Genomic DNA, 56,563 nt, shown 5'->3' with positions numbered 1-56,563 from the left:
CAGCGCCCTGGGTGGGCGCGTGCGCCTGCTGCAAGGCGGGGTGGAGCGCATCCAGGGCCACGCCCTGGGGCAATTGCTGCTGGCAGTGACCGGCTCCGCCATGGACGCCGACGCATTACGCACCCGCGCCACGCGCTGGGCACAACAGGTGGAGGTGCTGGGCTATGTGGTTTGATCGTTTATTGCAGGGCGCCATCGACACCTTGTTGATGGTCGGCGTGTCGTCGTTGATCGCGCTGCTGGTGGGTATCCCGCTGGCGGTGTTCCTGGTCACCAGCGACAAGGGCGGTATCTACCAGGCACCCGCGTTGAATAGGGTGCTGGGGGCGTTCGTCAATCTGTTCCGCTCCATCCCGTTCCTGATTCTGATGGTGGCGCTGATCCCCTTCACCCGGCTGATTGTGGGCACCACCTACGGTGTGTGGGCCGCCGTGGTACCACTGACCATCGCCGCCACGCCGTTCTTTGCGCGAATCGCCGAGGTCAGCCTGCGCGAAGTCGACCATGGCCTGATTGAGGCCGCCCAGGCCATGGGCTGCCGGCGCTGGCATATCGTCAGGCATGTGCTGTTGCCGGAAGCGCTGCCGGGGATTGTCGGCGGGTTCACCATTACTCTGGTGACCATGATCAACTCGTCGGCCATGGCCGGAGCGATTGGCGCCGGTGGCCTGGGGGATATTGCCTACCGCTACGGCTACCAGCGTTTCGACAGCCAGATCATGCTCACGGTGATTGTGTTGCTGGTCCTGCTGGTGGCCGCGATCCAACTGGGCGGCGATCGCCTGGCGCGCGGGCTGAACAAGCGCTGAGGTATAGTCGGCACCTCTCTTTGCCCTGGTGCCGATTGCCATGAAACTCGCCCCCGACGACCTCGACCAGATCACCTCTACCACCCTGGGTCACTACAACCAGGTGGCCGAGGATTTTCGCGAAGGTACCCGCGACCATGATGTGAGCCAGAACATCGACGCGTTGCTGCGGCATATCCAGGCGCAGGCGCCGTTTACCGTGCTGGACTTCGGCTGCGGGCCGGGGCGGGATTTGCAGACCTTCACCCGGCTTGGGCATATCGCCGTAGGCCTGGATGGCGCCGAGCGTTTCGCGCAGATGGCGCGCCAGGACAGCGGCTGTGAAGTACTGCACCAGGACTTCCTCAAACTGGATCTGCCGGCCGCGCGCTTCGACGGGATTTTTGCCAATGCGGTGCTGTTTCATATCCCCAAGCAGGAACTGCCGCGCATTCTCCAGCAACTGCAGGCTGCGCTGAAACCGGGTGGGGTGTTGTTCAGCTCCAACCCCAGGGGGGAAAACCAGGAGGGCTGGAACGGCCCGCGTTATGGCTCGTATCACGACCTTGCGGCCTGGCAGGCGCTGCTGACCACCGCAGGGTTTGTGGAGTTGGAACACTACTATCGCCCGGCAGGACTGCCGCGCGAGCAGCAGCCTTGGTTGGCCAGTGTGTGGCGTAAGGTAGGGGCTGTCTGAGCGGACGCTATCGCAGCGATGCGGCGACCCGACAAGCCAGCTCCCACATTGTTTTGTGGTGTGTCCAGAATTCCCTGCCGGGTCGAGCCCCCCCCCTGTGGGAGCGGGCTTGCCCGCGATGGCGGTAGTACAGGCACTATCTTTGGTGGCTGACATACCGTCATCGCAGGCAAGCCAGCTCCCACATTGGTTTGCGGTGTGTCCAGAAGTCCCTGCCTGGTCAAGCCCCCCTGTGGCGTGTCCAGAATTCCCTGCCTGGTCGAGCGCCCCCTGTGGGAGCGGGCTTGCCCGCGATGGCGGTAGTACAGGCACTATCTTTGGTGGCTGACATACCGTCATCGCAGGCAAGCCAGCTCCCACATTGGTTTGTGGTGTGTCCAGAATTCCCTGCCGGGTCGAGCCCCCCCCCTGTGGGAGCGGGCTTGCCCGCGATGGCAGTAGTACAGGCACTATTTTTGGTGGCTGACATACCGTCATCGCAGGCAAGCCAGCTCCCACATTGGTTTGTGGTGTGTCCAGAATTCCCTGCCTGGTCGAGCCCCCCCTGTGGGAGCGGGCTTGCCCGCGATGGCGGTAGTACAGGCACTATCTTTGGTGGCTGACATACCGTCATCGCAGGCAAGCCAGCTCCCACATTGGTTTGTGGCGTGTCCAGAATTCCCTGCCGGGTCGAGCTCCCCTGTGGGAGCGGGCTTGCCCGCGATGGCGGTAGTACAGGCACTATCTTTGGTGGCTGACATACCGTCATCGCAGGCAAGCCAGCTCCCACATTGGTTTGTGGTGTGTCCAGAATTCCCTGCCTGGTCGAGACCCCCCTGTGGGAGTGGGCTTGCCCGCGATGGCAGTAGTACAGGCACTATTTTTGGTGGCTGACATACCGTCATCGCAGGCAAGCCAGCTCCCACATTGGTTTGTGGCGTGTCCAGAATTCCCTGCCGGGTCGAGCTCCCCTGTGGGAGCGGGCTTGCCCGCGATGGCCTCAAGGGCGCTGCTGAGCCACCTGATACACCACCGGACTTTCACCCACCACCCACGCCGTCACACTCTGCCCCGCATACCCGTCCCTCTCCTCCTGCGCAAAGTTGGCCACCAACCGTGTGCCATCGGCAAACGTGGTCTGCTGCACCAGCCGGTCGTTGCTCAGCCAGCGAAAATCCGTCATTGCCTGGGTCGCCAGACGCTCATGCAACGGCCGGAAGAACCCATCCTGACGCTGGATCATCGGCAAGCGCTGCTTCAAGGTAGCGGCGCTCAGATGATAGAGCGGCGGCACGTTGTACAGCAGTTGGGCCAGCTCGTTTTCCGCCTGCACATTGCTCAGCTTCAGGCTGTCGAACAACCAGTGATGGCTGGTAATGACCGAACCATGGAACACCGCCTGATACAGCGGCAGGCGCATCGCCGGGGCAAAGTACACGCTGCGCAGCGGCTCTTTGAGCGGCACGCGTTTGAAGAACACCGCCGGTTCCTCCGGTGGATACCAGGCCCCCACGTAGTACGGTGATTGCTTGTCCTGGGTCATCTCACGATCACCCCAGCCCATGACCGGGGTTTGCATGCCATGGGCGAACAACACGCCGCGAGCGGTGGTGGCGTTGCCATCTTCGGAACCCACCGGTAACTGGAGGTGGCTGGCGATCCAGCGGGCGGCGTCGATGTTGCCTTGGGCGTTCTGCGCCTGGGTCATGCCCAGCACCGAGCGATAGCTGTCAAACAGCATGCCGGTGGCATAGGCGTCGAGGAACCAGGCATTGAACCCGGCCTTGGCCTGCACCGCCGTCACCCGCGCCTCCAGCAATGGGCGGACGCAGCGCGGGTCGGTGTAGTGCCCGGACTTCTGGAAGCCGGTCTTGAGCTGGCCGTTCTTCAACATGATCGCGCAGTCGCGATAGGCGCGGCTGCCCAGGTGCGCGGTGGTCCAGTCGGGGTTTTCGCTGGCTGCCAGGGCAGTTTCATAGGAGTCGTAAGGCGCCATCAAGTACCCGGCCGCGACCCCGTCACGCACCGCCTCCGGGTGCCAGAGCCCGCCCTCCCAGCCTTCGCCCAGGGTCAGCAGCAGGCGTGGCAGGCCACTCTCCTGCAGGGTCTTGATCGTCGTCGCGGATAACGTGCTGCCCCAGGTTTCGGGGTTGGCACGCAAGGCACCGGCAAACGCCAGTGCCAGTTGCTGGCGCAGTGCGCCGTAGCCTTGGGCAAGCGCGGGCATGTCGGGCTCGGTCGTGGCTTGCCAGCCCTGGCGCGCCTTTTTGTTGAGCGCCGCGTTGAGCCCTCTGAGCAACACAGCTTGCTGGTAGCGATCCAGAAACGGCTGGGGGGCTTGCACCACCTGTGCCGCCTCCGAGTCCAGTAGGCCATTGAGTTGTGCGCCCAAGCCATCGGGTGCACGCAGTACGGTGCGTAACTGCTCCCAATCGCGCACATCGCCCAGGCCCAGCAGGTCATTGCCCCACAGGTAGACGTGGCTGGCACCCAATAGCTTTTCGCCGGCCGGCAGGCGTTGCAGTTTGTCGGCCAACGGCTCGTAGAGCCCCTGTTCCACCAGCCATTGGCGGTAGCGCTTGGCACCGGCCAGCAAATCGGCCTCGCCCAGATTCAGGCGCAGGGTCATGGGCGCGGTGGGGTCCAGGGCGGTGAATTCATGATGCAACGACAAGCCCAGGCGCGGGCCCTCGGCCTGCCACTGCAAACGGTTGTTGTAGGGGTTGGTCAGCAGCCAGTTGAGGGTGAAGCTTGCGTGATCGACGCCCCATAACGGCAGGCTCAGGTCCTGGGTGCTGTTGACATCCCCCTGCTCCAGCAAAAAGCGCTGCCAGAGGCTGTTGCCGGCTGGCACGTAATGCCCCTCGGCGAGCGGCCAGATCAGGCCCTTGCCCATGGCGCTGGCCGGCTGGCGGACGATCTCCAGCTCGCCGGCCTCGCGGGCGGTGATGGTCAGGATCAGGTCACGCTGGTCCAGGGTGGCGTTCAGCCGATAGGCACCGTTGTCCCATTGCCAGTTGGCGTGTTGAGTGGACTGTTGCAACTGGCTGACCTTATGGGTAGCCACGCCGCTGGAGGCCTGCACCGGCTCGCCGCCGGAAGGGGTCACGCGCACGGCCAGGTTCGCCGGGTCGAGCTCGATGCGCCATTGGGGGTTTTCCAGAACGGTGCCGGCAACGGCCAGTGGCGACAGCAGCAGCACGCAGATGCACAAGGCTCGGCGCAGGTTAAGGGTCATGACGTGGGCCTTCACAGGAGCGAAAGCCCGAGGGTAAAACAGTTCGTTGACCGGAACTAATCCAATACACATTTAGAGAGTTTTCCCACTGCCTGCCCTTGTGGCGAGGGGGCTTGCCCCCGTTGGGCTGCGCAGCGGCCCCTGTAAGATCCACCGGGTTGTATCAGACACACTGAGGTGGCCGGTTTTGGGGCTGCTTCGCAGCCCAACGGGGGCAAGCCCCCTCGCCACAATAGTGATGCCCAACAGCGTGTTTGCCTTATGGCGCGGCCTCAGGCTCGCGGATTTTGTACCAGGCCACATACAACGCCGGCAAAAACAGCAGCGTCAGCAGGGTGGCGATGATGATCCCGCCGATCATCGCGTAGGCCATCGGCCCCCAGAACACTTCCCGGGCGATGGGGATCATGCCCAGGCTGGCCGCCGCCGCCGTCAGCAGGATCGGCCGGCGCCGGTGCTCGGTGGCCTGCACCACCGCGTCCCATGGCGTGTAGCCTTCCTGTTCATAGGCGTCGATCTGGGTCACCAGGATCACCGAGTTGCGGATGATGATGCCGATCAGCGCGAGGATCCCCAGGATCGCCACAAAGCCCATGGGCGTACCCGTGGGAATCAGCGCCAGGACCACGCCAATCAGGCCCAGCGGGGCCACGCTGGCCACCAGGAACATCTTCTGCACGCTGTGCAACTGGATCATCAGGAAGGTCGCCATCAAGAACAGCATCAACGGCACCACGCTGGCAATCGGGCCCTGGGCCTTGCCGCTTTCCTCCACGGTACCGCCGGTAGCGACCGTGTAGCCCACCGGCAAACCGGCGCTGAATTTCTCGATTTCCGGCTTGAGCTGCTTGACCAGATCGGTCGGCTGCATCTCGTCGCGCACGGCGGCCTTGATGGTGATGGTCGGCTTGCGATCGCGACGCCACACCAGCGGCTGCTCCAACTCGTAACGCACGGTGGCAAAGGCCAGCAGCGGGATCGAAGTGCCGCTGGGCGTGACGATCTGCAGGTTCTGCAAGGTTTCCGGAGTGCCGCGCTCGGCGTCTTCGGCACGGCCGACCACGTTGATCAGGTAGATATCGTCGTGCACCTGGGTCACCGCCGAGCCGCTGACCACGCTGTTCATCAACTGCGCCACGTCTTCGGACGACAGCCCGAGCTGGCGCGCCTTGTCCTGGGCAATATCGATCCGCAGCACTTTGCCCGGCTCGTTCCAGTCATAGATGATCTCGCCCAGGTGGCTGTTTTTATCCAGCAACGTCGCCAGCTCGATGGCGTGTTTACGCACCTGGTCGATGTCCTTGCCCGACACCCGATACTGGATCGGCCGCCCGACCGGCGGGCCCATTTCCAGGGGTTGGACAAAGCTGCCGACGCCCACGAAATCATCGCGCAAGCGCTGTTGCAGGCGCTCGATCAACGCGCCGCGCTCCTCCAGGCCCTTGCTGACGATCACCAACTGCGCGTAGTACGGGTTCTCCAGTTGCTGGTCCAGGGGCAGGTAGAAGCGGATCGCGCCCTGGCCGATGTAGGTGCTCCAGCGCGCGATATCCGGGTCGTCCTTGATGATCGCTTCCAGCCGGTCCACGGCCTTGCGCGTTTCATTGATCGAGGCGTTTTGCGGCAGGTTGAGGTCGACGAGGATCTCCGGGCGATCCGACGACGGGAAAAACTGGTTCTGCACAAACTGCATGGAAAACACCGACGCCGCAAACAGCAGCACCGTCAGGCCAATCGCCCACCAGCGATTGCGCATGGCCCACAGCATGCCGGCGTTGAACACCCGCCCGACCCGCCCCGGCTCGTCACTGTGGGGTTTGACCTTGGTGCTGAGGATATGCACGCCGATCACCGGCGCAAACAACACGGCCACCACCCACGACACCAGCATCGCCACGGCAATCACCGCAAACAGGGTAAAGGTGTACTCACCCGCCGAGCTGGCGTTAAGGCCAATCGGTACAAAGCCGGCCACGGTCACCAGGGTGCCGGTGAGCATCGGGAACGCGGTGGAGGTGTAGGCGAAGGTCGCCGCCTGCTCCAGGGTCTCGCCCTTTTCCAGGCGCGTGATCATCATTTCCACGGTGATCATCGCGTCATCCACCAGCAAACCGAGGGCGATGATCAACGCGCCCAGCGACACCCGCTGCATGGTGATGCCGCTGTACTCCATAAAGACAAATACCAGCGCCAGCACCAGCGGGATCGAGCACGCCACCACCAGCCCGGCACGCAGGCCGAGACTGATAAAGCTCACCACCAGCACGATGATCACCGCTTCGAACAGCGCACTGGTGAAGCCACCGACGGCCTCTTCCACCACCTCGGCCTGGTCCGACACCTTATGCACGCCGATGCCCACCGGCAGGTCGGCAGTCAGCTCATCCATACGCTGGTGGAGCGCCTTGCCGAATTCCTGGATATTGCCGCCCTTCTGCATGGCGATGGCCAGGCCGATGGCTTGCTGGCCATTGAAACGAAACATCGGCCGCGCCGGATCCACATAACCACGGCTGATATCCGCGATATCCGCCAGGCGATAAAAGCGGTCATTGAGCCGCAGGTTGACGTCGGCCAGATCCTTCTCCGAGGCAAATTGCCCGGAGGTACGCACCGAAATCCGCTCCGGCCCGGCCTCGATCACCCCGGCCGGGGTCACCGCGTTCTGCGATTGCAGGCTCTGCACCACTTGCCGTTGGTCAATCCCCAGGGCGGCGAGTTTGCGCGTGGAAAAATTCAGGTAAATCACTTCGTCCTGCTGGCCGATCATCTCGACCTTGCCCAACCCCGGCACCGCCCGGATCTCGGCGCGCACCTGTTCGACGTAGTTGCGCAGTTGGCGCATCGACATGCCATCGGCGGTAAAGGCATACACCGAGCCAAATACATCGCCGAACTCGTCGTTGAACGACGGACCCTGCAAGCCTTGGGGGAAGGTGCCGCGAATGTCGTCGACCTTCTTGCGCACCTGGTACCAGATCTCGGGGATCGCCTTGGCGCTGGTGGTGTCTTTGAGGAACACGAAAACCGTGGACTCACCGGGCCGGGTGTAGCTTTTCACGTAATCCAGCGAGTCCAGCTCTTCGAGCTTTTTCTCGATGCGGTCGGTGACCTGCTTGAGGGTTTCTTCCTGGGTCGCGCCCGGCCAGCGGGTCTGGATCACCATGGTCTTGATGGTGAAGGACGGATCTTCTTCACGCCCCAGGTTCATGTAGGAAAACACGCCCATCAGCAGCGCAACGAACATCAGGTACCAGACGAAGGACTGATGCTTGAGCGCCCAGTCGGATAAGTTGAAGCTCCCTTTCATCGTGGGCTGTCCTCGTCGGTTTTGACTTTTTGTCCGGGCTTGAGGCTGTTGACGCCGGCGCTGACCACACGCTCGCCAGGCTGCACCCCACCGCTGAGCACAACACTGCTGGCATCACGGCTGACCAGGGTCACGTCACGGGGCTGCACGGTCTGCTGCTGCAGATCCATGACCCAGATGCGGGTCTTGCCCTCGACGTCCTGCACCGCGCTGGCGGGCAGTTCGATACGTGGGGCGATGGCCGAGCTCAAGGTCACACTGATCGCCGTGCCCAACCGGAACGCCGGGGGCGTCTGGGCCAGGGTCAGGCGCGCGCGACGGGTGCGGGTGGCGCTTTGTGCCTGGGGCTCGATCTCGCGCACGGTGGCGGTGGTGTTGATGCCGGGCTCCAACTGGCTGGCTACCAGAAACACCACATCGGGCGGCAAGCGCTCGGCCAGGCCAGCCGGCAGGTCGATCACCGCTTCCTTGATATCCGGGCGGGCCAGGGTCACTACTTGCTGGCCGGCGCTGACCACCTGGCCGGCTTCGGCATTCCAGGCGGTCACGATGCCGCCGTGGTCGGTGCGCAGTTCGGCGTAGTTGAGCTGATCCCTGGCCTGGGCCACCGACGCCTTGGCCTGGTCGAGAGAGGCCTGGGTGGTTTTCAGGTCGGTCTGGGCAATGTCCAGTTGCGCCTGGGCGCCGACGCCACGGTTGAACAGTTCCTGCTGGCGGCGTGCATTGGCCTGGGCATTGATAAATTGCGCCTGGACCCGCGCCAGTTCGCCCTGGGCGGCGCGCAACTGGTTCTGCTGGTCGGTGGGGTCAAGCACCGCCAGCAAGGCGCCCTTGCTCACTTCGGCGCCCACATCCACCGCGCGCCGGGCAATGCGACCGGGCACTCGGAAGCCCAGGTTGCTTTCGTAGCGTGCCTGGATCGTACCGGCGAAGCGCCCGAGGTTTTCCTGGTCTTCAGCTTTCACCTCGACCCAGAGCACTGGCCTTATAGGCTCCGGCGCCGGCTCTTCCTTGGAACAGGCGATCAGCAACAGGCTGCTGGCGAGGATCAGCGTCAGGCGCTTCATGGCTGCACTCCGCTGGCCTGGGCCTGGTCCGGCGCCTGGGCGATCTCCACCAACATGCCTGGGTGCAGCAATTGCCCGCCGGCCACCACGACTTTTTCGCCGCCTTTGAGGCCATCGCTGATGATCACTTTGCCGGTCAGGTAGCGCGCGACAGTGACCTTGTGCAATTGCGCCTTGCCGTCACCGTCCACCAGCCACACGGCAGGCTCGCTGAGGTCTTTGGTCAGTGCCGCCCAGGGCAGCTCGACGCTGGGTTTGGCTTGCCCATTGGCAGTGGCACTGACGACCGACCCCAGTTGCATGCCCTTGGGCAAGGCATCCAGGGCGATCTTTACTTGCACCGTGCCGCTGTTGGCGGCGACGGCCGGGGTCACTTCACGCACTCGGCCCACGGCCTTGATGCCCGGGTTGTCCAGCAGGCTGACGGTGATTGGTACATCCGGCACAGGCTCCGCCAGCAGCGATTCGTAGACGTTGAACACCGCATCGCGCTCGCCATCACGGGCCAGGCTGAAAATCGGCACGGTGGCCTGCACCACCTGGCCGACTTCGGCCTGCCGCGCGGTAATCACCCCCGGCGCTTCGGCGATCAACGCCGTATAGCCCAGTTGCTCACGGGCGTTGGCCAACTGCGCCTGCGCGGCCGCCAGGGCACTTTGGCTGCTGCGCAATGCAGCCTGGGCGGCGTCGTATTCGCTGCGGCTGGTGTAGCCCTTGGGCAGGAGTTTTTCCTGGCGCACAAAGGCCGCGGCCGTCTGTTTGACCCGTGCCTGTTCCGCCACCACCTGGGCCTGGGCGGAATCGACATTGGTCTGCAAATCCTTGGGATCGAGCTTGGCCAGCACTTGCCGGGCTGTCACGCGGTCGCCGACATCGACCATGCGCTGGATAATTTTGCCGCCGACGCGGAACGACAAATCGGTCTGCACCCGCGCCTGGATATCCCCGGTAAGGGTCACTGCGGCGGCGAAATCGGTCGGCTGCACCGTTTGCACAAACACCCTTGAATGGGCCTTGGGTTCAGGTTTTTCCTGGCCACAGCCGCTCAGCAATGCCAGCAGGGCAAGGCCACAAATAACTGTTGAGGTGGGACCGCCCATGCAGACTCCTTTCGCGTAATACTGACGTGCCAGTGTGTATGCGACTGTGAGCTTAGTTCAGGGTTCCACCTTCATCTTTTACAGGCCTGCGATGATGCGGTTCTACGCGATAAGATGTTGGTCCATGCCGGCGCGGAACGCCCTCAATGCTCAAGACCTTAGCGGTAGCCAATTACCGCTCGATCAATAAATTGGTGGTACCGCTGGATCGGCTGAACCTGATCACCGGCCCCAATGGCAGCGGCAAGTCCAACCTGTACCGCGCCTTGCGCCTGCTGGCAGAAACCGCCCAGGGCGGCGTGATCAATGCGCTGGCCCGTGAAGGGGGCCTGGATTCGACGTTCTGGGCCGGCCCCGAAAACGTCAGCCGGCGCATGCTCAATGGCGAAATCCCGGTACAAGGCAGCGTGGCCCAAGGCGCCAAGCGCTTGCGCCTGGGCTTTGCCGGGGAGGATTTCAGCTACGCGATTTCCCTGGGCTTGCCAGTACCCAGCTCGTCGTATTTTTCCCTCGACCCCGAGATCAAGAAGGAATGCATCTGGGCCGGTCACGTCTATCGCCCGGCCAGCCTGCTGGTGCAGCGCTCCGGGGCGATGGTGCGCGCCCGAGACGGGCAGGCCTGGGATGTGCTGGCCCAGCACACGCCGAACTACCACAGCCTGTTCGACCAGGTCGGCAGCCTGCACGGCTCGCCGGAAGTGCTGATGCTGCGCGAAAGCATTCGTGGCTGGCGCTTCTACGATCACTTTCGCAGCGACGCCGATGCACCTGTGCGCCAGCCGCAACTGGGTACGCGCACGCCGGTGCTGCATCACGATGGCCGCGACCTCGCGGCCGCGTTGCAGACCATCCGCGAAATCGGCAATCCCGAGGCATTGCAGCAGGCGGTGAGTGATGCGTTCCCCGGCGCACGCCTGCATATCGAGCCGTTGCAGGGCGGACGTTTTACCATTGAGTTTTATCAGGAAGGCTTGCTGCGGCCACTATCGGCGGCAGAGTTATCGGACGGCACCTTGCGTTACCTGCTGCTGATCGCCGCCCTGCTGACGCCACGCCCGCCGACGATGATGGTGCTCAACGAACCGGAAACCAGCCTGCACCCGGACCTGTTGCCGGCCTTGGCGCGCCTGATTATCCAGGCATCAAGGCACTGCCAGGTGTGGGTGGTGTCCCATGCCAGCCGCTTGATTGCGGCGTTGCAGCAGGATGAGGGATGCAATTCGATTGTGCTGGAGAAGGTGCTGGGGCAGACGCAGATTGTGGGGCAGCGGGTGTTGGATGAGCCGGCCTGGCATTGGCCGAGTTAGGCGGTGCCTGCACCGGCCTCAGATCAATACCGACTCATAGGTGCGCTCGATGATTTGCTGGCCGACCTTGATCACATCCACCACGCCGATCAGCACCGCCAGGGAACTGGTCTTGATGATCCGCGTGTAGACGTTGATGGTTGGCGGCGTCATGCGCTTGAGCGCCTGGGGCAGCAGCACGTAGCCATAGAGTTGCGGCGCCGACAAGCCAATCGGCAGGCCAAAAAACAGCAGATACAGCCACACCAGCACCGGAATCGCGCGGAACAATTCCAGGTAAATGCGCAGCAGCAGGTTGATCGCGCGCGCATTCAAAGTGCGCAGCACCCCATACACCACCCCGCCAATCGTGCTGAAGGCGATGCTCAAAAACGAAATCGACAGGGTTTGCGCAGCGCCCTTGCCCAGTTGCGGCAACGACACCCACAACAACTCAAGACCCGAACTGGCCATGCTGGAGCCTCCTTTCCAGACGGCTGAGCAGCAGCGACAGCGGCAAGAACAGCAGCACGCAAATCAGCGTGAGCACGGCGAGCATTTCGTAAGTCTTGTAGTAGAGGGCGATGTAGCTTTTGGTGGTCTAGAGAATCACTGGCGCCGCCACTGCCGAAACCACTGTGGTTTCCTTGAGCAAAAAAATGAAATTGGCGAACAGCGCCGGCAGGCTGAGGATCCCGGCCTGGGGCAGGATCACATGGCGCAGCAACTGCCAGTCGGACAGGCCGATGGACTTGCCCGACTCGATCAGCGCCACCAGCAGCGAGGTGCCAATGGCGATCAAGCCCACTTGCAGGGTTACCCCCACGGCCTTGAGAAACGCCGGCAGGGTGCTGAGGATAAACGCGTAGTCTAAGGTCATTTCAAGTCCTGGGCGCCGCAGGGGTAATGCGGCGTAAACGCAGTCCGGTTCGACGCGGTAACGTCGGCAGAAGCTGACTTTAAAGGTATAAAAACCAAAATTTAAATACCGAAATAGCATATTGATATCACCCAAAAAGCTAACCTGCGGATTCGCCGGGATGGCAGGTGACAGCTATTGTTCTGGGGGATGTAGGAAGGGTCTTTTTTCAGCGCTGAACCACAAGGAAGGACAGCGCATGGCCAGACTGAGGGCCATTTAACCAGCGAGGGAATGACAGATGAACGAGGCGAAACCGATTGATCCGCAGGACTTGGTGAAGTGGCTGGTGGCGCTGCGGCGGGCGATCAACCGCCGGGATTAACAGGCATAACACCAACCCAATGTGGGAGCAGGCTTGTGTGGGAGCTGGCTTGCCTGCGATGCAGACACCTCGGTTTATCAGTATTACCGAGGTGATGCTATCGCAGGCAAGCCAGCTCCCACACAAGCTCAGCTCCCACATTTCTTGAAGGGGGTTTGGCAAATCAGAACGCTGGCAAGACCGCGCCGCTGTATTTCTTCTCGATGAAGGCTTTGACTTCAGGGCTGGTCAGGGCCTTGGACAGTTTCTGGATCGCGGCGCTGTCCTTGTTGTCTGGACGAGCCACCAGATAGTTCACGTACGGCGAGTCGGCGCCTTCAATGATCAGTGCATCCTTGGCTGGGTTCAGGCCGGCTTCCAGGGCGTAGTTGGTGTTGATCATGTCCAGGTCAACCTGGTCCAGGACGCGCGGCAGCAGGGCCGATTCCAGCTCCTTGAACTTCAGGTTCTTCGGGTTGCTGGCGATATCCTTTGGCGTGGACAGGGCGTTTTTCGGGTCCTTGAGGGTAATCAGGCCGGCCTTTTGCAGCAGCAACAGGGCGCGACCGCTGTTGGAGCCTTCGTTGGGAATGGCCACGGTGGCGCCGTCTTTCAGGTCTTCAAGCTTGGTGACTTTCTTCGAGTAGCCGCCAAACGGTTCTACGTGCACGCCAATCACGGTGACCAGGTTGGTGCCTTTACCCTTGTTGAAGTTTTCCAGGTACGGCAGGGTCTGGAAGTAGTTGGCGTCCAGGCGCTTCTCGGCCACTTGCACGTTCGGTTGCACGTAATCGGTGAAGACTTTGATTTCCAGGTCCACGCCTTCTTTGGCCAGGGTCGGCTTGATCAGCTCAAGGATCTCGGCGTGCGGCACCGGGGTGGCCGCGATCACCAGTTTTTCGTTGGCTTGAGCGATACCGGCAGTCAGGGCAGCCGCCAGGGCGGTGAACAACAGAACCTTTTTCATGCAGTGTCCTTAATCGAAAATCCGGGACGTCGGTGACGGCCACTTCTTATGGGGGTGCCAGCGATGTGCTATCGCGGCGTGGAATGGACAATACCGATATTTTTTATTCCCGAACAATACCTTTTATTCACGTTGATATTCCATTTTGTTCATACAGAGCCCAAGCCCCGAAACAGACGCGTCAACGCTGCGCGCTCGACTTCGCTGCCGCTGCTCAGGATCTGTCGCACCTGATGCTCAATCTGCGCCACCGACGCCACCGGCAGGTTCAGATGCTCCGGCAGGATCTCATCGCCACTGCTGACCAGCAGCGCAAAGTGGATCACGTTCTCCAGCTCCCGCGTATTGCCCGGCCAGCTGTGTTGCTCCAGCAGCCGCTGCGCGTCCTCACTGATTAGCGGCACCGGCAAGTCCAGGCGCTGGCTGTAGATGCCCAGGAAGTACTCGGCCAGGGACAGGATGTCGCCTACGCGCTCGCGCAGCGCCGGCAGCTCCAGTTGGCCTTCGCTGAGGTAATGGAATAGGCGCTCGTGGAACTTGCCGACGGCCACGGCCTGGGCCAGGTCGATGCTGGTGGCGGCGACCAGGCGCACATCCACCGGGCTCGGTTGATGCGCCCCTACGCGGGTGACTTCGTGGTTTTCCAGGGCGGCGAGCAGCTTGATCTGGATCGGCAGCGGCAAGTCGCCGATCTCATCGAGGTACAAGGTGCCGCCGTTGGCCGAGCCGAACCAACCGGCCCGGCTGCTGGCCGCGCCGCTGTGGCTGCCGGCGGCATAGCCGAACAGTTCGGCATCGGCATAAGTCGGGCTGATCGCACCGCAGTTGACCGACACAAACAAGCCGCTGCGGTCACTGCCGCGATGGACATGGCGCGCCAGCAGCTCTTTACCGCTGCCGGTTTCGCCGCGAATCAGTACGGGCAAGGCACGCGGGGCCAGGCTTTCGAGGTCTTCGCGCAGTTGCCGGGAACGGGGGTCGACAAATACCAGCGCCTTGGCGCGGATGCTCAAGGGGCTTTTTTCGGCGTCGGGGAAGGTCAGCAACGGCTGGCCGAAGGTTTCATGCAGGCTCATGGCAGGCTCCCGCCCCGTTTCCATTCAAGGGACGGGGCGTTGAAAAGGTATTAGGCGCGGCGTCGGGAGTGATGCTCCAGACGGTTTTGCAGGCGATAGAGGTAGGCGAAACCCTGCTCCCAGCGCTGGTGGCCGGACTTCACGTTGATATGCCCGGCACCTGCGAGAATCCCGGCTTCAGCCCCCCAGTTACGCGCCAGCTCCAGGGCCCGAGGGGCGCTGACCGCACTGTCGTTGTCGGAGCTGACGACCTGGCTGGGAAACGGCAACAGGTCACGGGGAATCGGTGCAAAGTTGCGCAACGCCGGCGCACACGCCGGGCGCTCGACATCTGCCGGGGCCACCAGCAAGGCCCCACGCACCTGGCGCAGGAACTGCAACGGCGCGCTGGCCGCCCAGTGCGCCACCGTGATGCAACCCAGGCTGTGGGCGATAAGAATCACCGGGGTACTGTCGGCCGCAATGGCTTCGGCCAGGGCCGCCACCCAGTCTTCACGGCGCGGGGTCAACCAGTCGGCCTGCTCCACGCGGGCGCTGTTGGGCAGGCTGTTCTGCCAATGGGTTTGCCAATGATCTTCTGGCGATCCTTGCCAGCCCGGCACGATCAGGTAACGGATCAACTCGCTGTGCATGGGTGTGCCCTCCTGCAGCGTTTAACGTTGCTGACCAGTATAGGGACGGGGCATATATTCGTTAAGGAATAAGAAGCTATTTATTAATAACCAAAAACACAGTCACTTCAATAAAGCCGGGGTCTTCAGGTACGCGGCGTTGGCTGAAGACCCCGGCGCCGGCAGGGAAAAACCGAGGCTCATCGGTGGAACTTCCGGCGGCACAATCGGCAGTACCGGCACCGGTTTCTGGCTGACCCAGTAGATCACCGCGCCATGCAGCGCCAGCGTCAACAGGCCCACTAAAATGCGTTCACGGCGACTTCAGGATGCTTTACGCGCCTGCAAAATATTCCTCAAAGGCATGCCTCAGCGCGGGTTGGCCTCGCATAAATCCCACAATTGCCGCTGCAGGCTCTGCCCCGCCGCCCCCATCCCATTGCGCCCATACAGCGCCAGCCGCACGCCCTGCACCGCGGGCAAACCACTGTCGGCGCCGAGCACCACATGCCCGGCCTGCACCACTCGCTCAGGCAGCAGGCTGATGCCCAACCCCGCCGCCACCGCCGAACACACACTGGCCAGGCTCGCGCTGGAATAGCCAATGCGCCAGCGCCAGCCACCGACCTCCAGATGCTGGAGCATTTCATTGCGGTACAGGCCGCCCACCGGGAACGCCACCAAGGGCAATGGATCGCGGCCCAGGGCCGGCATGTGGCGGCTGTCGACCCAGCACAACGGCTCCGGCCAGGAGGCCAGGCAGTCGTCGCTGTCGCCCATCTGCTTGACCAGCAACACATCGAACTCACCGCCGCGATACTGGCGCAACAGCGCCGGCCCCAGGCCGCTGGTGACCTCCAGGCGCACCCGTGGGTAGGCCACGACAAACGCCGACAGCAACGGCATCAAGCGCTCGGCGGCAAAATCTTCGGGCACGCCCAGGCGCAGCACGCCGTCGCTCTGCTGGTTGATCAGCACATCGGCGGCTTCTTCGTTGAGTGCCAGGATGCGCCGCGCATAGGCCAGCAGGCGCTCGCCCTCGACCGTCGCCACCACCCGGCGCTGATCCCGGTCGAGCAAGCGGCAGCCGACACTGTCTTCCAGGCGGCGCAATTGCTGGCTGACCGTAGATTGGGTCAAGTGCAGGCGCTCGGCGGCGCGGGTGAAATTCGCGCAATCCACGACGGCGACAAAACTGCGCAACAGCACGGGATCGAACATGGGCACCACCATCTCGTTTGCCACTGGTTGGCATGGTTATATTTAATTTCAGAATACCCCAGGCGGTGGCCATACTTCGCGTTCATTGCACTGAAGCGAGGTTCCCATGGCATGGCCCATTCCTTTCAAAACCGCCGTGCTGGCGCTGGGGTTGATGGTGGCGAGTAGCGCCATGGCGGCCGATAAAGATCTGCTCGACGCCGTGCGCGGCGGGCAGTTGGCACAGGTCGAACAGTTGCTGGCCAAGGGCGTTGACCTTGATGTCCGCGCCATTGATGGCAGCACCCCGCTGTTGCTGGCCACCCAGGCCAATCGCATCGACATCGCCCGCGCCCTGATCGAAGCCGGGGCTGATGTGAACCGCAAGAACCTGATGCAAGACAGCCCCTACCTGCTGGCCGGCGCCAGCGGCCACGATCAGATCCTGGCCATGACCCTGGCCCATGGCGCCGATCTCAAGAGCACCAATCGCTACGGTGGCACCGCCCTCATTCCTGCCTGTGAGCGCGGGCACGTGCAAACCGTGCGCCTGCTGATCGACGCTGGAGTCGACGTCAACCACGTCAACCGCCTGGGCTGGACCGGCCTGATGGAAGCCATCGTGCTCTCGGACGGCGGGCCGCCGCATCAGCAAATCGTCGCCATGCTGATCGCTGCCGGCGCCGACGTGAACCTGCCCGACCGCGACGGCGTCAGCCCACTGCAACAGGCGCAAAAACGTGGTCAGGTCGCCACCGCCCAGCGCCTGCAAGCAGCCGGTGCGCAATGAGTTCACAGAACGATCAAGCCTGGCTGCAGCGCGCCGTGGCCCTGGCGCAGGACAACGTGGCCCAGGGTGGACGGCCGTTTGGCGCCGTCCTGGTCAAGGACGGTGCAGTGCTGGTGGAAGCGGTCAACCAGATCCACCTCGACCAGGACCCCACCGCCCATGCCGAGATGCTCGCCATGCGCCGCGCCAGCCAACAGCTCGGTACGCGCCTTGAAGGCTGTGTGATCTACGCCAGCGGCCAGCCGTGCCCGATGTGCCTGGGCGCGATGTACCTGTGCGGCGTGTCCCGCGTGGTGTTTGCCGCGAGCAATGAAATGGCGGCACCTTTTGGCCTGTCGACCGCAGCGATTTACCAACAGATGAGCCTGCCATTGACCGCCCAGCAACTGCCCGTCGAGCACCTGCCTGTGCCGGCCATGCAAGCCCTTTACCGCCAATGGAAGACCCTGCATGCCCCTGAATAAATCCCTCGCCGGCTGGGGCCTGCTGGTCGTGCTGGGCCTCAACCTGCGGCCGATCCTCAGCTCTATCAGCCCGTTGCTCGGGGAAATCCGCCTGGCCACCGGCTTGAGTTTCCAGAGCAGTGCCCTGCTCACCAGCCTGCCGGTGGTGTGCATGGGTTTGGTGGCGCTGGTGGGCATCCGCGTCGAAGCGCAGTTGGGCGAGCGGCGCGGGATTGCCCTGGGCTTGATGATGATCCTGCTGGCGTGCCTGGCGCGCTGGCTGCTGGGCCAGGCACCGGCGCTGCTGGCCACGGCCTTGCTGGGCGGGGCCGGGGTGGCGCTGATCCAGGCGCTGGTGCCGGCGATGATCAAGCGCCAGTTCCACCACCGGGTGCCGCTGGCGATGGGGGTGTATTCGGCCTCGTTGATGGGGGGCGGTGGCTTGGCGGCGCTGCTCAGCCCGCTGGTGGCCAGCCATTTCCAGCACTGGCAGGCCGGCCTCGGCATCTGGCTGCTGCCGGCGCTCGGCGCGTTGCTGCTGTGGGCATGGCTGCCGTTGGGCGCGGCGAAAAACCTGCAGGCGACGGCGCCGCTCAAGGGCCTGCGCAATCGCCGTGCCTGGTTGCTGGCGCTGTATTTCGGCCTGGTGAATTGCGGGTACATGAGCATGGTGGCGTGGCTGCCGGCGTACTACCAGCAACTGGGTTGGGGCGTGCTGCCCAGCGGCTCGCTGCTGGCGTTCATGACGATTTTCCAGGTGATCGCCGCGCTGTTGATGCCGGCGCTGGCGCAACGCGGTATCGACCGCCGGCCCTTGCTGACCATCAGCCTGCTGGCCCAGACCGTGGGCTACCTCGGCCTGCTGCTGGCGCCGCTGCAATACCCGCACCTGTGGGTGGCGCTGATCGGCTTCGGCCTGGGGGCGTGCTTTGCCCTGAGCCTGCTGTTGACCCTGGACCATCGCCGCGACCCACGGGAAGCCGGGCAACTGGCGGCATTCGTGCAGGGCGTGGGCTTTTTGATCAATGCTGTGTCGCCATGGATGACCGGCTGGCTGCGCGAACTCACTGGCAGTTTTGTCAGCGCCTGGGTGGTGCTGGCCGTGACGGTGATCGCGATGCTGGTGGTGACCCGGGTCTTCAGCCCGGCCACCTACCGCAGCGCCACCGTCCCTGGCTAGAAGTCGTAGCGCGCCAGGTGCACGATGAACACACCGTCACCGGTTGGGAGCTGTTCGGGCGCAGGGCGATTCGCCAGGGGCAGTGGAAGGCGGTGTACATCCCCGGGCCCTTGGGGCCGGCGACCTGGCAGCTGTATGACTGGGGCAGGGATCCTGGGGAGATCCATGATCTGGCGTCGAGCCAGCCGGGCTTAGGTTATTTAGTGCCTGGGAGGGCCCTTTCGCGAGCAAGCCCGCTCCCACATTTGACCGAGTACATTCTTTGGAATGTGGTCGGATGTGGGAGCGGGCTTGCTCGCGAAAGGGCCGCTACAGGCACCGCCTACCCCTGCGCCATCTCCCGCAACCGCAGCACATCGAGTATCTCAATCTCCCCATACCCCAACCGCACAACGCCCTGCTCTTGCAACGCCTTGAGCAGCGCATTGGTGGTCTGGCGCGACACACCCAGCATCGCCGCCAAATCCTCTTGCGCCAATTGCACCACACGCCGCGAGCCGTCGATCTCGCCATAACCCTCGGCAATCATCCACAACCGATGGGCCACCCGCACCGACGCGGGCGCAAGGCTCAACTGCTCGATATTGATAAAGGTCAGCCGCAACTTCTGGCTCATCAGCAAGGCCATGTCCCGCCAATAGGCCGGGCTTTGCGCAAGCAAGTGCAGGATCGCCGACTGCGGGACCTGCAACAGCGTGCAAGGCCCGACCGCACAAGCGTCGTGGGTGCGTGGCAGACCGTCGAACACGGCGATTTCGCCAAACCAGAAAGGCGCTTGCGCCAGGCTCAACAACGCTTCCTTGCCCTGCTCGTTCACCGCGCTGATGCGCAGGCTGCCATCGAGCACCGCATACAAGCCGCACGGTGGGTCGCCGCGCTTGAACAGCACCTGCCCCGCCGCCAGCTGCCGCACGCGGGCGTTGGCCAGCAAGCTATGCTGCAAGGGAGCAGGCAGATGGCGGTACCAGTGGCCGCTGGACAGGCGCCCATGCCAAGACTCTGCGTCCATGAGAACTCCAAAGATTGTCGCCCAGTTGACAGTTTGTCGCAGTCCTACAGGGCATGATCAAGCATCCTACAGGAGGAATAACAATGAAAAGCCTCGTCGACCATCTGAGCCAATACGCCGCCTACCACCGCGACCCGCGCAACATCGCCAGCCACTTTATCGGCATCCCCATGATCGTGGTGGCCGTCGCCGTGCTGCTGTCACGCCCCGAATGGCAAGTGGCCGGCCTGTGGCTGTCACCGGCGGTGCTGCTGGCACTGTTTTCTGCGGGGTTCTACCTGCGCCTGGAACTGGCGCTGGGGGTGTTGATGAGCGTGCTGATGGGCCTGTCGGTGTGGGCCGGGCATGTGCTGGCGGCGCAAAGCACGCTGGTGTGGCTCAGCAGTGGTATCGGCCTGTTTGTGCTGGGCTGGGTGATCCAGTTTGTCGGCCACTACTACGAGGGGCGCAAGCCTGCGTTCGTCGATGACGTGTCCGGGCTGATCGTGGGGCCGTTGTTTGTGGTGGCGGAGCTGGCGTTTCTGCTGGGGTTGCGCCATGAGCTCAAGCGGCAGATTGAAGAGCGGGCGGGGCCGGTGCGCGCGCGTCACAAGAACGCCACGGTCTGAGAAGCACCGGTAATCCAAATGTGGGAGCGGGCTTGCTCGCGAAAGCGGTGGTTCAGTCGGTACATCCAGTGACTGACACTGCGCGTTCGCGAGCAAGCCCGCTCCCACAGATTTTTTGCAATTTTTTAAGCCTTTTGCCAGACCTTGGGCTTGAAGAACAACGTCTCGCCCCGCGCCAGCCCGGTCAGGCTGTCGTGATCCTTCACCACTTCCGCTTCGATCAGTTCGCTCTGGCCTTCGACCTTCAGCGTGACCCGCGTGGTGGCGCCCAGCGGGCGGATATCGCGCACTTGCGCGGCATGGTGGCCTTCCAGTTCATGGCGTGACAACGACACTTCGTGGGGGCGGAACAGCAGGTGCTGGTCTTCACCCAGGTGCAGGCGGTTGGAGTCGCCGAGGAAGTGATAGACGAAATCGCTGGCCGGGTTTTCGTAGACGTCGCCCGGGGAGCCGATCTGCTCGATCACGCCTTTGTTCATCACCACGATGCGGTCGGCGACTTCCATGGCTTCTTCCTGGTCGTGGGTCACGAACACCGAGGTCAGGTTGATGTCCTCGTGCAGGCGTGCCAGCCAGCGGCGCAGTTCCTTGCGGACCTTGGCGTCCAGGGCGCCGAAAGGCTCGTCGAGCAGCAGTACCTTGGGCTCCACCGCCAGGGCACGGGCCAGGGCGATCCGCTGGCGCTGGCCGCCGGAGAGTTGTTCCGGGTAGCGATCCGACAGCCAGTCCAGTTGCACCATGTTCAGCAGTTCGTGGACCTTGGCGGCGATCTGGGTTTCGTTCGGGCGCTGGTTCTTCGGCTTCATGCGCAGGCCGAAGGCGACGTTGTCGAACACGGTCATATGGCGGAACAGCGCGTAGTGCTGGAACACAAAGCCGACGTTGCGATCACGCACATCGTGGCCGGACACGTCTTCACCGTGGAACACGATGCTGCCGGCATCCGGGGTTTCCAGGCCGGCAATGATGCGCAGCAAGGTGGTCTTGCCGCAGCCGGAGGGGCCAAGCAAAGCCACCAGCTCGCCACTCTGGATATCCAGGTTGATGCTGTCCAGGGCCTTGAAGGCGTTGAAGTTCTTGCTGACGTTACGGACTTCGATCGACATGACTTATTCCTCAGCCGCACCGGCGCGCAGGCGGTTAATACGGTTCTCGCTCCACTGCTTGAGCAGCAGGATGAAGAGCGCCAGGATCAGCAACAGACTCGCCACCGCAAACGCGGCGACGTGGTTGTATTCGTTGTAGAGAATCTCGACGTGCAGCGGCAGGGTGTTGGTCACGCCGCGAATGTGCCCGGACACCACCGACACCGCGCCAAACTCACCCATCGCCCGCGCGGTACACAGCACCACGCCGTAGATCAGGCCCCACTTGATGTTGGGCACGGTGACATGCCAGAACATCTGCCAGCCATTGGCGCCCAGCAGGCGTGCGGCTTCTTCTTCCTGGGTGCCCTGCTCCTGCATCAGCGGGATCAGTTCACGGGCCACGAACGGCACGGTGACGAAGATCGTCGCCAGCACGATGCCCGGCAAGGCGAAGACGATCTGGATATCGTGATCCTGCAGCCACGGGCCGAAGAACCCCTGGGCACCGAACATCAGCACATAGACCAGGCCGGCGATGACCGGCGAGACCGAGAACGGCAGGTCGATCAGGGTCACCAGCATGCTTTTGCCACGGAATGAGTACTTGCTCACGCACCAGGCCGCACTGACGCCGAATACCAGGTTGAGCGGCACCGAAATCAGCACCGCAATCACCGTCAGCTTCAAGGCCGACAGCGCGTCGGGCTCGAAGATCGCGGCAAAGAACGCGCCCAGGCCGAGCTTGAGGCCCTGGGACACCACGATAAACAGCGGCAACAGCAAAAACAGGGCGAAGATCAGCCAGCCAAGGCCGATCAGGATGCGTCGCGACACCGCACTGCCACGGCGGGCAGCGTTGGCCGAAGACGCGGCGGAAATAGACGATTGGGACATGTTCCGCGCCTCCTTATGGGTGTTCGATGCGCCGCTGCAACAGGTTGATCAGCAGCAGCAGGACAAAGGAAACCACCAGCATCAGCACGCCGATGGAGGTAGCGCCGGTGTAGTCGTATTGGTCGAGCTTGACCATGATCAGCAGCGGCAGGATCTCGGTTTTCATCGGCATGTTGCCGGCGATGAAAATCACCGAACCGTACTCACCCACACCTCGGGCGAACGCCAGGGCGAACCCGGTCAGCCAGGCCGGCAGCAGCGCCGGCACGAGGATGTAGCGAAACACCTGCCAGGGCTTGGCGCCCAGGCAGGCGGCGGCTTCTTCGATTTCCCGGGGGATATCGGCCAGCACCGGCTGCACCGTACGCACCACGAAAGGCAGCGTGACGAAGGTCAGGGCCAGGGTGATGCCCAGCGGGGTATAGGCGATCTTGAAGCCCATGTCGGTGGCGAACTGGCCGACCAGGCCGGACGGCGCGTACAGCGCAGTCAGCGCAATACCGGCCACGGCGGTGGGCAGGGCAAACGGCAGGTCGATCATCGCGTCGATGATCTTGCGCCCGGGGAAGGTGTAGCGCACCAGCACCCACGCCAGCAGCGTACCGATCACGCCGTTGATCAGCGCGGCATACAGGGCGGTACTGAAGCTCAACTTCAAGGCTGCCCAGACCCGCGGCGCCGAGATGATGGCCCAGAACTGATCCCAGGTGAGTTGGGCGGCGTGGACGAACATGGCCGCCAGCGGTATGAGCACAATCAGGCTGAGGTACACCAAGGTGTAGCCCAGCGTCAGCCCGAAGCCGGGTATGACGGGGGAGATACGACGCGACATAAAAGTCCTTGGTTAACAGTTCAATACCACTGCAGGAACGAACTCATGTGGGAGCGGGCTTACTCGCGAAAGCGGTGTGCCAGTCAACGCATTTAGTGACTGACATACCGCTTTCGCGAGCAAGCCCGCTCCCACACAAGCCGCATTCCACAGGGAGGCCGTGTTGGTTATTGGGCAGTGTAGATCTGGTCGAACACGCCACCGTCGTTGAAGAATTTCGGTTGGGCAGTTTTCCAGCCGCCGAAGTCTTTGTCGATAGTCACCAGCTCCAGTTTCGGGAACTGCTGGGCGTACTTGGCGGCCACATCCTTGTCACGCGGGCGGTAGAAGTTCTTCGCCGCGATTTCCTGGCCAGCCGGGCTGTACAGGTGGTTGAGGTACGCCGTAGCGATTTCGGTGTTGCCCTTTTTCTCGGCGTTCTTGTCGACCACTGCCACGGGCGGCTCGGCGAGGATCGACAGGGACGGCACGATGATGTCGAACTTGTCAGCGCCGCCATCTTCCTTGAGGGCCAGGAACGCTTCGTTTTCCCAGGCCAGCAACACGTCACCCTGACCGTTGTTGACGAAGGTGATGGTCGAACCGCGCGCACCGGTGTCGAGGATCGGCACGTGCTTGAACAGCGCTTTCACGTATTCCTGGGCCTTGGCTTCGCTGCCACCGGCCTTGAGGCCATAGGCCCAGGCGGCGAGGAAGTTCCAGCGGGCGCCGCCGGAGGTTTTCGGGTTCGGCGTGATCACCGAGACGTCGTTCTTGATCAAGTCGCCCCAGTCCTTGATGCCCTTGGGGTTGCCCTTGCGCACCAGGAACACGATGGTCGAGGTGTATGGCGTGCTGGCTTCGGGCAGGCGGGTCTGCCAGTTCTCTGGCAGGGTCTTGCCCAGCTTGGCGATTTCGTCGATGTCGCCGGCCAGGGCCAGGGTCACCACGTCGGCGCGCAGGCCGTCGATCACCGCCCGGCCCTGCTTGCCCGAACCACCGTGGGATTGCTGGATCTTGACGTTGTCGCCAGGGTGCGCCTTTTTCCAGAAACTGGTGAATTCGGCGTTGTACTCCTGGTACAGCTCACGGGTCGGATCGTAGGAAACGTTAAGCAGCTCGTAATCCTTGGCCACTGCGGAACCGGCAAACACGGCGCTGGCCAGGGCGGCCAGGGCGTAACGGCGAATCGACGACATAGACAAGCTCCTGAAATTCTTGGGTGTTGGCTTTTCTTATAAGTACGGGTCCTGCAATCGAAGCGCCGTCTTGGCTCAGCTCGTTTTGTTGCCCGGGCTCTGCAAGCGGAATTTCTCTTTACGTTCGATCTGCACCACTTGGGCGTTGTGTACGGTGATTTCCACTGCGCCGAAACGCAGGTCACGCAATGCGCTTTGGATCTCGCGCAAAATGGCTGCTTCGTCCTGGCCGTCGACGCTGCGTAGAGATGCGCTCATGGTCGTGCTCCTGAAATGAGAAGTGCCTGGCAGTGGCGGCACTGCTTGCGGCGTGAGAGCGATAGTAGATAAGCGCTGATATTCTTAAAAATACTATTTAAGAATGTTTATATAACCAGAAAGAATTTTCAGGCAGGACACGACGTTAAGGCGTGCGCAGATAAAAATGTGGGAGCGGGCTTGCCCGCGATGACGGAGTGTCAGCCAGTAAATCTGGCACTGATACACCGCTATCGCGGGCAAGCCCGCTCCCACATTTTTTATTGCATTCCAACCCCGGAGGGTGGGGTTAGTGGATGGCGGGGGCCAGGGCCCAATCAATCTCTGCCGCCAGCATCGGCCGGCCAAACCAGTAGCCCTGGCCCAGGTCGCATTGGTGATTCAACAGGAACCGTGCCTGTTCCATCTGCTCGATACCCTCGGCTTGCACCTGCATACCCATGCTCTGCGCCAGGGCGATGACCACCCGCACAATCGCCGCATCGTCTTCATCCCACGGCAGGCCGGCGACGAAGCCCTGGTCGATTTTCAGCTTCTGCACCGGCAACCGCTTGAGGCGCAGCAGTGACGAATAGCCAGTGCCGAAGTCGTCGATGGCCAGGCTCAGGCCCAGTTCGCGCAGGCGGTGCAGTTGTTCCAGGGCCACTTCCGGGTCGTCCATCACTGCGCTTTCGGTGACTTCCAGTTCCAGCTTCGCCGGGTCCAGGCCGGTGTCGTGCAGCACCTTGGCCACCTGCTCGTACAATTCGTGGCGGGCAAACAGGCGGCTGGAGATATTGACCGCCATAAAGGACAGGTTCTTGCCGTCTGCCAGCCACTGGCACATCTGGCGACAGGCCTGCTCCATGACCCAGCCGTCAATCTCGGCGATCAACCCGGTGCGTTCGGCAATCGGGATAAATTCTGCCGGTGACACCAGGCCGCGCAGCGGGTGCTGCCAGCGCACCAGGGCTTCCACACCAATCATCCGGCTGGTTTGCAGGTCGTGGACCGGCTGGTAGTAGACTCGCAACTCTTGCTGATCGAGGGCGCGACGCAGCTCATTGCCGATCTCGATCCGGTGCTGGGCGTGGGCTGTCAGTTCCTCGGTGTACAGGGCGTAGCCTTCGCGCCCGGAACTCTTGGCCTTGAACAACGCGGAGTCGGCGTTGCGCAGCAACTGTTCGGCACTCAGGGCATCGCTGGGGAACAGGCTGATGCCAATACTGACGCTGACAAACAGCTGGTGGCCGTTGAACACGAACGGCTGCTTCATGCCGTCAATGATGCGCTGGGCCAGGGCGGCCGCCTGGACCACCTGTGGACAACTTTCCGCCAGCACCGCGAACTCATCGCCACCCAGGCGCGCCAAAGTCACGCCGGGACCGAACAAGCCCTGCAGGCGCTCGCCCACGGCCTTGAGCAACTGGTCGCCGACGTTATGACCCAGGCTGTCGTTGATGATCTTGAAGTGGTCCAGATCCAGCATCAACAGCGCACAGCCACGCTTGTGAATCTGCGCCGAGGCCAGCGCCTGCTCGGCGCGGTCGGTGAACAGCAGGCGGTTGGGCAGGTCGGTCAACGGGTCGTGGTGGGCCAGGTGCGCCAGTTCGTGCTCGGAGTGCTTGATGGCACTGATGTCAGAAAACACCGCCACGTAATGGCTGACCTGGCCCTGGTCATCATGGATGACACGGATGGTTTGCCACTGTGGATAAATTTCCCCGCTTTTACGCCGGTTCCAGATCTCGCCGCTCCACTCGCCCTCTTGGTTGAGCGCGCGAAACATCTGCTCATAAAAGTCCGGCGAATGGCGCCCGGACTTGAACAGGCTCGGCTGGCGGCCCATCACGTCTTCCACCTGGTAACCGGTGATTTCAATAAACGCGCGGTTGACGTGGACTATCTGCCCGCGGGCGTCGGTGACCAGCACCCCTTCGCGGGTGCAATCGAACACCGCCGCCGCCTGGCGCAGGCGCTCGCGGTTTTCCGTCAAGGGTTGCTGGATGCGATGGTTGCGGGCGCTGCGGGCGCACAACAGGAAAATAAACAGGGCGCTGAGGGTCACCCACAGGTAGCCGCGCAGTATCTGCCAGTGAATCATTTCCTTGGGTTCATCAATAAAATTGATAAATACCTGCTGACTGAGCTGTATCCACAAGACCGAAAGCAACAAGTACACCAGCCCTGCACGCAGGGCACCTCGGTATGAAAGCAGCATATGACTAGTAATCCTTACTAAAAAACAGAATCGCCTTACAGAATCTGCGGATTATAGGACAAGTAACATCTCGTCACTCCTATCTGAAAGGGTGACTGGTTTTATCTGTAGGCTAAGTGATAATGCGTCAGCTGTTCTTATCTTTATCTGAGGGCCATACAGCCTATGTGGTACAACGGTTTTCTTGACTTGTCAGCCTGGCAACTGGTGGCAGTCACTCTGTTGATGACCCACGTGACCATTATCGGTGTCACGGTCTATCTACACCGCTATTCAGCCCACCGCTCCCTGGAGCTCAATGCTGGCCTGAAACACTTCTTCCGCTTCTGGCTGTGGTTGACCACGGCGCAGAATACCCGCGAATGGACCGCTATCCACCGCAAACACCACGCCAAGTGCGAAACCGTCGACGATCCCCACAGCCCGGTGATCAAGGGCCTGTCCACGGTCCTGCGCAAAGGAGCCGAGTTGTACCGCGCCGAGGCGGAAAACCCCGAGACCCTGCGCATCTACGGCAAGAACTGCCCGGACGACTGGATCGAACGCAAGCTCTATACCCGCTATCCGCTGCTGGGCGTGGCCCTCATGGGCGTTATCGACGTGCTGCTGTTCGGCACCATCGGCATCACCATCTGGGCGATCCAGATGATGTGGATCCCGTTCTGGGCCGCCGGTGTGATCAACGGCCTGGGGCATGCCATCGGTTATCGCAACTTCGAATGCCGCGACGCGGCGACCAACCTGGTGCCGTGGGGCATCATCGTCGGTGGCGAAGAGCTGCATAACAATCATCACACCTACCCCAACTCCGCCAAACTGTCGGTGAAGAAGTGGGAATTCGACCTGGGCTGGGCCTGGATCCAAGTGTTCAGCTTCCTGCGCCTGGCCAAGGTGCAGCGCGTGGCGCCGATTGCCCATCGGGTGGAAGGCAAGGGCCACCTGGACATGGACACCGCCATGGCGATCCTCAACAACCGCTTCCAGATCATGGCCCAGTACCGCAAGTTGGTGATTGCGCCGCTGGTCAAGCAAGAACTGGAGAAGGTCGATCATTCGGTACGCCACCAGTTCCACCGGGCCAAGCGCCTGCTGTCACGGGAAACCAGCCTGCTGGATGAGCGTCACCATGTGCGCATCCAGAGCATGCTGGAGCACAGCCAGGCCTTGAAGGTGATCTACGAAAAGCGCCTGGCGCTGCAACAGATCTGGCTCAAGACCAGCAGCAACGGGCATGACATGCTCGCGGCCATCAAGGAGTGGGTGCACGAGGCCGAGGCCAGCGGGATCCAATCCCTGCGCGACTTTGCCCACCAGTTGAAAACCTACTCGTTGCGCCCCGCAAACGCCTAGGTGTTGCAGGAGCCGGGAGGACACCCAGTCCTTACCGGCTCCACAGTTTTTTGGCGCCATTTCACAGTCACCGAACATTCCCTCTCAATCGCGACTGATAACGGAACTTAGCTGCAATTCCCCTCTCTCAAACAACACTTCGCCATCCTGGCGGGCCTTGTTTTGACTGCTGTTCAATGCTGCGGCATGTCCAGAGAGAATTGTGCCGATGGTCCACGAAACGGACTCCCCGATCCCCACCACGCCTGACTCAACGGATACGTCCCGGCCGGCTGCCGCTACCTTGCTGGCGTTGATGCATGCCCAGGGCGAAGTGGAGCGTCTGAGCCAGCGTGAACAGCTGTTGAGCTCGCTGCTGGTCAGTGTGAACGCCGTGCTCTGGGCCATCGAGTGGGAGACCCGCCGCGTGCTGTATGTAAGCCCGGCCTATGAGCGCATCTTCGGACGCTCGGCCAGCCTACTGTTGGCCGAGCACCGTGGCTGGCGCGACAGTATCCACCCCGAAGACCAGCATTACGCCGAGCACAGCCTGGCCCAGGTGCTGGAGCTGGGGGCGGTCGAGAATCGCCAGTACCGCATCATCACCGCAGACGGGCAGATCCGCTGGCTCAGCGACAAGTGCTTCACCAACCAACAGGCCACCCCAGGGAAACCGTTGATTGTGGTGGGCATCGCTGAGGACATCACCGAAAAAAAGCACCTGGAGCTCGAGCTGCAGCGCCTGGCCACCACCGACGTGCTAACCCGCAGCAGCAACCGTCGCCATTTCTTCGAGTGCGCCCATCACGAATTCGAACGTGCCTGCACCCAAGGCCTGCCCCTGGCCTTCCTGTTGCTGGATATAGATAACTTCAAGGCCATCAACGACACCTACGGCCACCTGGAGGGCGATCAGGTGTTATTGCGTATTGCCGAGAGCGGCCGCGGGGTATTGCGCCGTGGCGACCTGTTCGGGCGCATTGGCGGCGAAGAATTTGCTGCGGTGCTGCCAGGATGCGAACCGGAAAGGGCCATGCAGGTCGCCGAACGCCTGGGGCAGGAAGTGCGCCAACTGGAGTTCAGCCATGACGGCCGGTTTTATGGCGTGACCGTCAGCCAGGGCCTGGCCAGCCTCACCGCCGCAGATGCAACCCTGGACAGCCTGTTCGCCCGGGCTGATGCGGCCATGTATGAAGCCAAGCGCCAGGGCAAGAACCGGGTGATTGTCGGCTGAATGCCTGCCCTTTCACGGCCCTAAAAAATAGCGCCTGGACCACCGCCATCGCGGGCAAGCCCGCTCCCACAGGGGATCTCGACCAGGCTGGGAATTCTGAATACCCCACAAACCCCATGTGGGAGCTCGACCAGGCTGGGAGTTCTGGATACTCCACAAACCCCATGTGGGAGCTCGACCAGACTGGGAATTCTGGATACCCCACAAACCCCATGTGGGAGCTCGACCAGGCTGGGAATTCTGGATACCCCACAAACCCCATGTGGGATCTCGACCAGGCTGGGAATTCTGGATACCCCGCAAACCTCATGTGGGAGCTCGACCAGGCAGGGAGTTCTGGACACACCACAAATCAAATGTGGGAGTTGTCGAGCTTTAGCGAGGCTACGATGGCGGCGGCACATTCAGCATTGTTGCTGCCAGACACAGCGCCTACCCAGGCTTGCGGATGCGCGTCAGCTCTGCAAACCCGACCTTGAGCAACCTCGCCGTCTTGCCCTTGGCTAACGCCTCGACCCCTTCATGCTCGGTCAGCCCTGCCAGTTGCGCCGCGATGTTCATCACCAGCGCCTCACGGGAATACACCCCGCCTTCCAGGGAGTAGGTCGCCGCGATCAGTTGGCGCAGCTCCAGGGGCAAGCGCCAGCGCGTGCGCAGCGCCGAGCCATAGCTGGCGCCAAAGGTGGACAATGACTCGCCAATCAACGCCTCATCCAGTTCACCACCGCCCTGGCGCCACTCCTGCAAGCTGCGCAGCAGGGCCAGGTCGCCCAACCGATGGAGAATACCGGCGCTGTAACAGCGTTCGTGTTCAAGATCGAGCATGCGCGCCAGTGAACGACCGTATTGCGCAGTCCGCTGGGACAACTGCCAATAACGCTCAGCGTATTCCATCAGGCTGGCATCGCTGAGGATCACGTTGTGCTTGAGGGCCAGGCCGAGGATCAGGTTCATGCTCTGCCCGGCGGCCAGTTTGTGCAGCGCCATGGACAGGGTCTGCACCGGTGTGCCGTGCTGGCCGGCGCTGTTGGCGGCGGCGATCAGCACCGCGGTGATCTGTGGATCAACCTTGACCTGCTCTTCCAACTGCTCGAGATCCAGCCCCTGCGGCGTGAGGCTGCGTTGCACAGCCGCCTTGACGTCAACCCGCAGCGGCGCGCCGTCCGACAGCTCGCGACGCTGCTCCAGGAACACCGGCAAGGACATGCCCGCCGCCAGGACGGGGGGCTCGCAATACACCGTTTCGCCTTCGTTGAGCAACAAATCCTGCAGGCGTTGCGTAAGACCCTCCATGTTCAGTGGCTTGGTCAGGTAGGCGGTGGGCGCCAGCGGCAGTGCCTCGCGCACGCTGGCGCCGTCATTGCGTGTACTGAGCAGGATAAACGGCAACACGGGCACCCGCCGACGCTGACGCACACTGCGCAACAGGCTCAGGCCGTCAACGCCCGGCAGCTCCCAATCGGCAATGATCAAATCGTAGGGTTTGTCTCGCAGCAGCTCGGCGGCGTGCTGCCCGTCGGCGCACACATCCAGCCGCGCGTCGCAGCGCACATTCAACAACACCTGCTTGAGCAGATCCCGCGACCAGGGGTCGGGCTCGGCAATCAGCACACGGGGCACAGCAGGTAAATCAACAGCAGTCATGCAGCACGCTCCATCGGCAATCCCTGCACATTAGACAAAGGAAGCACCTGCGTACAAGGAACAAGGCCTGAATAGGTGCATAGCCCACAAAAAAACCCGCCGAAGCGGGTTTTTTCGATCCAGCCAACCTGCGCTTACAGCTCGGAGAAGCACTCTTCGATGATCGCCAAACCTTTGTCCAACTGCTCGTCCGGCGAGGTCAGCGGGACCAGCACGCGCAACACGTTGCCGTAGGTGCCGCACGACAGCAGGATCAGGCCCTTGTCACGCGCCTTGGCAACCACTGCGGCCACCGCAGCAGCGTTCGGCTTGTGGCTGTCGCCGTCCTCGAACAGCTCGACCGCGATCATCGCGCCCAGGGCACGCACTTCGCCGATCACCGGGTACTTGGCCTGGATGGCTTTCAGGCCAGTGACCAGACGCTCGCCAACAGCCTTGCAGCGGTCCAGCAGGTGCTCTTCTTCGAACACTTCCATCACGGCCAGGGCCGCGGCGCACGCGATCGGGCTACCGGCATAGGTGCCACCCAGGCCACCTGGGGCAATGGCGTCCATGTATTCGGCCTTGCCGCACACGCCAGCCAACGGGAAGCCGCCCGCGATGGATTTGGCAAAGGTGGTCAGGTCGGCAGCAACGCCCATCTGCTCCATGGCAAAGAAGGTCCCGGTACGGCCGGCACCGGTTTGCACTTCGTCGGCGATCAGCAGGATGCCGTGCTTGTCGCACAGTTCGCGCAGGCGCTTCATGAAGGCTTTAGGCGCGACATAGAAACCGCCCTCGCCCTGTACCGGCTCGATGATGATGGCAGCGATATCACGCGGCTCGGCATCGTTCTTGAAGATGCGTTCGATGCTGGCGATGGAGTCGTCGATGCTCACGCCGTGCAACTCATTCGGGTACAGCGCACGGAAGATACCGCCTGGCATCAGGCCCATGCCAGCGGAGTACGGCACGACCTTGCCGGTCAGGCCCAGGGTCATCATGGTGCGGCCGTGGTAAGCGCCGGTGAAGGCGATCACGCCGGCACGGCCAGTCGCGGCACGCGCAATTTTCACGGCGTTTTCCACGGCTTCGGAACCGGTGGTGACCAGCAGGGTTTTCTTGGCGAAATCACCTGGCACCTTGGCGTTAACTTTTTCGCACAGCTCCACGTACGGCTCGTAGGCCAGGACCTGGAAGCAGGTGTGGGTCAGCTTGCTCAACTGCTCGGTCACGGCCGCGATGATTTTCGGGTGCAGGTGACCGGTGTTCAGTACGGCGATGCCGCCGGCGAAGTCGATAAACTCGCGACCTTCAACGTCAGTCACGGTGGCGTTCTTCGCGGATTCGGCGAAGATAGGGTGAATCTGGCCAACACCGCGCGGTACAGCGGCTTCGCGGCGTTTCATCAAGGAAGCGTTGGTCTTGTTGCTCATAAAGTCCTCATTCGCCACTCATCGGGTGGCGTGGTCCAAGGAATACGTGACGGGGAGGCAACTACGGCAGCATGCGATGATCGACTGCCACAGCTTTCCCGGCCACTTCGAATAACGGTTTGAAGCACGCAAAGGGACAGCGCTCTCGTGCCCTTTGCGTTTGCAGCGATACCTTGCCGGTTAGATACCCAGGCAGAGGTATTTGATTTCCAGGTAATCCTCGATGCCGTACTTGGAGCCTTCACGGCCCAGGCCCGACGCCTTGATACCGCCGAACGGCGCCACTTCGTTGGAGATCAGCCCGGTGTTGACGCCGACCATGCCGTATTCCAGGGCCTCGGCCACACGGAACACACGGCCCAGGTCGCGGGCATAGAAGTAGGAGGCCAGGCCAAATTCGGTGTCGTTAGACATCGCGATCACTTCGGCTTCGTCTTTGAAGCGGAACAACGGCGCCAGCGGGCCGAAGGTTTCTTCCTTGGCCACGGCAGCGTTTTTCGGCACGTTGGTGAGGATGGTCGGCTCGAAGAAGTTGCCTTCCATAACCTTACCGCCCGCCAACAGGGTCGCACCTTTGCTCAAGGCATCGGCGATGTGTTCCTGGACCTTGGCCACGGCTTTTTCGTCGATCAGCGGGCCAGTCGTGGTGCCTTCTTCCAGACCGTTGCCGATCTTCAATTTGGCTACGGCCACTTTGAGTTTTTCAGCGAACGCGTCGTACACCGAATCCTGGATGTACAGACGGTTGGCGCACACGCAGGTCTGGCCGTTGTTGCGGTACTTGGAAATGATCGCGCCTTCGACGGCCTTATCCAGGTCGGCGTCGTCGAACACGATGAACGGCGCGTTGCCGCCCAGTTCCAGGGAAACTTTCTTGATGTCCTTGGCGCATTCGGCCATCAACTGGCGACCGATTTCGGTCGAGCCGGTGAAGGACAATTTACGCACGGTCGGGTTGCTGGTCAGCTCGCTGCCGATATCGCCAGCGCTGCCGGAGACCACACTGAACACGCCGTTTGGAATCCCGGCACGCTGGGCCAGCTCAGCCAGGGCAAACGCCGAGAACGGGGTTTGCGACGCAGGCTTGAGGACCATGGTGCAACCGGCAGCCAGGGCCGGGCCGGCTTTACGGGTGATCATCGCGGCCGGGAAGTTCCACGGCGTGATGGCGGCGGTGACGCCGATCGGCTGCTTCATCACGATCAGGCGCTTGTCTGGCTGATGGCCAGGGATCACGTCCCCGTAGATACGCTTGGCCTCTTCGGCGAACCACTCGATAAACGAAGCGGCGTAGACGATTTCGCCCTTGGCTTCGGCCAGCGGCTTGCCCTGCTCCAGGGTCATCAGACGCGCCAGGTCATCCTGGTTCTCGATGATCAGCTCGAACCAGCGACGCAGCTTGTTTGCACGGTCCTTGGCAGTCAGTGCGCGCCAGGCCGGCAAAGCCTTGTCGGCGGCTTCGATGGCACGACGGGTTTCGGCGGCGCCCATCTTCGGCACGGTGCCCAGGATCTCGCCAGTCGCGGGGTTGTTGACCTTGATCGTTTGACCGTTGTCCGCATCGACCCAAGCGCCATCTATAAAGGCTTGCTGGCGGAACAACTGGGTGTCTTTAAGCTGCATGTCGGCTTTCCTTAACAGCACCGCGCGCGCGCGGGGCAAATTAGAGTTGTTGAAAGGCGCCTCGAAGGCTGCCGTCAGGGAAATCAGTCACTGGGCGCAAGCTGAAACATCGCGCACGGGAGACAGAGCGTTTGAAATCTCAAACGAATCCTAGGATCAATGGGGGGGCAGGGCAATAGTCTGTTCGAAAAAAAGAACGAAAACGGCGCATTAGCCGAATTATTCTGACAGGCGCACAACAGCCGGATTCAGCGCCAAGGACGCACACCGCCCGGTACAGAGCCTCGCCGCTCCAGAATCCTACCGGCAGACGGCCAAAAACCAGCATGGACGCCCAAGGTCGACATGGGTATGATGGCGCCCGCACAAGCATCCGTAGCTCAGCTGGATAGAGTACTGCCCTCCGAAGGCAGGGGTCGTGGGTTCGAATCCCGCCGGGTGCACCAGATACAGAAAAAAAGCCCCAGGTCGCAAGACCTGGGGCTTTTTTGTGGGCGCTGTCACAAAGACTCTTCTGCCGGCCATATCCAACTAGGCAAAGCGCTTTTGCGTTGTAAGTGGGAGTGCGTAAACTGGCGACGCGGAGAATGCACTACATAAGTTTGTTCTCATTTTGCATCTGGCCGTTAGCTTACTGAGTTGTCACTTCACCGGCCTTGTGAAAGAGCTTGGCGAAGATCATCCACTGGCCATCGACTTTCATCAAGTTCAAGTAGTCGACCATGACGTTATTGAATAGGCGCAAACGCACTTTAACGATGGCCATTTCCGCAGACATCACATCAATCATCAACACTTCATCAAGTTGTGGAAAACCACCTTCCTGTGGCGACTGACGGCCTTGAACCATGGCCCTGTACTCATCAAAAGACCGGACGACCACGGTCGAGTCTTGTGCGCTATATAACACGCAACCCCGATGAAAGACCCGATCAAACAGATTCAAATCCTGGGTTTGCAGTACATCAAAGTAGTTTTTCAGAAACGACTGGATTTCATTGATCATGGCGAACAACTCCCGTTTTATTAGCATGACATTATTTAAATAATTAAATCGTCGCTATTATCGGTATCTCGCTCGCTTCACGTATAGCGGCTATTATTAGACTTTTCCGTGAAAGGAATTCACCTATTGAAGCTCCCTCCACTCGCCGCATTGCGCGCCTTCGAGGCTTTGGCCCGGCTGGGCAAGGTGAATTTGGCGGCCGTTGAGCTGCACGTGACCCACAGTGCCGTCAGCCATCAGATTGGCTCTCTTGAAGAGTATTTGGGTATTGCCTTGGTGATGCGCAGCGGACGTTCCCTGGTGTTGACGGAAGAGGGGCGCATTTATGCCTACCAGATCAGGCAGGCGCTGGGTGAAATCGCCGGGGTCACAGAAAAATTTCTGGCGAGAAGCAATTTCCCGCAACTGACCCTGTCGGTGCTGCCCTCCTATGCCATGCACTGGTTATTGCCGCGCTTGCACGGCTTCATGAGTGCCCATCCCGGGCTGCGCCTGAAATTGGAATCGACCATGGCGTTCGCCGGTTTAGAACAGGGCCTGGTCAATTGCGCAATCCGCTTCGGTCACGGCCAATGGCCCGATATGCATTGCGAAACACTGATGAGCGACTCATTGCTGGTGGTCGCTGCTCGCGACTTCAACCACGGTGTATTGCCAGACACGCCGCACGCCATCCTCGAGCAGCCACTGCTGCACGCCAGTGAAAGCTGGGCAACCTGGCTGTGCGCCGCAGGCGTGGAGGGGCAGCGCCCTCACGCCTCGCTGGAGTTTACCGACTCCACCTTGCTGCTCGAAGCGGTACGGCTCGGGCACGGCGTCGCATTGACGCGCCGCTCGATCGCCCATTCACTGATTCAACGTGGGGAGCTGGTCAAACTCACCGACATCGAACCGGCGCATTCTTCGAGCTACTACCTGGTCTGGCCACTGGGGATTAAACGTTCGGCGCAATTAACCTCCCTGCACAGCTGGCTCAAAGACCAAGTCGTGGCGTATCAAGACAGCCTATAAAACCGCTGCCTGTAGCTCTTAGTTCAAACCGCGCCGGGAGCCGCAGATACAGACGAAAAGCCCCAGGTCGCAAGACCTGGGGCTTTTTTATGGGCGCGGGTTCAACGCTTTTGCAACGCCTCCAACCGGGCGGGCAGGTCTTCGTCAGGAAAGCGCTTGTGCAGCGCCAGCAGTTTCTCATCCGCCGCCCTGCTCTCTCCCGCCTCGCGCAGATGCACAATCTCCTCAAGCCCCTGCTCCAGAGACTGCGGTTTGGCGGCTATCTGCTTGCTCATTTTCGCCACGGGCTCATCGGCCATGACCGCCGCCATCTCGGCCTGGACCGACGCGCTGTCAGCCTGTGGTGCCATCGCCATACGGGCCATGGGCGCGGGGGCGGCGGGGGCAGACAGTGCCTGCGGCGGTGGCGCAGCGGCATATTCGGCGGCTTCGGGCAGGTCGATATCAGGTACTGGCGAGCGCATTACCACGCCAATCATCAGTGCGACCCCGGCCACGGTGGCAAACGCCATCTGCCAGCGTGGTCGTTGGCAAGCTTGCAGCCAGCGTTGCCACAGGTTTGGCCCGGGAGCCGGTGCTTCGCGGCGGGCGGCGGCGAGGATGAAGGCGTCGAGGGACGCAGGCGGCTCGCTGGCGCTGTGTTGGCGAAAGTGCTGGATCAGCCCTTCGTCAGTCGGATCCTGGGGGTGTCGGGAGTCAGTCATACGGGTACCTCCTCGGCCAGCAGCCGACGCAATTTCTGCTGGGCGTAACGCAAGCGGCTTTTTACCGTTTCCAGTGGGCTGCCGGTCAGGGCGGCGATTTGCGGCAGTTCCAGGTCGCCGTGCAGGCGCAGCATAAACACTTCGCGCTGGTCTTCGGGCAGGTCTTGCAACGCTGCATCGAGACGACCCTGGTCGCGGCTCAGGCTCAGTTGCTGCTCGGGGCCGGAGCCGGCGTCGGGCTGGGCGTGCAGTTGTTCGTCGTAGCTGTCGTGCAGCGGGTTGTGGATGCCGTGCTTGCGCCAATGGTCGATCAGGCGGTTGCGGGCAATCTGGAACAGCCAGGTACGAAAACTCGCGCGGCCTTGTGGCTGGGTAGTGCTGCGGATCAGGCTGAGCCAGGTGTCCTGGTAGATTTCCTCAGCCAGTTCGGCCTTGTTGCAGAGGCCCACGAGAAACCGGTAAAGGCCCTGGCGGTGCCGGGCATAAAGGATTTCGAAGGCGCCTGCATCGCCGCTGCGGTAGCGGGCCAGCAGCGATTCGTCGCTGGGTGGATCATCTGGTACGGCCATGTTAAGTGGCGAACTCCTTTCGATGGATCACTGCAGATTACCTGTGGGAGCCGGGCAAGCCAGCTCCCACATTAGAGCTGTATCGTGTGCAAGATCAGTGTTTGAGGCTCTGGGCCAGTTCCACCAACTGTACAAATTCATTACGCAGGCCGTAGGGATCAACACCGCGGGCCGAGCGGGCCAGGGCGGCGGTGTCTTTTAGGCTCATGCTGCCAGTGTAGCGGCCATCGCCCTTGAGCTGTTGGGCGAAGGCGGCCACGGCGGCCGAGAAGCGCAGGTCGTCGCTGGGCGTGTGTTGAGCACTCTTGATCGGGTGTTCGATCAGGCGACTGCTGCCACCCGCCGCCGGCTTGTAGCGTACCCGCAACATGGCCAGTTCTGTGGCATTGCCATCGCCAGTCTTGGCCTGGGTATAGCGCAGCGGTTCCAGCCAGCCTTTTGAACCCTTGGGTACGATTTCATACAGCGCTGTCACGGTATGCCCGGCACCGATTTCGCCGGCGTCCACCTTGTCATTGCTGAAATCCTCACGTTTCAAGGCGCGGTTTTCATAGCCCAGCAGGCGATATTCGCTGACCTGGGCCGGGTTGAATTCCACCTGCAGCTTTACATCCCGCGCCACCACGGCCAGGGTCGAGCTGAGTTGCTCCACCAGTACCTTGCGCGCTTCGCGCAGGTTGTCGATATAGGCGTAGTTGCCATCGCCCGCGTCGGCCAGTTGTTCCATCAGGTGTTCGTTGTAGTTGTCCACACCAAACCCCAGGGTGGTCAGGGATACCCCGCTTTTGCGCTGGTCCACGGCCATCTGCTTGAGGCTGTCGAAGTCGCTGATGCCGACGTTGAAGTCACCGTCGGTGGCCAGCAGGATGCGGTTGATACCCTGGTCGATAAACCCTTCGCGGGCCATCTGATAGGCCAGTTCGATGCCCGATGCGCCCGCCGTGGAGCCGCCAGCGGTCAGTTGCTCGATGGCGTTGCGGATTTTTGCCTTGTCGCGCCCGGAGGTGGGCTTGAGCACCACCCGCGACTCGCCGGCATACACCACCAGCGACACGCGGTCCTGATCGCGCAGTTGGTCGACCAGCAGCTTGAGGGTGCTTTTCACCAGCGGCAGGCCTTCGCGGCGGTCCATGGAGCCGGAAACATCCACCAGGAACACCAGATTGGCCGGCGCCAATTCGGCCACCGCACGCTCGGAGGCCTTGATGCCGACGCGCAGCAGGCGCGTGTTGGGGTTCCAGGGGGTGGCGGCGACTTCGGTGGTCACGCCGAACGGTGAGCCATCGCTCGGCAGTGGGTAGTCGTAGGGGAAGTAATTGACCATTTCCTCAAGTCGCACGGCACCTTCGGGTGGCAACTGGCCTTGGTTGAGGAAACGCCTGACATTGGCATAGCTGCCCGTGTCGACATCGACGCTGAAGGTCGAGACCGGGGTTTCGGCAACGCTGTGCACCGGGTTGTCCGGCAGGTTTTGATACTGCTCACGCGGCTCGGCGCGGTACTCCATCGCCACGGCGTCATGCATGGCCATCGGTGCCGGCATCGCCATTCTTTTGAGCATGGCGCCCTGAGCCTGGACAGGCGCGCTTTGCAGTTCGGGGACGGCAGCCGCTTCGGGCGCCTTGGCCTCGTCACGGGATGACAGCCCACACCCGGCAAGTGCCACCAGCAAGGTCACGGCAAAGCCCTGGGCAGCGGGGCGCAGGAGGAGAAGAGGATGGGACATGGGCTGAACCTCGTGTGTGAATGATGCGTTCACAAGGTCAGACGTAGGAGCGTCGGGATTCGGGTTAGCGTCTGGTCACTCAACCTGTGTGGGAGCTGGCTTGACCTGCGATAGCGGTGGGCGAGTCAATACATACGGTGACTGACCTACCGCTATCGCGGGCAAGCCCGCTCCCACATTGGAGCGGCAGTGACTGGTCCAGATCAGTCCGAGCCGTACTTGGGCGAGCGCGGGCCGTACAGGATCCCGGTGCGCTGCCCGGCCGACAACAGGCGTGCGCTGGTGATACCAGCAATCGGGTGCGCTGCGTCGGTGGAGCTGTTGATCACTTGCTTGACCGCTGCGGTGATCAGCATGCCCACCAGGCCGCCGCCGTTGTTGTTGCCTTCCTCGCTGGACGCCCGTGCCGAGCCGGTCCACAGGGTGGTGCCGGTGCGCAGGTCGACCAGTTTGGCCGAGGCTGTCACGGAGGTGTCGCTGGTGATCAGCATGTACTTGGTGCCGTACTCGCTGACGGTGATGTACAGCGCCGCGTCTGCGCCGAAGATCTCATGCAGCTTGCCCGGCGGCACGCCCTGGATATCGTTGGCGGTGGTCAGGCCGTTCTGGCGGAAGGTTTCGTCCACCAGGGCAATCGGCATCACGTAGTAACCGGCTTCCGCTAACGGGTAGGTCACCTGCGATACCAGGCTGTAGGAGGCCTGCACTTCAGGGGACTCGTTGATCGGTGGCAGCACCAGGATCGACTTCGGCCGCGCCTGCTTGTAGGCCGAGTAATCGACGGTCTTGGGTGCTGCGCAACCGCCCAGCAAGGCCAGGGCGAGCAAGGCGCCGGTGAGTTTCAAAAAGCTCATTTCTTCACCTCTGGGGCCTTGGCGTTCTTGAGCAAAAAGTCCATGTAGGCAGCAGACTCGGGGAACAGCGCCTTCTCGGTGCGCAACTGCTGCACCATCTGGTCATCCTTGCCCATGCTCAGGTACAGCAAGCCCAGGTGGGCGTGGTAGCCCGGCGGGGCCTGGCGGCCACTGGCGTTGATCTTTTGCAGGTCGCGTTCCAGCGCTTCGACCTGGGCTTCCTTGGGCTCGCCCTTGAAGTACTCGTAAACCTGTGGCTGGTAGCTTTCCCATTGATACAGGGGCTTGGGTGCCGTCTGGCACCCTGCAACCAGCGCGGTTGCTGTCAGCATCAGCGCTAACTTAACTGCCTTGCTCATCCGTGTACTGCTCCTTGAAAACACTTAAATCAGTTACGCGGGTTCCAGGCGCCGGCGTTGATACCGTCGACCAGGCGGTTGATCGCTTCGCGCATGGCCAGGTCCAGGACCTTGCCATTGAGGGTGGAGTCATAGCTGGCGGTGCCGCCAAAGCCCACGACTTCACGGTTCGACAGCGCGTATTCACCGGCGCCCTGGGTGGAATACACCACTTCGGAGGTGCTGATGTTGACGATATTCAGGTTGATCTTGGCGTAGGCCACCTGGGTCTTGCCACGGCCGAGAATGCCGAACAACTGGCGGTCGCCGGTTTCTTTGCGGCCGAACTCGGTCACATCGCCGGTCACCACGTAGTCAGCACCCTTGAGGTTCTGGACGGTGCCCTTGATTTTCGCTTCCTGGGAGATTTCGCCCATGTTGTCGCGGTCCAGCACGCTGAAGCGGTTGGTCTGCTGCAAGTGGGTGATCAGGATGGTCTTGGCCTGGCCACCGAGGCGGTCCACGCCATCGGAGAAGATCCCGCGCATGTAGCTGGAGCGGTTATCGAACTTGCCCACGGCAATCGGCACGCGTACGCCGGAGTAGGCGACGCTGGCGCTGGCGACTTTTTCGATCGGCAGTGCGCGGGAGCTTTCCGTGGCGCAACCGGCCAGGGTCAGCAGTGCCGTGGCGGCAAGGCCGGACAGCAGGATTTTGCAGAGTGATTTCACAGGGTGCTCCTAGGTGAATAAATCCGGGGTATTAACGTGAGGGTATGGCGCGCAGGTCGTGCACGATGTAATTGCTCAAGCCACCGGTGAAATGGCGCTCGATATTGGCGTTGCCTTCATTGGTCAGGACCCCGCCAACGGTCTTCCATTGCTGCACCTGGCCGCCCCAGTTATTGGGCACCAGGCCACCCCGATCCTGGGCAAAATGCAGCACCTCGGCGTCGGCTTTCTTGACCTTGACCTTGTAGCCGAAGTCGATGCTTTGCAGGATGGTGTTGTCGTCGACCACCAGGCTGGTGATACCGCCCTTGGAGTCGAGGAGATGGCGCACGTAGACGATATCCACGTCCAGCAGGTAGTCAGCGGTCTGCTTGCTGCTGGCGTAGCGCTTGGCCTTGAGCAGACGGTCGACCAGGTCGACGCCCAGTTGCTCGCGGACTTTGGCGTCCGACATGAAAATTCGGCCCTGCCCCACCACGTTGACGTCGAAGGTATCGACCCAGAAGGTGGCGGTCTTGGGAATGGTCACGGGTGCTGGAGAGATGTAGTACGGGGGTTTGGAAGCGCAGCCGGCCAGAAAGGAAAGAGCCAGCAGTAGGGCAAAAATGCGCATCTTCGAATTCATCCCTGATTAAGTGCTGCGGCATTTTACGGGGTTGCGAGCGGTTCTCAAGGTGTTTCGCACTGGTGGGAGCAGGCTTGTGTGGGAGCAGGCTTACCAGTTCCCACACACGCTCGCTCCTACCAGGACGGTTTAGAACGCGTAACGGGCCTTGAGCATGACGCCATCGGCATCAAATCCACTGCGAGCCTGACGGGTGTAGCTGGCGCCGACGCTGAACGCCGAGACCTGGTAGTTCACGCCCACGCTGGCTTCATAGCTGTCACGCGCCACCGAAGCGCCGGTCACGCTGAACGTCGAACCGCCGTTCACAAAACTGGAAGTCTGCGCCACGCGATCACCCATCAGGTCGTGATAGGCCATCACGGTCGCTTCCGGTTGCAGAGTGCCGGCACCCAGCGCCAGGTTGCCTGCCACACGCAGGCCGGCGCCCAGCTCACCGACTTCGTAACGTTGGGAACCAGTGTTCAGCGCCGCCGAAGAGCCCTTCTCATGCAGGCTGTCCATGTGCACGCTGGAGTAACGCGCGGCGACACGCGGTTCGATCAGCACGCTGTCCGACGCCTTGAAGCTGTAACCGCCCACCACACTGGCCGACAGTGCCTGGCTGTCGTAGCTGCCCTTCGCTGTAGTGCCGGTGATATGACGCTTGCTGTCGTTGTCGTTGACGCCGTAGCTCAGGCTGCCATCGACAAACCAGTTCTGCAGCGACCAGTTGCCATACAGCGACAGCGCGTTGCCCTGCACTTCAGTCTTGTTGCCCAGGTCCGAGTGGATGTTGGAGTTGAGGTAGCTGTACGCCACGCCCACGCGGGTGCTGTCGTTCAAACGCCCGTCCACGCCGACGGCCACGCCGCTGCTGTTGGCTGAGTAACCGTTATCGCCACCGCGACCGTCCTGGTCCATGTTGCTGCTCAGGCCTTGCACCCACACACCGCCGCGTTCGCTGCCATCGCGCTGGCCGGCCAGGCGGTTGAGGATCGTGCCGTTGATCACGGTCTGCCCGGACAAGGCCACGTCCAGCGCGCCACGGTTTACGTCAGGTTTGAGCTGTTCGCCAATCTGCGCCAGTTGCTGGGCGCTGCCGGCGTTGGCCACGGCCTGGAACACTGCGTCGTCCTGGCTCAGTTGCCCCAGCACTTCGTTTTTCAGCAGGTTCACGGCGGTGACTACCGAGGTGCTGGCGCCCACGCCGCCGAGGTCGGTTTGCACCTGCTCGTCTGGCTTCAAGCCCACCACGGCCTTGACCGTCTGCGCATCGGCCGAGTAGCTGAGCACATCGAGCAACGATGAGCTGCTGGCGACCGTCAGGCCGTTGTTTTGCACGCTGCTAGCTTGCAGCAGGGTGTATTCGGTGCCGCTGGGCGCTGCGGTGAAATCACCGGGCTTGGCGCTCAAGGTCACGTTGGAGCCCTGGGCGAAGTGCGCGGCGCCGCTGACCGTGAGGTAAGGCGTGGTCGGTACGACGCTATTGGACAGGCGCATATCAACCCCGGCGCCGCTGGCTACATTCAGGTCGCCAGTGATGGTGGTGCCGGCGCCGGACAGGTTCAACGAACCCGCGTTGACCGATACCGGGCCGCCAATGCGCGCGCCGGTAAAATCGGCCTGGCCGTTGATGTTCACAGCCGTGACACCGAGCACATCACCGACGATTTTGCCGCCGCTCCAGTTCAGGCTCGCCAGGTTGGCCGCGTCGATGGCGGTGCCGGAGTTGCTGCGGATTTCCCCGGCTTGCTGGTTGATTTCGAAGGGGGAGGTTTGCTTGCCAGCATCGACCTTGATCGCAATGCCATCGGCGCTGACAGTGCCACGGTTGACGATGCCGCGAGAGCCGATGGGGCTGTTTTGCGCAAAGCTTGCACCACGGAAGTCGAAAGCGTTGGCGTTGGCGCCTTTGGCTTCTAGGACACCTGTATTGAGGATGTAGTCGACGGTACCGTCATAAAACACCACGCCGGACGCACCAGCGCCATTTGCCGAAAGCAGGCCGCTGTTTTCGATGCGTAAAGGAGTAGTTTCGGTTTCCACCTCAAAGGCCCAAGCGTCTTTACCCGTCACCGACAACGTCCCGGAGTTGAGGATCTTGCCCCCAATACTGGTGAGTTGCGTGCCCCGCCGGTCCAGTGCAATACCAAGGGAATCATCTCCGACCAATGAGATCACACCGGTATTGGAGACATCCCCTCCCACCGTGGCGCCATGCAGGTAAATACCATCTCCGCCTCTCTGGGAACTGGTTGTGGCTTGGATGGTGCCGGAGTTGATGACACTTCCGCCGATGGTCGCTCCACCGATTTCAAGGCCCTCATAACCACCGTTATTCAGGATGATCTTTCCAGCCTGGATCACATCCCCCCGTGATGGTGCTACTACGCGGATTAGTAGTCATTTCCAGAGATGCGTCCACGGCAAGCGCCCGAATGGGGCGGTCGTGATCACCCAGAACGATATCGGCCCGATTGATCAGCGACCCCTCGATCCTCGTATCGGCGATACTCACCCCCATCCAATTGCTCGTGACTAGGTTGGCGGTCACGTTCGTGGGCTGAGTCACCGTCCCGGTGAGGGTCAGTGATTCACTAAACTTCTCACCGCTCCAGGTGCTCTTGCCTTGACCAACGTCCACTTCAACGGCCAGCACTTGAGTGCTGATTGCCCCAACGATCAAAGCCAGCAGGCTTTTTTTAAACGGCTTTGGCTTCACGTAAAACTCCATGTATGACTGGGGCTCCGCTCACAATCTCGGCGGCAGCAGGTATAAAACCGAAACAGCCTGTTTGAGCCCTTGCACTGACCGACGACCTGCATCATTTGAGCTGATCAATGGCCTGCTAAATTTCCCGCAGATTGAGCAAGCGTTCGCGGTCATCGCCGAACAGGTTGTCAGCACACAGGCTCTCAAATTGAGCGAGGACCTCATTTTGATTCACAGCCAACCCATTGATTTATAACGAACAACTACTCATCAAACGTTTAAAGGCGCGCAACTCCGTGATTGTCAGTGGGCCGCCGAGGCGAGATAAATAGGACTACTCTTAAATTTATTGGCGAATCTTCCTGCAACAAAAGGTCACTTTTCCTACGCTCCTAGTTTTCCTGCCCCACCACCAGTTTTAACCCTGGCCGCCGCACCTCAAGGGAGTGATGCGCCGTCACCGCCTGCACCCCGCCCTCCTGATCGTTATGAATCACCAACACCCCCGGCCGGCGTAGTTGCTCAAGCTCGCCTGCCGCCAGGCGGAAGCTCTCGCTCAAGCCGTGGTCGCTCAACGCCTTGGTCGCCGCGCGCCGCTGGGCGAATTGCTTGCCGCGTCGTTGTTGGTAGCGCGCCCAGACGATCAGCAGCACCGCGTTGAACAAGGCGATCCACAGGTAGATCTGCAAGGTGTTCAGCGCGGCAAAAATCGGTGCATCGATGCGTGGGCCGCCATTGCTATCGAGCATCGGCACCAGGCCGCGCACCAGCAGGATCACCAGGCCGGCCCAGGCCATCAGGGTCAGGAAAATATCAATGGCCTGCATCACAGGCCGCTGTGGGGTACGGATCAGGTTCATGGCTTAACTTCCTTGGCAGGTGCCTTGATGCCGCGATCCGGGCTGACCCAGCGCGCGCGTTTTTGATGTTGGCGGAACAGGACTTTGGGAAAGCTGACTAGGGTGGTGAACAGGCTCACCAGCCAGAACACCAGCGGGTACCAGACGGTCCAGAACAGGGTTTTCCACAGGCCGCGCTCGTAGCGCCGGTCAATCATGATGCTCACGGCAAATTGCACCAGGCACACCACCGCCAGCAGCAACCCGGTGAAGGCCGGCGGCATCAGCGAACCGACGGCAATCGCCTCGGGCAACGGCACCACTTTCCCTACGCCCCAGAAGATCACCGACAGCAGGAAAGTGAAGGCCCAGCCGGTGGACAGGCAGTACTCGAACAGCAGCGGCCACAGGTAGCGATGGCGCCATTGCCAGATCCCGCGAATATTCTTGAACAGCACTTCGGCGCCGCCCTGGGCCCAGCGCAGACGCTGTTTCCACAGGCCGCCGAGGGTTTCTGGCATGAGGATCCAGCACAGCGCACGCGGCTCGTAGAAGATGCTCCAGTGGTCCAGTTGCAGCTTCCAGCTCACGTCGATGTCTTCGGTGATCATGTCGGTGCTCCAGTAGTCGACCCGGTCCAGGGCCGCCCGCCGAAACGCCACCACCACGCCGGACACAGTGAAGATCCGCCCGAAAACCCGCTGGGTACGCTTGATCAAACCAATGATCGAAGAGAACTCGCCCACCTGTACCCGACCAATCAAGGTCGAGCGCGTGCGGATGCGCGGGTTGCCGGTGACCGCGCCAAGCCGTGGGTTGTCGAGCATCGGCGCCACTAGGTAGGCCGCCGCGTTGCGGTCGAGCAAGGCGTCGCCGTCGATGCACACCAGGTATTCGCTGCGCGCCGCCACAGCGCCCATACGCAGGGCCACGGCCTTGCCCTGGTTTTGCGCCAGGTGCAGCACCCGCAAGCGTGGCTCCTGCAGCGCCAGGGCGTCGAGCACAGCGGCGGTGTTGTCGCTGGAGCCGTCGTTGATCGCAATCACTTCCAGGTTGCGATAGCGCTGGGCCAACGCCGCGCCGATGGTCTCGGCGGCGTTGTCGCCTTCGTTGTAGCAAGGGATCAGGATCGAGATCAGCGGCTCGCCTTTGAGCACCGGCGCCGGGGTGTCATCGGACCACGGCCAGTGGCGCTCCCAGTGCAGCCAGAAGTACAGGCCGCCGGCGATCCACAGCCCGGACATGAACAACGGATAGAAAAACACGAACTCCATCAGGAACTGCCCGGTGACCAGGAAGATCAGGCCCAGGGGCACACCCAACACCAATGCCAACACGAGAAGAGCAAGGATTCTGTCGAACATGAGTCAAGGATTCCATTTGTTGGAAAGGGCCGGACGCACGGTGTTCAGATCCGGCGAATTCTCCAGGAAGTTGTCGGGGTAGTAGCCAAAACTGCTGGCACCCTGGCGCTTGAGCACCCCCATCCACTCGGCCATTTGCACGCCGGAAATGTCCGGGGCGGCTGGAGTGCGCCAATCCTTGGCCTGTAGCTCGAAGACCGTGCGCTGCATCGCACCGGGCCGGGCCTTGACCGTGGCCACGAGCTTTTCCAGCCAGGCGTTGGAGTTCTTCAGTGACTGACCTTCCATCAATGGCATCGCCATCGGCGCAGTCCAGTCGTAGTGCTGGAGGAAGTCGTCGAGGTTCTGCGCAAACCAGGCTTCGCTGGCTGGGTTGAGCATCGGCTCGGCGAAGATATTGCGCGCGGTGAGCACTTCCGGGCCGCGCAGGGCGCGGACCTTGGCGGTCAGTTCATGGGTGAAGTCGATCAGGTACCGGCTCTTGAAACGGGTCCAGCGCTGCATCACTTCAGGGTCGGCGCGCAGCGCCTGGATGCTGCCCGGCAGGCCGTTGGCGGCGTAGGTTTTCAGGGCTTGGGGGCTGGCGTCTTCAAAGTCCGAGAGCACGGCGTCATCGTGGAACAACACACCGTGGATAGCGCTGGTACGGGCCAGGTCTTCGTAGATCTCACCGATGACTTTGCGCACCTGGGGATCGAACGGCGACAGGCGCTGGTACTGTTTCGGGTCGACGGCCACCTTGCCGGTGGCCGGGTCCCAGCGGCTGACGCGGGGTAGCTTGGCATCCAGGGCAAAGCTCAGCACGGGCATCCAGGCGTAGACCTTGACCAGGCCGGCACGGGTATGCAGCTGCCAACTGACACGGTTGAACAGGTCGGCACGCATCGGCAGATGGCGGTTGGGGAAGTACAGCGAACGCGCCAGGCCATCACCCTTGGGGTCGGCGAACGCCTGGAGGAATACAGTGTCGACGCCCATGTCCAGCACACGCTGGACCAGCGCGTCGAGGTTGCGCACCTCCTGCGCCTTGTCCGGGTCGTAGACATGATCGAGGTCCACATGCAGCACGCGCATCGGTGCTTTGACCTGCGCCGAGACCATGCTGTTGGCGAAGTCCTCACCGTACGGGTCGTTGTCCACCAGAAAGCGCGGGCTGCTCATCAAGTTGCCGAGGTTGTCGAGGCCGTCCTCCAGGGTCAGGGCCATCTGGTAACCCTGCTCACCCACCACCGTCAGAGCAGTGCCATCCGCCGCCCCATACGGCCATACCCACACACGCGGGGCCTTGCCGGTAACGGCGCGGATCTTATTGGAAATCGCCGCGACGTCGGCGCGCATCCGCGCCCGGAACTGCGCTTCGGACTCATAACTGCGGGTGACCGGGTCATAGCGCCGGGTGGCGGCGGCCGGTTCCTGGTTGCCCTGGGGGTTGGCCAGCACGCCCTTGTGGCTGGCGTCGGTGTGGGCGGCGATTTCCACCAGGCCCGATTGCGCCACTTCGCGCACTTGTTGCCAGGTCAGAAACTCCCCGCGGTTACGCGGCACGCCGGCAAAATCCACCGGCTGGTTCAACGGCGTGTCGACCCAACTGCCCACTGGCGCCAGCACGGCCGGCCACTGGTAGGCACGCAGGATCGGCATAACGCGGGTGTAAAAGCTCGAATAACCGTCGTCGAAGCTGAGCATGACGGCTTTGGGCGGCAGCTCTGGCCCGCCGGCACGGGCGGCGAGGACCTGGTCGACGCTGACCGCCTGGTAACCGTTCTCGCGCAGCCAGGACAACTGTTCGATCAGGCGTTCGGTACGCACCGCCACCACTCTCTGGTCGGGGTCACGGTCGTTGACATCGTGGTAGGCAATGCCCAGGAAATGGTTTTTCGGCCACGGCGCTTCGTTGACCGGTTTGAGTCGTTCAGCAGGTGGCGTAAAAGGCGCGGGGGACTGGGCACAGGCACTGCTCAGCAAAAAACCCAGGGCCAGCAGGCAACGGGAAACAAGGGTCATGATCGGACTCTTCTAGAAACGGTAAGTGAGGTCGACGATCAGGCGCACATCGCTTTCGCGCTCACCGTCATAAGGTCGGTTGATCCAGCTCAGGTTGGCGCCGGTTTCCAGTACGTCGTTCCAGCGATAACGCTGGCCGTAACTGAGCAAACCAATGGCACCGGTGGAGTAATCGCGCTGGCTGTAAGTGCCCGCACCGGCCTGGAACTGCTGACTCCACTGGGTTTCGTAGCGGTGATAAAGCACATGGTTGACGCTCACCGTGGGCAGCACGCTGAAGTCTGAGCGCGGGTTGAAATACGCGGCCTCTTCCTTACTGTTGCGGCTGGCGGCGACTTCCAGGCCAAGGTCTACTTGCACGCCCGGCGAGCGGTAGACACCCTCACGGCCGATGAGCGACGCTTCGACACGGTCGTTACCGTCACTGAAGTGGGACGGGCTCAGCGCCAGTTTCCACTCACGGCTCTCGTTGGCGCTCCAGCGGATAAACCCGCTGCCGCCGTTGGCGGTGACGTTGGCATTGAGCGCGCGCAACGGCGTGCTGGCGGCCAGGTAGTCAAGACTGCCCCCGTACTGCCAGTGGTCGTTGATGTCGCGGGCAATCGCCAGGCGTGCGCCCTGCTTGGTGCCTTTGCCGTAGGAGTGATTGGAGACTTCGGCCTCCAGGGTCATATCACGGGTACGCCGCTCCACACCCAGGCGCTGCCAGCGGTGGTGGCCCGTGCCTTCTTCAAAGTCGGCGGTGGCGTAGCCGATACCGCCGAATATCCGCCAGTCTTCATCGATGGGCGGGCTGTAGAGCAGGGTTTCGATCCCCCAGTCACGACTACCGGCAACCGCCCCGCCGCCATGGCTTTTACCGGTCTCGGCTTCGATACGCAGCTCGGCCATCTCATGCACCTTGCGCAGGCGCTGGAGACGTTGGACCTGGCGATTGTCCGGGGCGCGGGCGACCACGTCATCGGCGAGCATATCGAGCTGCCGCCACTCCTGCAGATCCAGCGCGTTGTAGCCTTGGGAGACTTCCAGGTCGATGTGGCGCGGGTTCTGGTTTTCGGCGTCCTTGAGGGCAATTTCGGCACGTCGCGGCCAGGCGCGGGCGCGGAACATGTCCGCCTGGGCCACGCGCATGCCGACATTGCCGGGCGAGGTGCGCACCAGGGTTTCCAGGCTTTTTTCACTGGTCGGCAGATCGGCGCCGTAGGTCGCGGCCTGGGCCGCCAGTTGCTGGGCGGCCAGCCACGCGTCGTTGGGGTTACCGAGGGGCAGCCCCTTGAGTTCAACCCGAGGTCTTTGCGTGCTCGCCAGGTCGTTTGCGACGGCGCGAGCTTCGCGGGTCTGGTCGTTTTCCAGCAGGGAGTAGTACAGCGCGGTGCTGTCGACCACCTGATTGCTGGGGTCGGCATCCGACGCGGTCACTGCCTGGCGATACAGCGGCGCGGCCTTCTCGGGCAAACGCTGGTCGAGGTAGGCGGCGGCCACCCAGCGCAGGGCGTAGTTGGGCAGTTGCACGCCTTGAGCTTGCAAGGCTTCGTAGTCGTGGAGCACCTCGGCGGTACGTGCGCGGGCCTTGAGCGCGCCCAGGCGGTCGATGCGCCAGCGCACCACATCATCATGGGCACTGGCGTCCGGGGTCCAGGTGGCGAGCAGTTGGTCGTAATCCTTGAGGGCGCGGTCGGCGATCACAAAGCGTTCGCTTTCACTGCGCGTCGGGAATTCAGCCAGGCGCACGCGTTCGGCAGCCAGGTCGCCTTCCAGGCGGCGCTGGGTCACCGGGTCCAGCAAGCCGGGGTGGCGGGCGCTCAGGCGCAGGGCCGGTTCCGGCATACGTGCACGTTGCAGGGCGATCAGGTATTCGCGCACCACCTCGGACTGGTTACCGGCGCGGATAAACGCCTGGTCGAATTCGAACAGCGAATCATAGGGCTGCCCGGCACGGGACAACGCATAGCCCAGGGCCATACGCCGCTCGACATTCTCGGGCTTGGCCGCCACCAGGGTGCGGGCACGCTGCACGGCTTCGGCGGTTTTGCCGCCATCGGCCAGGGTCATGGCCAGGCCCAGTTGCAGGTCCGGGTTGCTCGGTTCGCGCAGCAAGGCCTGGCGATACACCATTTCGGCGGGGGCCCAGCGCTGTTGATTGCGGTAGGTGCGGGCCACGGTGGTCAGCGCTTGGGTGGTCAGTTGGCGCTGGCGCCCCTGGGCCTCATAGACCTTGAGTACTTCGTCATCCTGGCGCGCCCAACTGGCGATCAACAGGTGATCGCTGACCTGGCCAGAGGTCTGGCGCTCGGCAGGCAATTGGCGCAACAGGTTGAGCGCTGGCGTGTAGTTGCCGGTACGGGCCTGGCGAATCAGGGAATCATAGGCAGGATCGGCCACGGCCAGGGTCGGCAGCAACAAGGCAGCACCGATCAGTAGACGCAGGCGGCCAGGGCCAGAGGGAGAGAAATTACGCAACATGTCGTCAGCTTCCTTACTCGGAAAGCTGTAGCGATAGGTTCGCCTGTACAACACGCATCAGGCCGCCGGTGTCTGATGACCCGGCCAAGCTTTCCTGGGCGCAATATCCCTGAGAAGGATATGGAATAGGACAAATTAGGACAATTGTTCAGAATTGTCCTACAAGCCAGTTGAGATCAAACGTGGGGCTTGTGTGGGAGCTGGCCTCTGTGGGAGCTGGCTTGCCTGCGATGGCATCACCTCTGTTTCACTGACACACCGAGGTGATGCTATCGCAGGCAAGCCAGCGCCTACACAAACCGTATTCCTACAGGGGGTCGGGCAGCCTTATTGGGCGCCGCTGACCGCACCCAGCTTGCCCAGTACGCCGCCGATAAACTGCTCGACGGTCATTTTCTGGCCATTGAAGGTCACTTCATTGTTGGCGTAATGCAGCTTGGCCAGGATGTCGTTGCCTTCCAGGGTCGCCAGTTGCGTGCCCACGGCCATGCCGCTGACCATCTCGCTGGCCATCTGGGCCTGCTGCTCGATGGCTTTGGGGTCAGTCACACCACCGATCTGCGCTTGCAGGGCGGCCACGTCAGCGATCATCGGCTTGGACAGGGTCAGATTGGCATCCAGCAGCGTGATCATCTGCTTGGCCAGTTCAACCGGCGGCAGCTCCATGGTGGACGGCTTGGTCAGGTCTACCACCAGGTTGAAGCGGCTTTCGCCATTGGCGGTCTTCAGGGACAGATTTTCCAGGGCCACTTGCGGCTTGGCGGCCAGCAGCAGATCAACGTTGGCCTGGGCCAGCACTTGCTCGGCTTCGCTCAGTTGCAGCTCAGGAATCGGTTGGCCGGCAGCCTGGGCAGCCTGCACCGGTTGCATCTTGTCCTGATACAGCTTGGTCAGCACCATGGTCGATGGCACATCGATGTTCTTGACGCTCACGGCCATGGCCGCCGAACCCACGGGCTTGCCCTGGTAACCGATCTCGGTGATTTTGTAGTCGACGCGACCGTCCAGGTTGTTGTCCTTGGTATCGCTGCTGTCTTTCTGCTCGAACCCTTTGACGGTCAGCACGGCTTGTTCCGGGCCAAAGGTGAACGTGCTGTTGCTCAACACGACGGTATTCTGGCCGACATAAAAACCAAAGCTGCTCTTGGTCAAGTTACTGGCGAGGGTCAAGCCATTGAGCTCTGCCTGGAACGGTGCCCCCTTGGGGTCGACCAGGGAGACCTTGAGGGCGTCCATGTAACCGTCGACCTTGATCTCTGTCGCCTTTTCGGTGTTGAAGTAGTCCATGTTCAAGCCGGAGAAGGTGACGCTGGTGGTGCCGTCCTTGTACTCCAGGGGCAGCAGCTCCAGGTTGCCCGTGACCGAACGGTTGAAACCGATGTTGGCGACGCCTTTGACCGGCGAAACGTCCTTGGTGGCGGCGAACCATTTTTCGGTGGTCGGGTTCTTCTCAAGGGCCAGGTGACTGGTAGCCAGCACTGGCCACCACTTCAGGGTGACCAGGCGCGAGACCGGCAGTGGACCGTGTTCGATACGGTCGACAAACAGCAGCTCGCTGTCTTTGAACTGTTCACCGAACACCGCGCCTTCAGCCTTGAGACGGAAGTGGCCGGTGCTGCTGAACCAGCCGCGATCCAGGGAGACCATCTCCAGGGTCATACGGCCATCGACACCGGCCAGGGAGCGTTCCATCTCCTTGTTGGCGTCTTCGATCGTGGTTTTAAGCACACCTTCCAATTGGCTGCCGGTGTACCAGGCACCGCCGGCACTGACCACGCCGACGGCGGCAACAAAACCCAAAAGTACAACGGCTGATTTATTCATGAAGTGTCCTGATCCAATCCTGTGCGAAGTGGGCTGTCTTCCCTGAACCCCGAAGTGGGGCGTCGGCTCAAGCCCGCCGAAAATCGGGGCAAGGTTAGCACTGGCGGGGGGGCTCGTTGCAATCTCTTGTGGCGGACAACGCGGCCCAGGGGATGGAAATGGAACATTGTGGCAAGGGGGCTTGCCCCCGTTGGGCCGCGTAGCAGTCCCAATAAGACTCACTGAGTTTTATCAGATCCACCGGACTCAGCCCTGGGTCAGGAGTATTCCATCTCGATTTCGTCGAGTTGGTGATCAAAACTCTTCAGCCGCGCCGTCCAGGTGTACACCAGCACTTCAAACTCGCGGTGAATCACCGCATTGCCCGGCGTATCCGCCTTGGGGTCGTAGAAGTCCAGTTGGTAACGCTCGCGGGCCATGGCGGTGGCGACGTCGGACAGTTCCCGGGCGTTGTTCAGCCAGTGCCGCCCTTCGGCCACTTGTCGGTCGAGTACCACGCATTGTTGCTTCAAGGCTTCGAGGCTTTTTTCCAGGGGCGTGCCGGTCAGTTCGCCCATGACTTCCTGGAAGGTGCGCCCAGGCTGCCAGTAGCTGCCCCAGAAATAGCGGTCAAACACGGTTTCGACCCGACGCAGGGCGACCTTGGTGTCCCAGATCGCCACCCGCGTCTTGCCTTGTTCGAGGATTTTTTTCTGGGTGCGCTGGCCCTGGTAGGAGGCCCAGGCCACCACGCCAATGGACAACGCGGCGATCAACGCACAGGCGCTGTCGAGGAACACCATGGCCTTATCCAGTTGATGGGCCAGCATGACGCCGTAAAAGTAAGTCGCCGATAACAACACCAGTGCGAAGAGCACGCACCAGAACGCGGGAGCATAAGGGTTTTTCATTATTGGAATCCCCATGAGCAACGCAGGCAGTGATCAGCGGGCCATCACGCAAGCCCGTCTGATCAAAGCATAGCAACCGCCTCAGGGTTTGCCGGGTTGTGTGCCTTGCGTTCGTCCGCTTTCCCAGCCGCCGCCCAGGGCCAGGAACAGGTCGATCTGGCTCATCGCCACTTGGGTGTTGGCCTGAGCCAGTTGCGCACGCATATCGGTGTAGGTGCGCGTGGCTTGCAGGTCGGCGAGGAACGACTCGCGCCCGGCCTGGAAGAAGCGGTGCGTCTGGTCGGCGGCCTGTTGCGCCGACTGCTCGGCCTCGGCCAGGGCATCGCGGCGCTGCAGTTGGGCAGTGTATTGCGCAAGCCCGGTCTGGGTCTCGCGGATGGCATTGAGCACCACTCCATCGAAGTGCGCCAAGGCGCCCTGGGTCGCGGCTTCGGCTTCGTGGATGCGCGCACGCGAGCCGTTGGACGGCACCGTCCAGCTCAACAGCGGGCCGAAGCCCCAGCGGTTGGCGGCCGGTTTGCCGAGGTTGTCGATAATGCCCACGGTGCCGATGGAGGCGCCGATGCTGATATCCGGGTACAACTCGCCGGTGGCCACGCCAATGCCCGCCGTCGCCGCCGCCAGTCGGCGTTCGGCCTGGCGCACGTCAGGGCGGCGCTTGAGCAGGGTGGCGCCGTCGCCCACCGGCAGCAACTGGGCAATCTGCGGCAACTCGGCGCAATCGCGGGTGCCGGCCGGCAATTGGTCCAGGGGTTTGGCCAGGAGCATCGACAGGCGGAACAAACCGGCCTGGCGCGCCGCCTCAAAGCGCGGCAGTTCAGCGCGCAAAGACTTGAATTGGGTTTGTGAGCGGGTGACCTGGGTTTCATCGCCACGCCCCGCATCGCGCAGGCGCTGGGTCAGGCGCGTGCTCTGGGCTTGCAGGTCGAGAGACTGGCGGGCGATGTGCAGCTCTTCATTGGCTGCACACACCTGGGTGTAGGAGCGCACCACGTCCGCTACCAGGGTGATGCGTGCGGTATCCACCGCGGCTTGGGTCGCGTCGGCATTGGCCTGGGCACCTTCGATGCCGCGCTGCAAGGTGCCGAACAGGTCGAACTGATAGGAGGTGGTGATGCCGATATCACCGACATTCGCCACCGGCACTTTGTTCGCCTGCAAAAAAGCCTCGCCGGACTCCTGCAAACGCTGGGCGCCGAGCTTGACCCCGCCGCTCCAGCCTCCCGCCGATTGCGCTTCCTGCACCTGGAAGCGCGCCCGTTGCAGGTTGGCCGCCGCCACGCGCAGGTCGGTGTTGGAGGCCATGGCCTGGCGCACCAGTTCATCCAGGCGCGGGTCCTGGTACAACTTCCACCAGTCGGCGGGCACCGGCGCCGAGACCACATTACTGCCCTGCCCGGCCAGTTGGCCCTGCAGGTCGCCACGGTTGACGGCGGCTGCATCCGGCAACTGGTAATCCGGGCCCACTACCTGGCAGGCCGACAACAGCAGCCCCAGCCCAGCGGTCGCCAGCAGTTGCTTCATGGCTGGTCTCCGGACTTGGACTGGTCATCCATGATCGACACGGTGGCCGTGCGCCCGGCAATCATGCGGAAGTCCGCCGGCACATCATCAAAGGCGATACGCACCGGGATCCGCTGGGCCAGGCGCACCCAGCTGAACGCCGGGTTGACGTTGGGCAGCAGGTTGGAGCCGCTGGTGCGGTCGCGGTCTTCGATGCCGGCGACGATGCTTTGTACATGCCCGCGCAAACGGGCGTTGTCGCCAATCACACGGATATCCACGCTCTGGCCGACATGGATGCCGTCCAGTTTGGTCTCTTCAAAGTAGCCGTCGATGTGGAAGGAATTGCTGTCCACCACCGACAACACCGGGTGCCCGGCGGTCACGAACTCCTGGGCCCGAGGCGCACGGTCGTTGACGTAGCCGTCCACCGGGCTGCGGATCACCGAGCGGTCGAGGTTGAGCTGGGCGCTATCCACCGTCACCTGCGCCTCGGCCAGGGCCGACTGGGCGCGGGCCACGCGGGACTGGCTTTCTTCCAGTTGCTCGCTGGCCACCAGGTTGCCCAGGCCGCGGTTGCGCCTGGCTTCACGCTGGGCCTGGGCCAGGGTTTCCTGGCGGTCGGCCACGGCCGCCTGGGCCTGGCGCAGGGCGAGCTTGAAACGGTCCTGGTCCACGGAGAACAGCACCTGGCCCCGGGTCACCAGTTGGTTATCGCGCACATCCACTTGCTGGATCAGCCCGGACACGTCCGGGGCGATCTGCACGATGTCGGCGCGGATATGCCCGTCGCGGGTCCAGGGGGCGAACATGTAGTACATGACCATGCGCCAGACCACGACGCAGGCAAAGGTCACTACCAGCAACGTCAGGACCACACGGCCGATCGTCAAAAAAGGTTTTTTCATGTCATCAGGTATCGACTGAGTGAGTCCACAGCGCCCAGCAACAGCGCGTAGAGAGCCACATTGAATAATGCCCGGTGCCAGACCAGGCGGTAGAAGTGGACGCGGGTCAACAACCCGTGCACCACCAGGTAAAAGCCATACGTAATGCCCATCAGCACCAGCAGCGTGGGCAGGAACACCCCGCTGATATCCAGGTCACCGATCATAGAGGCGCTCCATCGGGTAACGGCGCGTCCATCTCG

48 protein-coding genes, 1 tRNA gene and 4 pseudogenes (2 of these 53 only partly in view) are annotated in these 56,563 nt (G+C 62.1%); 13 read left to right on the top strand and 40 right to left on the bottom strand.

Features of this window, described 5'->3' with window-relative positions; translation table 11 throughout:
* The 3 genes in view from PSH73_RS00975 to PSH73_RS00965 are tightly spaced (at most 40 nt apart) and all read left to right on the top strand, a layout consistent with a single transcriptional unit that may run on beyond the window.
* A protein-coding gene (locus PSH73_RS00975; protein ID WP_200659241.1) for a methionine ABC transporter ATP-binding protein crosses the window boundary here: on the top strand, positions 1-175 show its 3' end. Its footprint begins 941 nt before the window's first position; the window shows 175 of its 1,116 coding nt (coding positions 942-1,116); the start codon falls outside the window, past its left edge; its stop codon occupies positions 173-175.
* Positions 165-809 carry a methionine ABC transporter permease gene (locus PSH73_RS00970; protein WP_057957985.1) on the top strand — a complete coding sequence of 215 codons (645 nt, stop codon included), beginning with the start codon at positions 165-167 and terminating at the stop codon, positions 807-809. Before PSH73_RS00975 ends, PSH73_RS00970 begins: the two co-directional genes overlap by 11 nt.
* Before the next feature lie 40 nt (positions 810-849).
* Positions 850-1,485, top strand: a complete 636-nt coding sequence (locus tag PSH73_RS00965; protein ID WP_057444596.1) for a bifunctional 2-polyprenyl-6-hydroxyphenol methylase/3-demethylubiquinol 3-O-methyltransferase UbiG — start codon at positions 850-852, stop codon at positions 1,483-1,485.
* 979 nt (positions 1,486-2,464) lie between these two features.
* Here PSH73_RS00965 and PSH73_RS00960 read toward each other — a convergent pair.
* The 4 genes from PSH73_RS00960 to PSH73_RS00945 all read right to left on the bottom strand — a co-directional run bounded on the left by PSH73_RS00960 (position 2,465) and on the right by PSH73_RS00945 (position 10,179).
* Complete coding sequence (locus PSH73_RS00960; RefSeq protein ID WP_198791969.1) at positions 2,465-4,702, bottom strand: glycoside hydrolase; 2,238 nt, start codon at positions 4,700-4,702, stop codon at positions 2,465-2,467.
* A gap of 259 nt (positions 4,703-4,961) precedes the next feature.
* On the bottom strand, positions 4,962-8,012 hold the full coding sequence (locus PSH73_RS00955; protein ID WP_200659233.1) for an efflux RND transporter permease subunit: 3,051 nt from the start codon (positions 8,010-8,012) through the stop codon (positions 4,962-4,964).
* A complete protein-coding gene (locus tag PSH73_RS00950; RefSeq protein WP_057957981.1) occupies positions 8,009-9,079 on the bottom strand; it encodes an efflux RND transporter periplasmic adaptor subunit in 1,071 nt (356 codons plus the stop codon). Before PSH73_RS00950 ends, PSH73_RS00955 begins: the two co-directional genes overlap by 4 nt.
* Entirely contained in the window at positions 9,076-10,179 is a 1,104-nt protein-coding gene (locus tag PSH73_RS00945; RefSeq protein ID WP_198831057.1) for an efflux RND transporter periplasmic adaptor subunit, read from the bottom strand. The genes PSH73_RS00950 and PSH73_RS00945 overlap by 4 nt, the downstream gene beginning before the upstream one ends.
* 146 nt (positions 10,180-10,325) lie before the next feature.
* On the opposite strand from PSH73_RS00945, the gene PSH73_RS00940 reads away from it, so the two are divergent.
* On the top strand, positions 10,326-11,486 hold the full coding sequence (locus PSH73_RS00940) for an AAA family ATPase (RefSeq protein ID WP_200659231.1): 1,161 nt from the start codon (positions 10,326-10,328) through the stop codon (positions 11,484-11,486).
* A 21-nt stretch (positions 11,487-11,507) separates the two neighbouring features.
* On the opposite strand, the pseudogene PSH73_RS00935 reads toward PSH73_RS00940, so the two are convergent.
* The 7 genes and pseudogenes from PSH73_RS00935 to PSH73_RS00905 form a co-directional block, all read right to left on the bottom strand.
* Positions 11,508-11,939 (bottom strand): annotated as a pseudogene (locus PSH73_RS00935) (ABC transporter permease subunit); the annotation flags it as partial.
* Positions 11,920-12,345: pseudogene (locus PSH73_RS00930) on the bottom strand (ABC transporter permease subunit). The pseudogenes PSH73_RS00930 and PSH73_RS00935, both read right to left, overlap by 20 nt.
* A gap of 527 nt (positions 12,346-12,872) precedes the next feature.
* Positions 12,873-13,655, bottom strand: coding sequence for a MetQ/NlpA family ABC transporter substrate-binding protein (locus PSH73_RS00925; RefSeq protein WP_057437018.1), 783 nt, complete (start codon positions 13,653-13,655; stop codon positions 12,873-12,875).
* 149 nt (positions 13,656-13,804) lie between these two features.
* Positions 13,805-14,731, bottom strand: a complete 927-nt coding sequence (locus tag PSH73_RS00920; RefSeq protein WP_057437016.1) for a sigma 54-interacting transcriptional regulator — start codon at positions 14,729-14,731, stop codon at positions 13,805-13,807.
* A gap of 50 nt (positions 14,732-14,781) precedes the next feature.
* Positions 14,782-15,363, bottom strand: coding sequence for an alpha/beta hydrolase (locus PSH73_RS00915; protein WP_032856553.1), 582 nt, complete (start codon positions 15,361-15,363; stop codon positions 14,782-14,784).
* A gap of 102 nt (positions 15,364-15,465) precedes the next feature.
* A complete protein-coding gene (locus PSH73_RS00910; RefSeq protein WP_057957977.1) occupies positions 15,466-15,645 on the bottom strand; it encodes a hypothetical protein in 180 nt (59 codons plus the stop codon).
* A gap of 66 nt (positions 15,646-15,711) precedes the next feature.
* On the bottom strand, positions 15,712-16,563 hold the full coding sequence (locus PSH73_RS00905; protein WP_057957984.1) for a LysR family transcriptional regulator: 852 nt from the start codon (positions 16,561-16,563) through the stop codon (positions 15,712-15,714).
* 154 nt (positions 16,564-16,717) lie between these two features.
* On the opposite strand from PSH73_RS00905, the gene PSH73_RS00900 reads away from it, so the two are divergent.
* The 4 genes and pseudogenes from PSH73_RS00900 to PSH73_RS00885 all read left to right on the top strand — a co-directional run.
* Positions 16,718-17,332, top strand: a complete 615-nt coding sequence (locus PSH73_RS00900) for an ankyrin repeat domain-containing protein (protein WP_233093229.1) — start codon at positions 16,718-16,720, stop codon at positions 17,330-17,332.
* Positions 17,329-17,796 (top strand): nucleoside deaminase, encoded by a 468-nt coding sequence (locus PSH73_RS00895; RefSeq protein ID WP_057957975.1) that lies wholly within the window; start codon positions 17,329-17,331, stop codon positions 17,794-17,796. Before PSH73_RS00900 ends, PSH73_RS00895 begins: the two co-directional genes overlap by 4 nt.
* Positions 17,783-18,955, top strand: a complete 1,173-nt coding sequence (locus PSH73_RS00890; RefSeq protein ID WP_198791973.1) for a CynX/NimT family MFS transporter — start codon at positions 17,783-17,785, stop codon at positions 18,953-18,955. Before PSH73_RS00895 ends, PSH73_RS00890 begins: the two co-directional genes overlap by 14 nt.
* 17 nt (positions 18,956-18,972) lie before the next feature.
* Positions 18,973-19,146 (top strand): annotated as a pseudogene (locus PSH73_RS00885) (arylsulfatase); the annotation flags it as partial.
* Between the two features lie 131 nt (positions 19,147-19,277).
* Here PSH73_RS00885 and PSH73_RS00880 read toward each other — a convergent pair.
* A complete protein-coding gene (locus tag PSH73_RS00880) occupies positions 19,278-19,964 on the bottom strand; it encodes a Crp/Fnr family transcriptional regulator (RefSeq protein WP_057437003.1) in 687 nt (228 codons plus the stop codon).
* Between the two features lie 83 nt (positions 19,965-20,047).
* Here PSH73_RS00880 and PSH73_RS00875 point away from each other — a divergent pair, with 83 nt between their 5' ends.
* Positions 20,048-20,572 (top strand): DUF962 domain-containing protein, encoded by a 525-nt coding sequence (locus PSH73_RS00875; RefSeq protein WP_057957972.1) that lies wholly within the window; start codon positions 20,048-20,050, stop codon positions 20,570-20,572.
* Between the two features lie 125 nt (positions 20,573-20,697).
* Here PSH73_RS00875 and PSH73_RS00870 read toward each other — a convergent pair whose 3' ends face one another.
* From PSH73_RS00870 to dibA, 6 genes are all read right to left on the bottom strand, one after another.
* Entirely contained in the window at positions 20,698-21,678 is a 981-nt protein-coding gene (locus tag PSH73_RS00870; RefSeq protein ID WP_128593628.1) for a sulfate/molybdate ABC transporter ATP-binding protein, read from the bottom strand.
* A 3-nt stretch (positions 21,679-21,681) separates the two neighbouring features.
* A complete protein-coding gene (gene cysW, locus PSH73_RS00865) occupies positions 21,682-22,554 on the bottom strand; it encodes a sulfate ABC transporter permease subunit CysW (RefSeq protein ID WP_029299486.1) in 873 nt (290 codons plus the stop codon).
* Positions 22,555-22,567: 13 nt separating this feature from the next.
* Positions 22,568-23,386: a sulfate ABC transporter permease subunit CysT gene (gene cysT / locus PSH73_RS00860; RefSeq protein ID WP_057436992.1), complete on the bottom strand. Its 819-nt coding sequence runs from the start codon at positions 23,384-23,386 to the stop codon at positions 22,568-22,570.
* Between the two features lie 167 nt (positions 23,387-23,553).
* Positions 23,554-24,564 (bottom strand): sulfate ABC transporter substrate-binding protein, encoded by a 1,011-nt coding sequence (locus PSH73_RS00855; protein ID WP_057436990.1) that lies wholly within the window; start codon positions 24,562-24,564, stop codon positions 23,554-23,556.
* Positions 24,565-24,639: 75 nt separating this feature from the next.
* The gene (oscA, locus tag PSH73_RS00850; protein WP_057436988.1) at positions 24,640-24,822 is read right to left on the bottom strand and encodes a sulfur starvation response protein OscA; all 183 of its coding nucleotides are present in this window, start codon (positions 24,820-24,822) and stop codon (positions 24,640-24,642) included.
* Positions 24,823-25,111: 289 nt separating this feature from the next.
* Positions 25,112-27,022 carry a phosphodiesterase DibA gene (dibA, locus tag PSH73_RS00845; RefSeq protein ID WP_057957970.1) on the bottom strand — a complete coding sequence of 637 codons (1,911 nt, stop codon included), beginning with the start codon at positions 27,020-27,022 and terminating at the stop codon, positions 25,112-25,114.
* A 165-nt stretch (positions 27,023-27,187) separates the two neighbouring features.
* Between dibA and desA the strand changes: the two genes are divergently transcribed.
* Both desA and PSH73_RS00835 read left to right on the top strand, forming a co-directional pair.
* Positions 27,188-28,372, top strand: a complete 1,185-nt coding sequence (gene desA, locus PSH73_RS00840; RefSeq protein ID WP_057436984.1) for a delta-9 fatty acid desaturase DesA — start codon at positions 27,188-27,190, stop codon at positions 28,370-28,372.
* A gap of 208 nt (positions 28,373-28,580) precedes the next feature.
* Complete coding sequence (locus PSH73_RS00835) at positions 28,581-29,585, top strand: sensor domain-containing diguanylate cyclase (RefSeq protein WP_198791976.1); 1,005 nt, start codon at positions 28,581-28,583, stop codon at positions 29,583-29,585.
* Between the two features lie 432 nt (positions 29,586-30,017).
* On the opposite strand, the gene PSH73_RS00830 is transcribed toward PSH73_RS00835, so the two are convergent.
* The 3 genes from PSH73_RS00830 to gabD all read right to left on the bottom strand — a co-directional run bounded on the left by PSH73_RS00830 (position 30,018) and on the right by gabD (position 34,267).
* Positions 30,018-31,229 (bottom strand): HDOD domain-containing protein, encoded by a 1,212-nt coding sequence (locus tag PSH73_RS00830; protein WP_169990533.1) that lies wholly within the window; start codon positions 31,227-31,229, stop codon positions 30,018-30,020.
* A 134-nt stretch (positions 31,230-31,363) separates the two neighbouring features.
* On the bottom strand, positions 31,364-32,644 hold the full coding sequence (gene gabT / locus PSH73_RS00825; RefSeq protein ID WP_057957967.1) for a 4-aminobutyrate--2-oxoglutarate transaminase: 1,281 nt from the start codon (positions 32,642-32,644) through the stop codon (positions 31,364-31,366).
* A gap of 180 nt (positions 32,645-32,824) precedes the next feature.
* Positions 32,825-34,267, bottom strand: coding sequence for an NADP-dependent succinate-semialdehyde dehydrogenase (gabD, locus tag PSH73_RS00820; RefSeq protein WP_057957966.1), 1,443 nt, complete (start codon positions 34,265-34,267; stop codon positions 32,825-32,827).
* A 369-nt stretch (positions 34,268-34,636) separates the two neighbouring features.
* Here gabD and PSH73_RS00815 point away from each other — a divergent pair.
* Positions 34,637-34,713, top strand: a tRNA-Arg gene (locus PSH73_RS00815).
* A 185-nt stretch (positions 34,714-34,898) separates the two neighbouring features.
* On the opposite strand, the gene PSH73_RS00810 is transcribed toward PSH73_RS00815, so the two are convergent.
* Positions 34,899-35,273 carry a nuclear transport factor 2 family protein gene (locus PSH73_RS00810; protein ID WP_057436977.1) on the bottom strand — a complete coding sequence of 125 codons (375 nt, stop codon included), beginning with the start codon at positions 35,271-35,273 and terminating at the stop codon, positions 34,899-34,901.
* A 126-nt stretch (positions 35,274-35,399) separates the two neighbouring features.
* Here PSH73_RS00810 and PSH73_RS00805 point away from each other — a divergent pair, with 126 nt between their 5' ends.
* Entirely contained in the window at positions 35,400-36,284 is an 885-nt protein-coding gene (locus tag PSH73_RS00805) for a LysR substrate-binding domain-containing protein (protein ID WP_057436975.1), read from the top strand.
* Between the two features lie 101 nt (positions 36,285-36,385).
* Here the strand turns inward: PSH73_RS00805 and PSH73_RS00800 are convergent, their stop codons facing one another.
* The 18 genes and pseudogenes from PSH73_RS00800 to PSH73_RS00715 all read right to left on the bottom strand — a co-directional run.
* The gene (locus tag PSH73_RS00800; protein WP_057957964.1) at positions 36,386-36,988 is read right to left on the bottom strand and encodes a hypothetical protein; all 603 of its coding nucleotides are present in this window, start codon (positions 36,986-36,988) and stop codon (positions 36,386-36,388) included.
* A complete protein-coding gene (locus tag PSH73_RS00795; RefSeq protein ID WP_057957963.1) occupies positions 36,985-37,557 on the bottom strand; it encodes an RNA polymerase sigma factor in 573 nt (190 codons plus the stop codon). Before PSH73_RS00795 ends, PSH73_RS00800 begins: the two co-directional genes overlap by 4 nt.
* A 94-nt stretch (positions 37,558-37,651) precedes the next feature.
* Positions 37,652-39,283 carry a VWA domain-containing protein gene (locus tag PSH73_RS00790; protein ID WP_186625063.1) on the bottom strand — a complete coding sequence of 544 codons (1,632 nt, stop codon included), beginning with the start codon at positions 39,281-39,283 and terminating at the stop codon, positions 37,652-37,654.
* A gap of 203 nt (positions 39,284-39,486) precedes the next feature.
* The gene (locus PSH73_RS00785; RefSeq protein ID WP_057436967.1) at positions 39,487-40,137 is read right to left on the bottom strand and encodes a DUF799 domain-containing protein; all 651 of its coding nucleotides are present in this window, start codon (positions 40,135-40,137) and stop codon (positions 39,487-39,489) included.
* On the bottom strand, positions 40,134-40,496 hold the full coding sequence (locus PSH73_RS00780; RefSeq protein WP_057957961.1) for a DUF4810 domain-containing protein: 363 nt from the start codon (positions 40,494-40,496) through the stop codon (positions 40,134-40,136). Before PSH73_RS00780 ends, PSH73_RS00785 begins: the two co-directional genes overlap by 4 nt.
* 29 nt (positions 40,497-40,525) lie before the next feature.
* The gene (locus PSH73_RS00775) at positions 40,526-41,206 is read right to left on the bottom strand and encodes a CsgG/HfaB family protein (RefSeq protein ID WP_057436965.1); all 681 of its coding nucleotides are present in this window, start codon (positions 41,204-41,206) and stop codon (positions 40,526-40,528) included.
* 31 nt (positions 41,207-41,237) lie between these two features.
* A complete protein-coding gene (locus PSH73_RS00770; RefSeq protein WP_305461754.1) occupies positions 41,238-41,819 on the bottom strand; it encodes a hypothetical protein in 582 nt (193 codons plus the stop codon).
* Positions 41,820-41,960: 141 nt separating this feature from the next.
* Positions 41,961-44,535: pseudogene (locus tag PSH73_RS00765) on the bottom strand (autotransporter outer membrane beta-barrel domain-containing protein).
* Positions 44,536-44,918: 383 nt separating this feature from the next.
* Positions 44,919-45,386: a poly-beta-1,6-N-acetyl-D-glucosamine biosynthesis protein PgaD gene (pgaD, locus tag PSH73_RS00760; protein ID WP_186625056.1), complete on the bottom strand. Its 468-nt coding sequence runs from the start codon at positions 45,384-45,386 to the stop codon at positions 44,919-44,921.
* A complete protein-coding gene (gene pgaC / locus PSH73_RS00755) occupies positions 45,383-46,729 on the bottom strand; it encodes a poly-beta-1,6-N-acetyl-D-glucosamine synthase (protein ID WP_057438950.1) in 1,347 nt (448 codons plus the stop codon). Before pgaC ends, pgaD begins: the two co-directional genes overlap by 4 nt.
* Positions 46,730-46,732: 3 nt before the next feature.
* Positions 46,733-48,733: a poly-beta-1,6-N-acetyl-D-glucosamine N-deacetylase PgaB gene (gene pgaB / locus PSH73_RS00750; RefSeq protein ID WP_169990435.1), complete on the bottom strand. Its 2,001-nt coding sequence runs from the start codon at positions 48,731-48,733 to the stop codon at positions 46,733-46,735.
* Positions 48,734-48,745: 12 nt separating this feature from the next.
* On the bottom strand, positions 48,746-51,196 hold the full coding sequence (gene pgaA / locus PSH73_RS00745; protein ID WP_057957946.1) for a poly-beta-1,6 N-acetyl-D-glucosamine export porin PgaA: 2,451 nt from the start codon (positions 51,194-51,196) through the stop codon (positions 48,746-48,748).
* A gap of 327 nt (positions 51,197-51,523) precedes the next feature.
* Positions 51,524-53,020 carry a YdgA family protein gene (locus PSH73_RS00740; RefSeq protein WP_057957945.1) on the bottom strand — a complete coding sequence of 499 codons (1,497 nt, stop codon included), beginning with the start codon at positions 53,018-53,020 and terminating at the stop codon, positions 51,524-51,526.
* A gap of 257 nt (positions 53,021-53,277) precedes the next feature.
* Positions 53,278-53,910: a hypothetical protein gene (locus tag PSH73_RS00735; RefSeq protein WP_057438948.1), complete on the bottom strand. Its 633-nt coding sequence runs from the start codon at positions 53,908-53,910 to the stop codon at positions 53,278-53,280.
* Positions 53,911-53,991: 81 nt separating this feature from the next.
* Positions 53,992-55,434 carry an efflux transporter outer membrane subunit gene (locus PSH73_RS00730; RefSeq protein WP_057957944.1) on the bottom strand — a complete coding sequence of 481 codons (1,443 nt, stop codon included), beginning with the start codon at positions 55,432-55,434 and terminating at the stop codon, positions 53,992-53,994.
* Positions 55,431-56,321: an efflux RND transporter periplasmic adaptor subunit gene (locus PSH73_RS00725; protein ID WP_200659218.1), complete on the bottom strand. Its 891-nt coding sequence runs from the start codon at positions 56,319-56,321 to the stop codon at positions 55,431-55,433. Before PSH73_RS00725 ends, PSH73_RS00730 begins: the two co-directional genes overlap by 4 nt.
* The gene (locus PSH73_RS00720) at positions 56,318-56,527 is read right to left on the bottom strand and encodes a DUF1656 domain-containing protein (RefSeq protein WP_057438946.1); all 210 of its coding nucleotides are present in this window, start codon (positions 56,525-56,527) and stop codon (positions 56,318-56,320) included. The genes PSH73_RS00725 and PSH73_RS00720 overlap by 4 nt, the downstream gene beginning before the upstream one ends.
* Positions 56,524-56,563, bottom strand: partial view of an FUSC family protein gene (locus PSH73_RS00715; protein WP_198818445.1) — the end only. The gene runs 2,039 nt beyond the window's last position; the window shows 40 of its 2,079 coding nt (coding positions 2,040-2,079); its start codon lies beyond the right edge, outside the window; the stop codon is at positions 56,524-56,526. Before PSH73_RS00715 ends, PSH73_RS00720 begins: the two co-directional genes overlap by 4 nt.

This window comes from Pseudomonas sp. FP2294, from assembly GCF_030687625.1.
Classification (GTDB): Bacteria; Pseudomonadota; Gammaproteobacteria; order Pseudomonadales; family Pseudomonadaceae; genus Aquipseudomonas; species Aquipseudomonas shahriarae.
Note: the sequence above shows the minus strand (reverse complement) of the source record. Positions and strands in the feature narration are given on the sequence as shown.

What these genes read in the sequence shown, in the direction of transcription:
- PSH73_RS00895 (WP_057957975.1), top strand. Translation starts at nt 17,329, where the DNA reads ATGAGTTCACAGAACGATCAAGCCTGGCTGCAGCGCGCCGTGGCCCTG.
- PSH73_RS00795 (WP_057957963.1), bottom strand. Translation starts at nt 37,557, where the DNA reads ATGGCCGTACCAGATGATCCACCCAGCGACGAATCGCTGCTGGCCCGC.
- desA (WP_057436984.1), top strand. Translation starts at nt 27,188, where the DNA reads ATGTGGTACAACGGTTTTCTTGACTTGTCAGCCTGGCAACTGGTGGCA.
- PSH73_RS00940 (WP_200659231.1), top strand. Translation starts at nt 10,326, where the DNA reads ATGCTCAAGACCTTAGCGGTAGCCAATTACCGCTCGATCAATAAATTG.
- PSH73_RS00890 (WP_198791973.1), top strand. Translation starts at nt 17,783, where the DNA reads ATGCCCCTGAATAAATCCCTCGCCGGCTGGGGCCTGCTGGTCGTGCTG.
- PSH73_RS00925 (WP_057437018.1), bottom strand. Translation starts at nt 13,655, where the DNA reads ATGAAAAAGGTTCTGTTGTTCACCGCCCTGGCGGCTGCCCTGACTGCC.
- PSH73_RS00725 (WP_200659218.1), bottom strand. Translation starts at nt 56,321, where the DNA reads ATGAAAAAACCTTTTTTGACGATCGGCCGTGTGGTCCTGACGTTGCTG.
- PSH73_RS00945 (WP_198831057.1), bottom strand. Translation starts at nt 10,179, where the DNA reads ATGGGCGGTCCCACCTCAACAGTTATTTGTGGCCTTGCCCTGCTGGCA.
- PSH73_RS00880 (WP_057437003.1), bottom strand. Translation starts at nt 19,964, where the DNA reads ATGGACGCAGAGTCTTGGCATGGGCGCCTGTCCAGCGGCCACTGGTAC.
- PSH73_RS00955 (WP_200659233.1), bottom strand. Translation starts at nt 8,012, where the DNA reads ATGAAAGGGAGCTTCAACTTATCCGACTGGGCGCTCAAGCATCAGTCC.
- PSH73_RS00875 (WP_057957972.1), top strand. Translation starts at nt 20,048, where the DNA reads ATGAAAAGCCTCGTCGACCATCTGAGCCAATACGCCGCCTACCACCGC.
- PSH73_RS00965 (WP_057444596.1), top strand. Translation starts at nt 850, where the DNA reads ATGAAACTCGCCCCCGACGACCTCGACCAGATCACCTCTACCACCCTG.
- oscA (WP_057436988.1), bottom strand. Translation starts at nt 24,822, where the DNA reads ATGAGCGCATCTCTACGCAGCGTCGACGGCCAGGACGAAGCAGCCATT.
- cysT (WP_057436992.1), bottom strand. Translation starts at nt 23,386, where the DNA reads ATGTCGCGTCGTATCTCCCCCGTCATACCCGGCTTCGGGCTGACGCTG.
- PSH73_RS00785 (WP_057436967.1), bottom strand. Translation starts at nt 40,137, where the DNA reads ATGAGCTTTTTGAAACTCACCGGCGCCTTGCTCGCCCTGGCCTTGCTG.
- PSH73_RS00870 (WP_128593628.1), bottom strand. Translation starts at nt 21,678, where the DNA reads ATGTCGATCGAAGTCCGTAACGTCAGCAAGAACTTCAACGCCTTCAAG.
- PSH73_RS00770 (WP_305461754.1), bottom strand. Translation starts at nt 41,819, where the DNA reads ATGCGCATTTTTGCCCTACTGCTGGCTCTTTCCTTTCTGGCCGGCTGC.
- PSH73_RS00920 (WP_057437016.1), bottom strand. Translation starts at nt 14,731, where the DNA reads ATGAGCCTGCATGAAACCTTCGGCCAGCCGTTGCTGACCTTCCCCGAC.
- PSH73_RS00735 (WP_057438948.1), bottom strand. Translation starts at nt 53,910, where the DNA reads ATGAAAAACCCTTATGCTCCCGCGTTCTGGTGCGTGCTCTTCGCACTG.
- PSH73_RS00900 (WP_233093229.1), top strand. Translation starts at nt 16,718, where the DNA reads ATGGTGGCGAGTAGCGCCATGGCGGCCGATAAAGATCTGCTCGACGCC.
- dibA (WP_057957970.1), bottom strand. Translation starts at nt 27,022, where the DNA reads ATGCTGCTTTCATACCGAGGTGCCCTGCGTGCAGGGCTGGTGTACTTG.
- PSH73_RS00970 (WP_057957985.1), top strand. Translation starts at nt 165, where the DNA reads ATGTGGTTTGATCGTTTATTGCAGGGCGCCATCGACACCTTGTTGATG.
- PSH73_RS00730 (WP_057957944.1), bottom strand. Translation starts at nt 55,434, where the DNA reads ATGAAGCAACTGCTGGCGACCGCTGGGCTGGGGCTGCTGTTGTCGGCC.
- PSH73_RS00740 (WP_057957945.1), bottom strand. Translation starts at nt 53,020, where the DNA reads ATGAATAAATCAGCCGTTGTACTTTTGGGTTTTGTTGCCGCCGTCGGC.
- PSH73_RS00800 (WP_057957964.1), bottom strand. Translation starts at nt 36,988, where the DNA reads ATGACTGACTCCCGACACCCCCAGGATCCGACTGACGAAGGGCTGATC.
- PSH73_RS00835 (WP_198791976.1), top strand. Translation starts at nt 28,581, where the DNA reads ATGGTCCACGAAACGGACTCCCCGATCCCCACCACGCCTGACTCAACG.
- PSH73_RS00790 (WP_186625063.1), bottom strand. Translation starts at nt 39,283, where the DNA reads ATGTCCCATCCTCTTCTCCTCCTGCGCCCCGCTGCCCAGGGCTTTGCC.
- pgaD (WP_186625056.1), bottom strand. Translation starts at nt 45,386, where the DNA reads ATGAACCTGATCCGTACCCCACAGCGGCCTGTGATGCAGGCCATTGAT.
- PSH73_RS00780 (WP_057957961.1), bottom strand. Translation starts at nt 40,496, where the DNA reads ATGAGCAAGGCAGTTAAGTTAGCGCTGATGCTGACAGCAACCGCGCTG.
- PSH73_RS00830 (WP_169990533.1), bottom strand. Translation starts at nt 31,229, where the DNA reads ATGACTGCTGTTGATTTACCTGCTGTGCCCCGTGTGCTGATTGCCGAG.
- PSH73_RS00810 (WP_057436977.1), bottom strand. Translation starts at nt 35,273, where the DNA reads ATGATCAATGAAATCCAGTCGTTTCTGAAAAACTACTTTGATGTACTG.
- pgaC (WP_057438950.1), bottom strand. Translation starts at nt 46,729, where the DNA reads ATGTTCGACAGAATCCTTGCTCTTCTCGTGTTGGCATTGGTGTTGGGT.
- PSH73_RS00855 (WP_057436990.1), bottom strand. Translation starts at nt 24,564, where the DNA reads ATGTCGTCGATTCGCCGTTACGCCCTGGCCGCCCTGGCCAGCGCCGTG.
- PSH73_RS00960 (WP_198791969.1), bottom strand. Translation starts at nt 4,702, where the DNA reads ATGACCCTTAACCTGCGCCGAGCCTTGTGCATCTGCGTGCTGCTGCTG.
- PSH73_RS00950 (WP_057957981.1), bottom strand. Translation starts at nt 9,079, where the DNA reads ATGAAGCGCCTGACGCTGATCCTCGCCAGCAGCCTGTTGCTGATCGCC.
- PSH73_RS00905 (WP_057957984.1), bottom strand. Translation starts at nt 16,563, where the DNA reads ATGTTCGATCCCGTGCTGTTGCGCAGTTTTGTCGCCGTCGTGGATTGC.
- gabT (WP_057957967.1), bottom strand. Translation starts at nt 32,644, where the DNA reads ATGAGCAACAAGACCAACGCTTCCTTGATGAAACGCCGCGAAGCCGCT.
- cysW (WP_029299486.1), bottom strand. Translation starts at nt 22,554, where the DNA reads ATGTCCCAATCGTCTATTTCCGCCGCGTCTTCGGCCAACGCTGCCCGC.
- PSH73_RS00720 (WP_057438946.1), bottom strand. Translation starts at nt 56,527, where the DNA reads ATGATCGGTGACCTGGATATCAGCGGGGTGTTCCTGCCCACGCTGCTG.
- pgaA (WP_057957946.1), bottom strand. Translation starts at nt 51,196, where the DNA reads ATGTTGCGTAATTTCTCTCCCTCTGGCCCTGGCCGCCTGCGTCTACTG.
- gabD (WP_057957966.1), bottom strand. Translation starts at nt 34,267, where the DNA reads ATGCAGCTTAAAGACACCCAGTTGTTCCGCCAGCAAGCCTTTATAGAT.
- PSH73_RS00915 (WP_032856553.1), bottom strand. Translation starts at nt 15,363, where the DNA reads ATGCACAGCGAGTTGATCCGTTACCTGATCGTGCCGGGCTGGCAAGGA.
- pgaB (WP_169990435.1), bottom strand. Translation starts at nt 48,733, where the DNA reads ATGACCCTTGTTTCCCGTTGCCTGCTGGCCCTGGGTTTTTTGCTGAGC.